We start from the raw sequence: 57,426 nt of genomic DNA on the forward strand, positions 1-57,426 counted from the left end.
GGACTGATCGGGGCGGGGACTGATCGGCCCCGCAAATGCGCGCGCATTCGTTGGATGCGCGCGGAATAGCGGGGCGATCGGGCACTATTTCGCGCGCGGATGGCAAACGCGCGCGCGTTTGCGAGGACCGGGGCGGCGGGGCCGGAGCGGGGACTGATCGGCTCCGCAAATGCGCGCGCATTCGTTGGATGCGCGCGGAATAGCTGGGCGATCGGGCACTATTCCGCGCGCGGATGGCAAACGCGCGCGCGTTTGCGGGAACTGGGGCTGATCGGGCTGAATCGAGTAGTCGCCGGCCGGTCGGAAAAGTTTTCGGAATTATTTCGCGAAAGCGCATGCGCAAGCGCTTGTATTGGTCGTACGCTCCTGCAATCGAGCGACGCGACCTGCGTAGCGAGGACAAGGGAGTCCACATGTTCAATCACCGTCGGAAGACCACGCTGACGATCGGAACCGCGTTGATGGCCGGTTCCCTCGTGCTCGGACTGACCGCATGCAGCGGTTCGGATTCGGACAGCGTCAAGGTCGGACTCATCACCAAGACGGATTCCAATCCGTACTTCGTGAAGCTTCGTGAGGCAGCTCAGGCCAAGGCGGACTCCAGTGGAGCCGAATTGGTCGCTCTCGCAGGTGCATTCGACGGTGACAACGAGGGTCAGGTCGCGGCGATCGAGAACTTGGTCGGCCAGGGTGTCAAAGGCATTCTGATCACCCCGAACTCCTCCACCGGAGTCCTCGACGCGATCAAGAAGGCACGCGACGCAGGCGTCGTCGTCATCGCCCTCGATACGGCCACCGACCCTGAGGACGCAGTGGACGCGACGTTCGCCACCGACAACAAGGCGGCAGGCGTCAGCCAGGGCGAATGGGTCAAAGGCACGTTGGGAACCACTGCGCCCCAGGTCATCATGCTCGACGGCACCGCGGGCGGCACCGTCGACACGTTCCGTCACGACGGCTTCCTCGAAGGAATGGGCCTGACCGACAGCTCTCCCGAGATCGTCGGCCAGGAAAACACCAACGGCGACCAGACCAAGGCGCAGACGGCCATGGAGAACCTGCTGCAGCGCGCTCCGGGTGTCAATGCGCTCTACACGATCAACGAGCCCGCCGCGGCGGGTGCCTACCAGGCGATTCAGTCCGCAGGCCGCGCCGATCAGATCACCATCGGCTCGATCGACGGTAGCTGCACCGGTATCGCGAACGTCAAGTCCGGCATCATCGGTGCGACGGTGCTGCAGTTCCCGGCGAAGATGGCCGAGCAGGGCGTCGACGCTGTGGTCAAGTTCGCCCAGGACGGCACCAAGCCCAGTGGCTTCAACGACACCGGTTCTCAGCTGGTCACCGACAAGCCTGTTGCCGGAATCGAATCCCAGGACACCGCATGGGGCGAAGCGAATTGCTGGGGCTGATCGCAGAAATCCGTCGAGGACCAGGAACTGATTCGTGAGCACCGATACCGCCGCGCCTCCCAAGGCTCCGAGCCGGTTCAACGTGGGAACCATCCTGCGTGAACCGCTGCTCGGGCCCATGGCCGCGCTCGTCATCGCCATCATCGTGTTCAGCTCGATTTCGAGCTCGTTTCTCAACCCGCAGAACGTTTCTCTGATTCTGCAGCAGTCCGTGGTGGTCGGCATTCTGGCCGTCGGCCAGACGCTCATCATCCTCACCTCCGGTATCGATCTGTCGATCGGCGCGGTGGCCGTGATGGGCACCATCGTCATGGCGCAGACCGCTGGTGCCAACGGCCCGGTGGTGGCGCTCGGCTCGACACTGGCCGTGTGCGTGGCGTTCGGCGCGATCAACGGCGGGTTGGTGACGATGCTGCGACTGCCACCGTTCATCGTCACACTCGGCACGTTCACCGCGATCCAGGCAGCCACCAGGTTGCTGGCCGGCTCCGAGACCTACCAGGTGCCGAGCGGACCGCTGACGCTGCTGGGTACTTCGTTCAAAATCGGCAGTTTTTCCACCACCTACGGCGTGGTGGTGATGCTGCTCGTGTACGCCGTGATGTGGTACGCACTGTCCCAAACATCCTGGGGCAGGCACATATACGCGGTGGGTGGTAGCCCGCAGGCCTCGGACCGCTCCGGCATCAAGTCCGGTCGCGTGCTGTTCTCGGTCTACATCGTCACCGGTGTCATCGCCGCGATCGCGGCATGGGCAGCGCTCGGACGAATCCCCAATGCCGACCCGAACGCCTATCAGAACGCCAACCTCGAAACGATCACCGCGGTCGTCATCGGTGGAACCAGCCTGTTCGGTGGCCGCGGCACCGTCATCGGGACTCTCATCGGAACTCTGATCGTCGGGGTGCTGCGCAACGGGCTCACCCAGGCCGGCGTCGACAGCCTGTACCAGAACGTCGCGACCGGCATTCTCGTCATCGTCGCGGTGGCCGTCGATCAATTCGCACGCAGGAGGTCACAGTGACTGCCCCCCTCGCTCTGGAAGCACGTGGTCTGGTCAAGACCTACGGCAGCGTGACGGCCATCAACGGCGCGGATTTCGAGCTGCGGGCCGGTGAGGTGCTGGCAGTGATCGGCGATAACGGTGCCGGAAAGTCAAGTCTCATCAAGGCTTTGGCCGGAGCTGTCATTCCGGATTCGGGAGAGATCCTGATGAACGGCTCGCCGGTGTCGTTCAAGAACACCCGCGATGCCCGGGCGGCCGGGATCGAGACGGTCTATCAGGACCTGGCCGTCATTCCTGCGCTCGATATCGCCTCGAATGTCTACCTCGGACGCGAGATCAAGCGCAAAGGCATCAGCGGCAGCATCTTTCGGCGATTGGACATGCCGAGAATGCGCGACGAGTCGTCGAAGCATCTGCAGGACCTCAAGATCGGCATCAAGTCGGTCAACCAGGCCGTCGAGACGTTGTCCGGTGGGCAGCGTCAGGGCGTCGCAGTGGCTCGAGCAGCGGCATTCGGCCGCGGGGTGATCATCATGGACGAGCCGACCGCAGCTCTGGGCGTGCGGGAGTCGGGCATGGTGATCGACCTGATCCGAACGATTCGCGACCGTGGGATACCCGTGGTACTCATCAGCCACGACATGCCGCACGTGTTCGAGGTCGCCGACCGCATCCACATCCACCGCCTCGGCAAACGCGCAGGCGTCGTGGATCCGAAGAAGCGCACCATGTCCGAGGTCGTCGCGCTCATGACCGGCGCGGAGGAGCCGACCGATGAGGAACGCGCCGGCCTCTGATGCGTCTCGCCCGGTCGGCGTTTTCGTCGGGCTGGCGACACTCGATGTGATTCATCGAGTGTCGTCGCCGCCGGCGTCGAACCAGAAGATCACGTCGAACGCGCAGTTCGTTGCGGCCGGCGGTCCTGCCGCCAACGCCGCCGTCACGTTCGCCGCACTGGGTGGTACGGCCGTTCTCGTCACTGCGCTCGGGGACGATCCGGTGGCTGCCTTGATCAAGGCAGAACTTGCGGAATGCGATGTGCGCGTGATCGACTCGATCGCGGGCACCGTGAGAGCAGTACCCGTCTCGGCCGTGACGGTGATCGAGTCGACGGGAGACCGGTCGGTCGTCTCGGCCGACGCCGTGCACTCCGACGCCGCGCCGCCGAACGATCTCGATTCCGTGCTCGCCGGTGCCGACGTCGTACTCGTCGACGGCCACCACCCCCTGATCGCCCGCGCCGCCGTGGAACATGCGGCGGCGCGGGATACCACGTCGGTCGTCGACGCCGGACGCTGGAAACCCGTGATGAGCGAGCTGATTCCGTTCGTCACGGACATGGTGTGCTCAGCGGACTTTCGCACGCCCGGAGCGTCGGACACCGCTGCCACTGCAGCGACGTTGGTGCGCGCGGGCGTACGCACGGTCGTCACCACCCACGGCGGAGAGCCCGTCGAATTCTGGTCCGAGGGCAACTCCGGCTCCGTGGCCGTCGAGGCGGTCACCGTGGTCGATACACTGGGAGCCGGCGACGTCTTCCACGGCGCGTACGCGTACTACTCGACGCAGTTCGGCTCCGTGCAGGATCGTATCCGGCGGTCGGCTCGCGTTGCGGCGCTGCGCTGTTCGGTCATCGGCCCCAGAGCGTGGCTACGCGAACTTCCCACCCACGTACTCGAAAGCGACAACAGTGAGCAATGACCGACAGGTGCAGGAAGCATCCCTCGACGAACTCGTGGAGCTGGCCGGGCGGCTCGCCGTGCCGGGAGAGCGGCACATACTCGGCCTGACCGGTGCACCGGGTGCCGGAAAGTCCACCGTGGCACAGCAGTTGGTGGATGCACTGGGCCCCGAGCTTTCGGTGCTGGTTCCGATGGACGGATTCCACCTGGCCAACGAGGTGTTGATCGAACTGGGCAGGCTCGATCGCAAGGGCGCACACGATACCTTCGACGACGGCGGCTATGCGCGTCTCGTCGCCGCGATTCACGATCAACGCCCCGGCGATCCGCTGGTGTACGCACCGAAGTTCAGGCGAGAGATCGAGGAATCGATCGGGTCCGCCGTACCGGTCCCGTCGGACGTTCCGTTGGTGATCACCGAGGGCAACTACCTGCTGATGCAATCCGACGCATGGCCTGCTGCACGGGCGATGATCGACGAGGTGTGGTTCCTGGCTCCGCACACGGCCGTTCGGCACGAGCGTCTCGTCGCGCGGCACGAGGCGTACGGGAAATCGCCCGAGGAAGCGCAGTTCTGGGCATTGGGTTCGGACGAACGCAACGCCGAGCTCATCGGTTCGACCGCCCAGCGCGCCGATCGAATCCTGCGATTGACATGAGACCGCCGGCGTCCGATACCCACGGAGACGACTGACATGCCCACCATGGACGACGTCGCTCGGATCGCCGGAGTGTCGGTGTCGACGGTCTCGCACGTGCTCAACGGAACTCGTAAGGTCAACCCGGCCACCCGGCAACGCGTCGACGCTGCCATCGTCGAGATCGGATACCGGCGCAACGTCGTGGCGCGTTCTCTCGCGGCCGGTCGAACCCACACGGTGGGGCTGTCGATCGCGGCGCTGACCAATCCGTATTTCGGCAGCCTCGTCTATGCCGTCGAGCAGCGGTTGTCGGAGGCCGGTTACGTGTTGATTCTCGGTGACTCGCACGACGAGCCGACGTCGGAGCGGCGCGTCACCGATTCTCTGCTGGACCGTCAGGTCGACGGCATGATCCTTGCGCCTGCGGCCGGCTCGGAGGAGTCGACGATTCCCGAGATCATGCGCAGCGGAACACCTCTCGTGCTGATCGACCGTATGCTGGATATCCCGTGCGATCAGGTGGGCCCGGAGAACGAGCAATCCGCGTACGAGCTGACGGCCCATCTGCTCGACTCCGGACACGACCGAATTGCGATCGTCCGCGGCATCGAGGGAATCTCGTCCACCACAGAGCGTTTCGCAGGTTATGCCAGGGCGCTCGCCGACCGGGGAATCGATGTCGACCCTCGGTTGATTCTCGAGGGAAGGTCCAATGTCGAGGTGGCCGAGACGGAGGTACGTCGACTGCTGACGGGTTCGGACCGGCCTTCGGCTCTGGTGTCGATGAACAACTCGATGACCATCGGTTCCCTCAAAGCAGTTCGCGGCCTTGGTTTGTCGATTCCCGACGACCTGGCGTTCGTGTGCTACGACGATTTCGAGTGGTCCGATCTGTTCGAGCCGCGCCTGACGGCCGCCGCGCAGGACGTGCAGACCATCGGCAGAACCGCTGCCGACCTGTTGATCGGTCGAATCGAAGGCCGTCACGACGCGCCGCGATCCATTTCGGTACCGACTACGTTCACCCACCGCAATTCGTGCGGCTGCGCTGCAGCAACACGCTGAAGACCAGCCGCACCCGAAAGAGAGAACAGCCCATGCCGATTGCCAGTCCGGAACAGTACGTCGCCATGTTGGACCGCGCGAAGGAGGGCGGGTTCGCGTACCCGTCGATCAACGTCACCAGCTCACAGACCCTCAACGCGGCGCTGCAGGGATTCGCCGAAGCCGAGAGCGACGGCATCATCCAGGTGTCGGTCGGCACCGCGCTGTACCTGTCCGGCAATGCCGTGCAGAACCGCTTCGCCGGCTCCAAGGCGCTCGCCCAGTACGCCCACGAAGTGGCGCAGCACTATTCGATCTCGGTGGCCCTGCACACCGATCACTGCCCCGCCGAGAACCTCGACGATTGGGTGCGCCCACTGCTGTCCGACGCGATCGAACGGCGCTCGCGCGGCCTGGCACCGCTGTACCAATCACACATGTGGGACGGCTCCGCTGTGCCGCTCGACGAGAACCTGCGTATCGCACGGGAACTGCTCGATCTGTCGGTCCAGGCCGACACCATTCTCGAGATCGAGGTGGGAGTGATCGGCGGGGAAGAAGACGGGGTGTCTCACGAGATCAACGAGCAGCTGTACTCCACCGTCGACGACGCCCGCGCCACGATCGCCGCGCTCGGTGCAGGCGAGCGTGGTCGATACATGACGGCACTGACTTTCGGCAACGTCCACGGCGTCTACAACCCGGACTCGGTACATCTACGTCCCGAGATTCTCGACGAGATCCAGTCGGTCGTCGGTGCCGAAACCGGGAAGGACAAGCCGTTCGATCTGGTCTTCCACGGTGGATCGGGCTCGAGTGCCGCCGACATCGCGTCGGCAGTGGCGAGCGGGGTGATCAAGATGAACATCGACACCGACACCCAGTATGCGTTCACCAGGTCCATCGCGGGCCACATGATCGGCAAGTACGACCAGGTTCTCAAGATCGACGGCGAGTACGGCAACAAGAAGGCCTACGACCCCCGATCGTGGGGCAAGCCGGCCGAGTCGGCCATGGCAGCACGCGTGGTCGAGGCAACCCAGATGCTCGGCTCGGTCGGACGCACGATGCGGTGAAGTTTCTCGGTCGAGTATGTAGATATCGGCCGACCGGCTTCGTCCCAGGGGCGAATGCAGAAAGAATGACTGCATCCGACGCTAGGAGACATCATGGCCAAGTACCTCATGCTCAAGCATTACCGCGGGGCCCCCGAGCCTGCCGGCTGGATTCCGATGGACCGGTGGACCCCGGCCGAAGTGCACGACCATATCCAGTTCATGCAAGACTTCGCCGCCGAGCTCGAGAAGACGGGCGAGTTCGTCGACGCGCAGGCCCTGGCCCCCGAGGGAACATGGGTGCGGTCGGACGGGGCCGGAAAGCCCCCGGTCACCGACGGTCCGTTCGCGGAGACCAAGGACTTGATCGCAGGTTGGATGGTCATCGACGTCGAGTCCTACGACCGCGCACTCGAACTCGCGGGGCAGCTCTCGGCAGCACCCGGTGCCGGTGGTGAGCCGATCGGCGAATGGCTCGAGCTGCGTCCGTTCATGGAGGCCCCCGCCACGATCGACGAGTGACGGCACTCGTGGATCCTCACGCGCTGCGGATGCTGACTCCGTCCGTGATCGGCGTTCTCGTCCACCGCGGAGCAGATTTCGCGGCGGCCGAGGACGCCGTCCAGGAGGCGTTGGTGCAGGCGGCCTCGGTGTGGGGAGCGTCGGCAGGGGCGGGTGACGCGCCGTCCGACCCGAAGGGGTGGCTCGTCACCGTGGCGTGGCGCAAATTTCTCGACTCCCAGCGATCGGAGAAGGCTCGACGGGATCGAGAGAACCGGGTTGCGGCCGAGCCGGAACCGGGCAGTGTCCACGGCGTCGACGACACACTGCAGTTGTTCTTCCTCTGCGCGCACCCGGTGCTGACACGCGCAGCAGCGGTAGCGCTGACGTTGCGTGCCGTCGGGGGTCTGACGACGCGGCAGATCGCGCAGGCGTATCTGCTGCCGGAGAAAACCATGGCCCAGCGCATCAGCCGAGCCAAACGGGCGGTGCGTGACGTCCGTTTCGACGCTCCGGGTGACCTCTCGACGGTTCGGCGGGTGCTGTATCTCGTGTTCAACGAGGGGTATACCGGAGATGTCGACCTGGCGGCGGAGGCGATCAGGTTGACGAGGCAGCTGACGACCCTGTCCGACGACGCGGAGACCGCTGGACTGTTGGCGTTGATGGTGTTGCACCACGCCCGGCGCGCTGCGAGAACGGGCTCCGACGGCCGGCTGATTCCCTTGGCCGAGCAGGATCGGTCGAGCTGGGACACCGTCTCGATAGCCGAGGGAATTCGGATTCTGCAGGCGGCGCTCGCTCGGGATCGGCTGGGCGAGTTCCAGATACAAGCCGCCATTGCCGCCCTGCATGCCGAGGCGCAACGGGTCGAGGACACGGACTGGGTACAGATCGTCGAGTGGTACGACGAGTTGCTCGCGATCACCGACAGTCCGGTAGTACGGCTCAACAGAGCTGTCGCGGTGGGGGAAGCGGACGGCCCGGCCGCCGGACTCGCGGCGCTCACCGCCGTCGATTCCGCAGTACCGCGGTACCACGCGGTGGCTGCGCATCTGCACGAGAAGGCCGGCGATCTCCGGTTGGCGGCCGAGCTGTTCGTGCGGGCGGCCGAGTCGGCGTCCTCGGTGGCCGAGCGGCATCATCTGACGCTGCGCGCCACTCGAATTCGTACCGCAGGTTCGTAGAGATACCTGGAAACAGCGAACGGACCGGGCGGTTTTGTAATCGGATCGTTAGCGGTCGAAAGCGGAATTCGTGCAACCCTCGTATGGTGCTGATGTTGCCTGTGGGACAGATGAGAAAGAAGCTGACTCGATCCACCGCGGTGGTGACGGCGGCCGTACTGGCGTCGATAGTGTTGGCCGGAAACGCGGCGCAGGCGCTGCCGGGCACTACCGGATCGGCCGATGCGGCAGTCGGGGCCGTCGGAATCCACCAGGTGTCGGCAACGCGCGGGGTGCTGAACGTGTTCTCTCCGTCCATGAATCGGGTCATCTCCAACGAGGTGCTGCACTCGCCCGGAGGTGGTCCCGCGCCCACGCTGGTTCTGCTCAACGGTGCCCTCGGCAACGAGGACGGGGTCGGCTGGCTCAACAACTCCGGCGTCGAACAGTTCTTTCTCGACAAGAACGTCACCGTCGTCGCACCGATCGGCGGTCGGTTCAGCTTCTACACCGATTGGCAGACAACCGATCCGGTGCTGGGGACCAACCTCTGGCAGACCTATCTGAGCCGTGAATTACCCGCGGCCGTGGACGCCGCTTACGGCTCGACGGGCAAGCGCGGCGTCGCGGGCCTGTCGATGAGCGGTGGCCCGGCGCTGGATCTGGCGATCCAGGCTCCGGATGTGTTCGACGCGGCCGCGTCGTTCAGCGGATGCCCGGCACCGTCGAATCCGCTTGCCACCGCCGGCATCTCGGCCATGATTGCCGGCGGGCTCAACAATCCGTTCAACATGTGGGGGTTGCCGGGAAGTCAGGGATGGCGCGACCACGACCCGTCGCTCAATGTCGAACGACTTCGTGGAACGGCGGTGTACGTGAGCTCGTCACGCGGTGCGCCCGGTGCCGTGGATCGCATTCCCGACGGTGCCGTTCCGCCGTTCGGCGGCATGGCGGTCGAAGCGATGGTCAACTACTGCACGTCCATCTTCGTCGACGCCCTGCGTCGGGCCGACGTTCCGGCGACGGTATCCATGCGCGACGAAGGTGCGCATACCTGGCCGCTGTTCGAGGACCAGCTGCGCGAGGCCTGGTTCACCACTCTGGCTCCGGCTCTGGGAACCAGCTGATTGCGCCGACGCGCTCGTGGGTAAGAGTCGATGGACAGACCACCGACGAAGGGATCACCGGAACATGTCGAAGGACGATTTGCACAAGGGCGACAAGGTCGAATGGCAGACCCACGGAACTACCACCGAGGGAACGGTGCAGGAGAAGATCACCTCCGAGACCGAAGCCGCCGGCCGCAAGGTCAAAGCCTCGAAAGACGACCCGCAGTACCGCGTCGAAAGTGACAAGTCCGGAAAGGACGCAGTGCACAAGCCCGAATCGCTCGACAAGAAGGATTGATCTCGCTCCGTAAGCTTCTCGAAAGTTGCTCCTGCTGACGATCTGTACCCTCGGCTGGGACGGATCGTCACTTTGGAGGCAACGATGGGGACGACCCCGATGCGGATTGTTCGTGCACGTTCGCGTCTCGGTCGGTGGGGTAGCGGTTGCCGCACGGGGAGGACTCTTGTCGCTACGGGGACGCTGGCGATCGTGTCCGTACTCGTCGTGGGCTGCGGCGTGTTCTCCGGGGACTCGACCTCGGACGCGGACACACCGTCTGCAGTGACCTTCACCGGGCAGATCGAGTCTCCCGACAAGCTCTGCCTCGATGGAAGTGTCACCGACACCGTCCGTCTCGCGACGTGCAACGGAACGCCGGCGCAGCGAGTAGTCGCCGAGGCCGACGGCACGGTTCGGTCGCAATCGCAGTGCCTGGTGCCGAAGAACGGCGAGACCGCAGCCGGTGTACCTGTTGTCCTCGGTAGTTGCGACGACAGTGCGATCGCCGGTTGGACGGCGGGCGAATCCGGTGCGATCGCTCTGACGGGCACCGGCCTCTGTCTCGCGGACGACGCACGGCAGACCTCTCGGCGTGTGGCCGTGCTGGCCGAATGCGACGGCTCGTCGGTGCAGACATGGACACCGGTAGCGGCCGCAGAACCGACCGCCGACAACCCCGGAGGAATTGCTGCACCCACCGGGGATCTGCCCGGCTGGAAGCAGATATTCGTCGACGAATTCACCGCCCCGTCCGCCACCGGCAGTTGGTCCAATCAGTGCGACCCCTCGAAGGTCGTTTACACCGGAGCCGAGGGCCAGCGGTGGCGCACGTATCCGTCGTGCTATCCCGACACCTACGACAAACGGCCGTATCGGCCCGATGCAGTGCTGTCCACTGCCGACGGCGCTCTGCAGTACCACCTCGGTCAGGTCGACGGCGTTCCGGCCGGAGCGAGTATCTCCCCACTGATCGGTGCCGACCAGTATCAGACGTACGGACGATATTCGGCGCGTCTGAAAGTCGATTCACCGGATCTGTCCGAGTACTACGCGGCATGGTTGCTCTGGCCGCAATCCGAGAATTGGCCGTACGACGGCGAGTTCGATTTCCCGGAAGGTGCACTGTCGGGCAACGTCGGTGGGTTCCATCATTTCTCGGGCGAAGGCTCGTGCGCCGACGGGTGCAAAACGCCTGCCCTCGACATCGGCGCGCAGTTCACCGACTGGCACACCTACACCATGGAATGGTCACCGGAAAGGATCCGGTACCTCCTCGACGACACGGTCGTGTTGGACTCGACCGACTTCGTGCCGTCCACGCCGATGCGATGGGAGCTGCAGACCGAAACCAAGGGAGACGGAAACAGCGAGGGCAATCTGATCCTGGACTGGGTCTCGGTCTACTCCTGGAACGGCTGATACGCGGCCCGCGCCGAGCGCTCGGCACCCCAACTGCGTTCGATGTAACCGACGATCGTGTCGATGTCCGCGTTCGGAATCTTCTCCGGCTCACCCTTTTCCAACGGATCCGTGTGGAAGATGTACAGGCGAGACGCGAATTGCTCGAACGGTAGCGAGCCTTCGCCCGCGCGTTCGCCGTTCCCTGCCGTTCCGACGACGACTCCGTCACCCCAATCCTGCCCACTGTCGTTGTTGGGATTGAAGAAGTAGACCCGCATGACGCCGTCGGGATCGGGGGCAACACGCAGTATGGCGATGGCGTGCCACCCCACATACCGTGCAGCGCTGTCGGTTACGGCCACCCCGGCGGGTTGCGGGTGGATCAGCGGCTGATGGCCGTTGTACTCGGGGTGATAAGCGGCATGGAACTGCCGCAGGAAACCATCGAGATCGACCAGATTCCCGGTCGCGACGTCCACATCGATATGGAACTCGCGGGCCGACCACCACCCGTGGAACTCGGGATTGACCCAGCGATGCGGATCGCCCGGTCTGTCGGCGCAGCGTCGGACCATCTCGGCGTAGATCCGGTCCAGGTGCGGAACCAGAATGAGCGATGCCGGGTCCAGATCGACCGGATCCGAGGTCGCGACACCACTTTCGCTGTCGACGGACGAGATCGACTGGCCCTCGAAGTGCATGACGATCTCTTCGTCTCGTGCCGCCCACACCACCATCTGCAGCAGGTAGTCGGGATCGTTGTACGCCCACATCGACAGCGCGCGCGCCGACTGACACGTGGGATTGTCGCCCTGGCCGACACCGAGCGGTTGCCCGAGCATGGAGAGCAACCCACCGAGCAATCGCGACTCCGGTGCCGGAACCGGACCGAAAGTGGTGATCAAGCGTTCTCGCACTGCGGGCGCGAGGGTGAGCGATAGCTGACGCCACAGGGACGGCACGATCGGTGGCTGATGCAGGATTCCGCGGTCGAGGAGCAGCGCCAATCCGTAGAGACTTTGCGCCGTCTCGGGATACACGGTTTCTTCGATCAGACGGTGGACCAATTCCGGGTAGCGAGTGAGGCACGTACGCCCGGTGTCGGACAGCCCCAAGGCCTCGGGCAGGACATACGAGTAGTGGTCGACGAGATACTGCGTGAGTGTGGCGTGGTACGGCGAAACGAGACCGGTGTCGTGCATCGCCCGTGCGAAACCGCGGGCCTCGAACTGCAGTGCCTCGACGTCCATGGCCTCGAGCCGGTTCCGGTAGACCTCCACGCCCGGGTCCTCGCGGCATGCGTCCGTGGTGCCGAACAACGCCGTGGTCAACCGATCGAGTCCCTGACCGGACGTGCCGAGATCGACGGTCGGGTCGTCGCGATAGATCGCAATGCGCGTGACCATGGACTTGATGGTGTCGACCTGGATCGGACGCTGACGCAGAATCCGCCAGATCTCCTCGAGCAACTCGTCCAGCACACTGTCGTAGCCGATTTCCCCGGCAACGTAGCCGAAGAGATCGCGGATCAGGTGTGCTGTCCGCCCCGAACGGACTCGCTCCGATTCCGAGGGCGGGGTGAACAACACCTCGAGGTTCAACGCGAGTACCTGGGAGAGGAAGCGTCGCGCATCGTCGGCGGTGACTGCGGGATGCTCGTACTCACCGGCGACGATCTCGACCATCCGCAACTCGCTGGCTGCTTCGAGAACCACGGTGTCGTCGTTGCCACTGCGCAGGCTCGGACCCACGAACGCGGGAACGAGAATGTCCGGCTGCGCCCAGTCCGTACCGGCGAACAGCCCGGCGTTCTCCAGCGCCGCGGCGCGTTCGCGTACCGCGCCACAACCGCCGGGCTGCAACAACACTCGGTGCACAGAATCCAGAACCCGTCGCACCTTGGTGCTCTTGCTGAACTCCGGTGCGGCGGCCAGCGCGTCGACGGCGTGATCGAGTTGCGCCAGCCGCGACATCAGAGCCTTGTCGATCGGTGCAGCGTCGTTCATCGTCTGCGTTGTGGGTTCGTGGTCGTTGCCGAGTTGCTGCTTCACACGTAGAAGTCCAGTTCTTCCTGTTGCTTGAGCAGGTCGCGCATCCGGTACGGATCATCGCCGAAGAAGTACAGCAAGCCCCAGTGGGTGCCGAAAGCCGTTCTCTTGGTGACGGTTTCCTCGACCGGTGCCGACAGGTCGTTGGTCTCGTAGTAGTCGTCGTCGGCGGTCACGTCGGGGATGACGAGATCGCTCACGACGCGTCGCCGTGGGTACACCCCGAAGCATCCCGCGTGACCGGTGGCATCCACCACCTCGCGCGGGAAGAAGGCGTCGATCTCTTCCTCGGTGGTCTTCGGGTCGAAGGCGAGAGCCAGGCCCTGGTACGCGTTGAAGCCGTACGCCCGCTCGAGGAGCTCGAACACCTTGAAACCTGGAGGACGATAGGCGACTTCGCCGAAGTACATCTCTCCGTCGCTGGTGACGAAGTACTCGGGATGGATGAACCCGAACTCGATGTCGAACGCCTTGATGAGCTTCTCGATCTGCACCGTGATCTGCTCGCGGTACTTCTCGAGTTCCGGCGTCGCGGGAACGAAGACGGAGTATCCGAGCGTGACGTACTCGGAGATGTTGAGGAACTTGATCTTTCCGTTGTGGATCCACGCCTCGACGGCGAACTCCCAGCCGTCGAGATGCGACTCCATCAGTACCGGGAACTCCTCGTCCGGGATGGAGTCGACTTCGTCGGGGGTCCGAATGACGCGGTGGCCCAGGCATCCTGCCTTGTCGAAGGCCTTGAGGTGGATGGGGTCGTTCGGGTCACCGTCGAGTTTGAGCAGCGTCTGGTTCACCCGACGCAGAAAGCGGATGACGTCCTCACGATCGTGTGCTTCCTCGAAGATGCCGACACGAATGCCACCGAGCTGTGCGCGGCGCTTCATCAGTGCCTTGTCTCGGAGCAGCATCGCCTGGCCGAACAACCTCGGATTGCCCAGCAGCACGGAATTGATGGCACCGGCCCACTCGACTGTCTCCTCGTACAGCGGTATCGCTACATCGACGCCTTTGTCTCGGAGAGTCTCCGCGATCTCGAGCGACCTGTCGTTGAGTCGCTCGAAGTTCCACGGTAGGTACGGAATGTCATGCTCGGTGCAGTACGCCTCGGCCCACTCTGGCGCGACGACGACGTAGCGTCGATCGAACGCGTCCAGGGCTTCCACTGCGGCCAAACTCCAGCCCAGCAGCGCTACGAAGCCTTTGTTCGGGTCTTTCTCCAGCCTCTGTGGCCGATCCATGAAGTTCCTTTCCCTTGTGATGCGCGGTCGAGGTCCTTCGCTCCACCGTACAGAGGGTGTTCGGTGCCGCTTTCCGGACCCGGTGCTCGGGAAGCCGGGACGCGATGTGCACCGTCCCTCGAACTGTCGGGCCGGATCCTGCGCAGGGCTGGCAATGCGCTCGTTTGCCAGCGAAATGATCGATACAAGATCGTAAAAAGTCCAGATGCACGATTTGCTCGACAATTCGATTCGAGTGAATAGATTTTCGATCCGGAGCAACTAGTTTAATATTTAATCTCCAATTCGTACCGGTCGTATTTCTTTCAATTACGCCTCTGACCTGGCGTTTCAGGGTGAATGCGAATTCACTGCGCAATGTCTGAATCATCCCTATGATTCGAGATGCCGGCAATCAATTGTATTTATCCGCCGTGTATCCAATGCGATGTTCGGTCTCTCGAAGGATGAAACCATGACTGTTTCGGGCCGTGCTGTTCTGAAGCGTTCCTTGGTGACGCTCGGAACCACCGTATTACTTTCGGCTTTCGTAGTTCACGCGCCACAGGCCGCGGCCGCCACCTCGGGACAGATCAAGACGCCCGCAGGGTTCTGCCTGGACAACAAGGGCGGTCTCACCGGACAGAACAATCCCGTCCAGATCTGGGATTGCAACGGTACCGGCGCGCAGACGTGGACCGGTACCGAGGACGCCACGATTCGAGTGCAGGGCCGATGCTTGTCGCCGGCATCGGGCTACGCGGCGGCCGGCGTCGCGTTGACGACGTGGGCGTGCAACGGCAAGCCCGCGCAGCAATGGTCGATCCGTGGGGACGGCTCGATCTCGTTGCTGCAGAAGACCGGCCTGTGCATTCAGAATTCGCGTGAGGTCAACGGAAACCGACCGGTGTTGGCGAAATGCAACGGGTCTGCTGCTCAGAAGTGGATCACCGCGACCACGCCGTTTCCGACGACACCGCCCACGACGACGCCGCCCACGACGCCACCGACCACTCCGTCCACCACTCCCAGCGGGGTGGCAGCGCCGGTGGGCGACCTACCCGGTTGGAAGCAGATCTTCGTCGACGACTTCGCGAAGCCTTCCGCCGTCGGCAGTTGGGCCAACGACTGCGATCCCACCAAGATCGTCTACGTCGGTGCGCAGAATCAGAAGTGGCGCACATACCCCAAGTGCTACAAGGACACCTATCAGAAGCGCCCGTACCGAGCGGACGCCGTGCTGTCCACGCACGACGGCCTGCTCGATTACGGATTGCACAATGTCGACGGTGTCCCGGCCGGTGCCAGCGTCTCGCCGGTGATCAACGCGGCAGGGCAGAACCAAACATACGGAAGATACACAGCGCGATTCAAGGTCGATTCGGCAACTCTGGCCGAGTACTACGTTGCATGGCTGCTGTGGCCGCAGTCCGAAAGATGGCCTGCGGACGGCGAAATGGACTTCCCCGAAGGAAGTCTCGCGGGGCAGGTCGGCGGCTTCCATCACTACTCGGGTGCCGGTTCGTGCGTCGGCGGCTGCCAGGACGTCGCTCGGAACATCGGCGCGAACTTCACCGATTGGCACACGTACACCATCGAGTGGTCCCCGGGCCGCGTGCGCTACATCCTCGACAACACCGTGGTTCTGGACAGCACCAAGTGGGTTCCCTCGGGTCCGATGCGCTGGGAACTGCAGACCGAGACCAACGGCACCGGAAACAGCAACGGGCATCTGTTGCTGGACTGGGTTTCGGTGTACAGCTGGACGGGATAGCCGAGGAGGTACCGGGACGACCCGTACGTTCGATGTGCCTGATCTAGGGTCGACGGGTGAGTGCGCAGCAGACCGAATGGCAGGTTCCCGCAGTGTGGTGGCGCCGCGGCGAGGCGTTTCACGGGCGCTCACCACAACCGAGAACCAGCGCTCGTGCGGCCACGCGAGCTCTCGTTGCCAAAGCTGCCGCCATCGACGATCTGCTCAGCCGAACGGCTGAACGGTTCAGCGAAACTGTCGACCACCCCGAGTCGGTGTCCCAGTACGCCGCGGCGGCGCACGCATTCGTCGACGGGCTCGGGTCGGGTGCCGATGTGACCCCGTCAGGCGCAGCTGTGACCCTGACGGTGGTCACCGACCAGCCCGAGCACACTATGCGAGTCCCGTTCGTGGAGTTCGTCATCGGTCGATTCGGTGCGACCTTCGCCGCCGAGATGCTCGCCGAGGCGGTACGTGTGGAGTTGGTTACCCGGGAGCTCGTGCCGGATCGATCTCGCGCCCGGCACTCGCTGGGCGAGCGAGATCCCGACGACCTTCGCAACGTCGCGTTCGGCGCCGCAGCAAGCAGGGTCCGGACTGCATTGGCAGCCCTGCCCGACGGGGACTACACGGCCGCGGTGGACAGGCTCGCGTCGTTTCGCGGGGTGCATATCGGGTGCAATATCTTGACTTCGTTCCTCTTACCGACCCAACAACAATGGGTTGCAGCAGACATCGAGCGGGCGACCACCGTCCACCGCTTCTACCGGGGCTATTGCTACTACCTGCTGGCCAGCGTCGACTCGGTCGAGTCCATCGACAAGGTTCTCGCCCTCGAGGAAACGCGAGATCACGCACTCTGGTCCACCGGGATGAGCATGAACTTCGTCTATGCGCTGTGCGCTAATATCGGGCCGGGCGTCGAGCCTTTCGTTGCCGAGCTCTTCGAGGGCAATCTGTCTGCGCAGCACAAGAAATGGTGTGCCGGGATACTGAGCGAGATCAACACCGACTCGGGGTTCGAGCACCTACTTGCCCGGTTGGGCAGCAAGTACGCAGAGCCCGCCATGATCGATGCAATAGGTCGATCTCCCGAGCGGGCCGCACGGTTACTGCCCGGCGCATCGGGTCCGGAGGCCGAGCGGCTGCGCCGGGATCTCGAACGAGTCCACCCGGAGTTGACGAAATCCGAGCACGTGGCTGTCCCGACTCTCGATCCATCGGATGTGCCCGCGCTGCTCCGTGATCCGCCGTGGCTCGACCGGGCCGACCTTGCCGATCGGGATGACAATCGGGTAATTCGGCTCGATCATCCCCGATCGTCGCCGCGTATCGTCTGGCGCGTCGACGAGCAACGCCAGTGGGTCGAAGCCGTCGATGGTTACGTGCCCTATCTGGGGCGCCGAGACTGGCCGGAGGTGGTCGCAGCCTTCGGTAGAGGTGCCGGTTACTGGTCGATGCACGAACTCGCGTATGCCCCGGAGCGTCTGTTACGCCCGGTTCTGGCGTACGCCCCCACACCGCGTTACGGGTATCGAGACGTGAGCGCCCTTCGGCGCCTGCTGGCCCGATTCGAGGAGGATGCACTCGACTTCGTGCTTCGGGCCGTCCTCGCCGCGCCGGCCGGGCAAGCGCAGGTTCTGCTCCCCATCGTCGGTGAGATCGTGACAGCGACAATGCTCGAATGGTTACACAAGAAGTCTTTCAGGCCGGTGGCATTCGAGTGGTTCGATCGCCATATCAACACTGCAGCAATTGATCTCGTTCCCCTCGCTCTCGGCCACCTCGGGCCGAAACGGACGCTCGCCGAACGAGCATTGCGCACACTGGCGCGGCGGGGGCATCGTGACGCCGTGGTCACCGCAGCTCGGTCGTACGGAGAGTCTGCCGGCGCAGCGGTAGAGGGCATCGTCGACGCAGATCCTCTGTTCGCGCTGCCGCGACACATTCCGCAGATCCCCGACTGGCTCGACCCGGTGTTGCTTCCGCCGTTGACTTCACGGGGAGAAGGCGCTCGGCTTACGGGCGACGCGGTACGCCATATCTGCACGATGCTCGCCCTGTCTCGTATGGACGAGGTGTACGCCGGAGTCGATATCGTTCGAGAACTCGTCGATCGGCGTGGGCTGGTCGATCTCGTCTGGGACGTGTTCGAGAGATGGTCGCGGGCCGGCTTCCCGGAGGCGCAGAGCTGGGCTCTCGACGCGCTCGGGACGGTGGGCGACGACGATACGGCGCGGCGGCTGACTCCGTTGATCAAGACCTGGCCGCTGCAGTCCGGGCACCGACGTGCCGCGATGGGGCTCGATGCCCTCGCCTCGATCGGCACCGACGCAGCGCTCGGCCACCTGTGGTCGATCTCCCAGGGGCTGCGGTTTCCTGCGCTTCGGGCCAAGGCCGACAACTTGATTCATCGAATTGCCGACGAGCTCGGTCTGACTCCGCTCGAACTTGCCGATCGACTGGTGCCGAACCTGGGGCTGGACGAGGACGGAACGACGACCTTCGATTACGGGGATCGAACGTTCGTGCTCAGGTTCGATCACGCATTACGAATCGTGGTCGAAGACAGTGACGGTAGACCCCGCGACCGCGTGCCTCGGCCCGGTCGTGGCGATTCCGACAATGCGCGTGAGGAATACCGTCGGTACACCGAACTGCGGAAAGATCTCGACGGCGTGCGCGCTGAACTCATTTCTCGTTTCGAGAAGGCAATGGTGAACCAGCGGCGTTGGACGATGGCACAGGTTCGGGCGCATCTCGTCGGTCATCCGTTGACCTGGCAACTCTGCGGGCGTCTGGTGTGGTCGACAACGAACGGTCGCTGTTTCCGATTCTCCGAGTTGCGCGTCCCTGTCGGTGCCGACGGTCGCGATGTCGAGGTGCGGGACGAGGATCCGGTTGTCGTGGCGCACCCGGCAACGATGGGCACTGTGCTCGGCAGCTGGGAGTTCATGCCGGAGCAGCCCTTCGAGCAGGTTCGACGCGAGGTGTTCCGTGCGGATGTCGCATCTACGATGTCCGCACTCGAAGGACTAAAGACCACTACCGAACAACTGCTCGCGCTGAGCCGAAGGGGGTGGAGACGAGAGGACCCACAGGACAAGGGCGCACAGATCGCACTGAACAAGCCGATGGACGATCGCACGACGGCAGTGATCATGGCGTTTCCCGGCTTCAACGTGTCGAGCCCGGCCCTGTGGGCGGAGCAGAAGATCGTCCATGTCTTTCACACCGGCGCGGAATTGTCGGTGATCATGGCATCGGAACTCTTGCGAGATCTATCGACCATCCACACCGAGACCATCCGCGGTGACGAGCCGGACCTTCAGGGGGAGCCGTGACAACTTCCCTTCGTTGTACAGACGCGCGGTCTCGAGGGACGATCGTGCAAACGGGTGCGGGATGCGCCTGCGACGAACGAGGAGTGCGAATGACGGTCGACAAAACCGGTGCCGAGGTCGAGATCGCCCAGCAGGCGGACAGGTTCACGATTTCGGTCGAGGGCACACAGGTCGGCTTCACCGAGTTCGCCGACGACGAGCAGGGCAGGCGCGTCTTCTTCCACACCGAAGTGGATGCGGCCTACGGCGGACGTGGTCTGGCCACGATCGTCGTTCGGCACGCGCTCGACACGACGCGTTCCGAGAACAAGCACGCCGTTCCGATCTGTCCGTTGGTGGTCGCGTTCGTCGGCGAACATCACGAGTACGACGACATGGTCGAGCCCGTCACGGACGATATTCGGCAGTGGCTGGCCGACCAGCAGGGATGATTCGTCGACCGATCGCCGGCCACGTGGGACGATCTGCAGCATGACCGATCCCGGACACCGCCCCGGCGGCACCCATCTCTACCGTCGGTTGGTCACCCGGTCCGACGGCCCCTTGTCGCCCGTTCGGGCGGCCAGGAGGCTCTCGGCGTACATCTACGGCAACATCCTGGTCCTCGCCGCGGTTGCCGCCTCCACGCCGAGTTCCATCGGGCACGGGACGGCGGCCGTTCTCGTAGCGGCCACTGCGGCAACGACTTTTCTCGCGCATGTGTTCGCAGATTTCGTCGCCGGGAGCCAGATACCGGAGGCGCACGGTGATGCAACGGACGAACAGCGCACATTCGAGGCCATCGAGGAATTCCGGGATGCAGTCCCCATTCTGAGCTCCGGGACGTTTCCGGCGGCGATGCTAGCGCTCGGGTGGCTGTCGGTGCTTCCGGCACAATGGGCCGAACTGTTGGCCGGTGTGGTGATCGTCGTACGAATCGCCACCATACCGATTGTCACGGAACGAATTCGCGGGAACCGTCCGACGTTTCGGGCCCTGGTGATCGGGCTCGCCACTGCCGTCGTCGCGGCGCTCATCGTGCTGGCGAAAGTCTTCTTGGGCCACTAGCTGCCCCTCGTGGACGGTTCAACCGCCGAACTCTGCGTGCAGCTCCGGCAGAAACCCTGCGAGGTGGTGCATCTCCTGTCCGCAGTGCAGCAGCAGATCTCGGGCGAGGTCGAGTCCGAGAACGAGGTCGCTCGGATCCACGGACGCACCCCGGCGAACTGCGCACACGGCCTGCTTCGGATCGGGAACGTGCAATCCCCGTAGGTTCAGATAGAACCGGCTGCGCATCTCGGCACCGCCCTGCACTGGCCGAACCTGATGGGCGAGCCAGCCCAGATCCACCGGTGCGATGGAACTTCCCACTCGGCCGAAGACGACCGTCTGGTCTGCGGGAACGTCGAAACCGTATGCAACAGGGTCACGGAAGCCGATACCCAGCTGCTGAAGCTTCGGGCCGACGTACTCGTCGACGAACGATGTGTTGCCGATGTACTTCGCCTTGTCCGGAATCGCGTGGGCCGTCCGGTCCTCGGCGAGTGCGGCGTGGAGGTGGGCATCGGGGTGCCACAGTTTGTAGCGGGCCGCCTCGGCGGAATGCCAACCGAACCACCAGTCCCACATCGCTGCCGTGACCCGGGGCATCGCGGTGCGCACCGCCACGAACGTCATGCCGTCGGCGCGTCGTCCGTAGCCGGTTTCGATCGCCGAATATCCCGTGGGCGCGAGATCGGTTGTGATGGAATCGAAGTGCGGGACCCACTCCGGCGCTATCGGCGGCCCGCCGACTGTGTCGGTCACGACGGCCGGTGCCGGTGTCGTCCGTGCGGCGAAGAAATGGGCATAGGGCCGTCCTCGGTCGATGTCGCGGTAGCCCTGGTACCGCTCGCCGCAGTCTTCACTCGAACCGGTGCCGGGAGTTGCGACCGCTCGTGCCGCGGGGCCGAACACAGCCGTGGCTGCAGCCGCGGCGGCACCCACCATCATTTGTCGTCGCGACGGGCCGCGGCTCATCGGGCGGGGTTCCTCAACATCGGTTGAGACTATGACGTGACTTCGGCAACTGTCAATGGTGGGGCACTAGACTCCGTGGTATGAGTCCTGCCCGTCCCAAGGACGACGAGTCGAGAGTGCGTCGGCGCGACGAAATCGCCGCGGCAGCAATCGAAGTGTTGGCAACGCAAGGTTTTCGCGGCTTGACGCACCGGGCGGTCGACGCTGCAGCAGGATTGAGCCCCGGGTCGGTCAACTACCACGCTCCCACTCGCGGACGACTGTTGCACCTGGCGCTCGAGCTGTTGTTCGCCCGCGACTACGACACTGCCGGCGCGACCTTCGGTGGTCTGGTCGATGTCAAACCACTCACCGTGGACATCGTCGTGAACCGCATCATCGACTTCATCGAGGCGATGACCACCGGAGAAGCAACGAAAAGAGTGATCGCGCGCAGCATCCTGCTCGGTGAAGCGCAACATGATCGGGAAATCCGCGATCTGTTCGACTCTCAGCGGGCCGCGTTCGTCGCGTACACCCAGTGGATAGTCGCGTCGTTGGAATCCGAAGACCCCCAGGGGGATGCGGAGATGCTCGTCGTCATGATCGAGGGTCTCGTGGGGAGGCAGGTGCTGATCGGATCGCGGCTGCCACGTCCCGTCGTCGACCGAATGCTGCGCACGATCGTCGGCGCATCCCCGATGGTCACCGATTAGCCGATCAGCCGAGCAACGAGTTCCGTTCGGTGTGGGTGAACGTGAAGATCGTCGCACCGAAGCTGATGAGCGCAGTGAGCAGTAGCACCTGCGGCCCGGTGATCACGACGCCGATGAACGCACCGACGGCACCTCCCGCCGCGAAGGAGCCCAGAAGCGTTGCGTAGCAGAGCCAGTCGTAGTGTGTTCCGCCGCCGAAGAGGTGACGCTCGATTCCCTGGCCGAGCTTGACCACCGTTCCGGTGACGTAACTGAGCGGGATGTACGTCTCCTCCTTCTTCGTGAACGCGGTGTTCAACGCGCCCAGCGCGAAGGCGACGAGGAGGATCGGGTAGAAGTTCACATTTGCCGACGACCACCCGGAGACGGCGATGTCGATCAGACCCGCCGCTCCCAGCGCAACGGTGGTCAATACCGTCGCTCCATGGGGGTGGTTGGACCAGTAGCGGCGCCGACAGATCGACGAGACGATCACGCCGCCGAGAAACGCCGCCATGAGTGCCAATGCGGCCCAGGGTGATGCTCCAGGTGCCACCTCCTTGCCCTCCGGATGGCCGAAGTGTCCGACGACGGCTCGTTCGGTGTTGCCGGTCATGAAGGTCACGAAGTAGCCGGCGGAATGCAGGAACGCGACCGCACCCACCATGCCTGCCAGTCCGGACAGGATCCAGGACAGACGAGCTTCGGCGCCGACGGCTGTTTCGCGGCTGATCGCCAAGGGGGAAGTCATGACTCGATTCTCCGGGCGTTGGCCGCGGCGGCAAATCTTTGAGTCATCGGTCACACAGAGGCAGTCGGGTGGGTGCTCGCCACCATCCCGCGGTGCATCACCCGGTTGCCGACCACCCCGCTGTGATCCGCGCGGTGCATCACACACCTGTTGTCCCACATCACCATGTCGTCGGGGGACCAGTTGTGCCGCAGCAGGTTGTCCTCCCTCGTGGAATGCTCCACGAGGTAGCGAACGGTGTCTCGTGCTTCGTCTTCGGTCAGTCCGCTGATCGCGACACAGCGAGCGGGCGCGGACAGCGACAGTGCGGTGCGTCCGGATATCGGGTGAACGGCGAAGAGGGGATGGTCGGCGGAAGAATCGGAATCCGACGCCACGCCGGTCACTCGGTGCGTCACCGTGCGCCCGGCCAAATGCTCCTTCACTTCCGCCGGAAGCGTCTCGTATGCGGCGTATTGGTCGCTGAACAACGTACTGCCTCCGGCCGCGGGAACTTCGACCGCGCGTAACGCGGTGTAGGCGGGTGGATTCGGAATGTAGGTGGTGTCGACGTGGAACGTGGACTTCGGCGGCGTGGAGCGGCCGACGTTGCTGATGACGTTCAGATCCGGACAGTCGGGAACAGGCGTCTCGCCTTCGGTGAACATCAACTCTCCGAACCGGCGCAGGAACGCCAGGAAGCGCTGATCGTCGACGGGCTGGTTCGGCAGGATCAACACCCCGTGTTCGGCGAGGAGCTCTCGAAGTTGCTCTATTGAAACCGATTCCAAGTTCAGATCGGCCATCTCGATTCCCAACGTCATGACGACGACTCCTTCACCGGCAGTTCTTCGAGCGCGAATGCGAACAATTCTTCGACGGTGATGCCCGCGGCCGCGGCCATCACCGCCAACACGCTGGACGGCGAATAGGAGCAGTAGAGGCTGGCTTCGAGAAACCACGGCTCGCCGTCCGGGTCGATGCGGAAGTCGAACAGGCCGTAGTGCCGACATCCCAGTGCGATGTGACTCGATCGTGCTGCTGCCCAGACTTTTTCGGTGATCGGATCCGAGACGTCGACCGTCCAGGCTCTGGTCTGCTCTTTCGCGACCAGGTAGAGATCGCCGTCGGATGTGCGATTCAGCTTGTCCGCACTACTGCGGACGGAGTCGACGGCGTACTCCTCGAGGGGCAAGCACACGAGTTCGCCGTCTCGGACGATGATCCCGCACCGAACTTCACGACCCAGTGGAACGTACGTCTCCACCAGTGCAGCAGGCGAATACGTCAGAGCCTCTCGAATCGCGGGTGCCAGCCCGTCGGACTCGTGGACCAGCGAGACACCCATCGAGTTGTCGGAATCCACGGGCTTGACCACGACCGGCAGGGCGAGGTCTATCTCGTCGTCGGCGGATCGGACGACCACGCCGTCGGGAACACGCACGCCGGCCGCCGCGACGACTGCGCGGGCGCGGGCCTTGTTCGCCGTCAACGCCATGAGGTCCGGACCGTTGCCGGGGTAGGGCACGCCCAGTAGATCGAACAGGCTGCGGTACGTCGTCATACCCGGCATGCAGAACATCTGCGGAACCATGACGTCGAAGTCGCGCGCCGCGATGAGCTCCACCGCCTGTGCCAACGGCATCTGCTGCGCCGCAGCGATACTCGAATCCTCGAGACCGGTGGGAAAACTCCAGAGGCCGCCGGGGGAGACGAATGCGATCTCGAAGCTGTACGCGGGGTTCGTGCCGAGCGCGTCCAGGAAGCCGCCGGCGTAGACCCGAGAGAGGTCACTGTGAAAGCGGTCCACCGAGGACCCGACGAGCACTATGACCGACAACGTCATCAGTCGCCTCCGTTTTCCACGAGTTTTCCGATGTTGAAATCGATTCGGGACCAGCCACGCCGATCGCGGAGGTTCCGAATCAGCAACGACGGAATCTGCAGATGATGTACCAACAGATACGGCAGGGGATCCCAACCGGTGAGGATCGCGTCCTTGCCTCGAAAGATGGTGCGGAGCCGAGATACTCGATCACCCTCGGTGATCAGACGCCACAGCTCGTGGTAGATCCAGTACGTCGGCCGGGCCGTCGCACGCGGCACGATCTCGGCATGCCCGTCGTCGAGGTACGCGGCAGCCAGGTCGGGGTGGTCGTAGAACATCGTGATGGCCGAGTGGGTGCGCGGGTTGCATTCGATGGCGTAGATCCGGCCGTCGGCGGCGGACTCGATGAAGTCGAACGACAGCTGCCCGGTGGTGTCGAGCGAGGAGACGAATGTCTCTACCCAGCGCAGGATTTCGGGCTTGTCCACCATCTCGTAGTTCACCTGGAAGGCGGACGACACGCAGCAGCCGTACACCTGCAGGCGACCCTCGCGCACCGTGCCGTGCGTGCAGTACTCCTGTCCGGCGATGAATTCCTGCAGGATCCACGGGTCGTTCTCGGTGATGTGCAGGCTCCGGGCGAACGAGGAGTTGCGTTCCGGCGTGTGCGCCGTCAACCGCGTCAGATCCATTCGGCCGACCGGGTTGTACGAGATCCGTTTGAGGATGTACTCACGGCCCGGCGCGAAGTCGAATTCGTCGATCTGGGCGGGGTCGGTGATGCGCCTGAAGTCGGGAACACGGAGTCCCAATGACGCTGCGTGCTCGGAGAATCGGGACTTGTCGTCGACCATCCGTACGGTATCCGCGTCGCCGTGGATCACCTCGCAGTGCGCATCGAGGAGTGCACGCGCGTCGGCGTCGTGAATACTCGCGGCCGGGCTTGCCACGGGCACGAAGACGTCGACGCCCTCGCGGCGCACGATGTCCAGCAGAGCCTGCGCATATCCCGAATCACCCGGGTCGGGAATGCAATGGAAACGGTCGACAGCGCGGGAGAAACGATGTCCGGTCCAGCGGTACTTCGCCGATTCCACGAGGATCACCCGATGGCCGGCGAGATGGAAGGACCGTGCGAGTTGCAAGGCTTTGGTCATCTTGCCGCCACTGATCAGAATCGTTCTGGGCGAATCGGTTCGATGGGCGACGGGCCGGGTACCTCGCAGCGCCGCCACCCCCACCGCCGCGAGGTCGACGGGGAGGGTGACCGTGAGGCCGATCAGCGCCGCAACGGTGCGGATCATGTGCGTCGGATCAGTGTGACACCGTCGCGCAACGGAATCAGAACCTGTTCCACGCGAGGGTCGTTCGCGACGTAGTCGTTGAACTCGGCGATGGCCCGGCCGTTCTCGTTCGGCTGCGGAGCGTAGGGCTGACCCTGCAACAGGGTGTTGTCGACGGCGATCACGGCACCGTCGGAGAGCAGATCGCTCTCGAGCAGGTACTCCACGTACCCGCGGTATCCGCTCTTGTCGGCGTCGACGAACACCAGATCGAACTTCCCGTCGAGCCCGTGAAGAGTGTCGAGCGCAGGCCCTACCTGCACCGAGATGGCGGATCCTGCAGTCGATTCCGCGAAGCAGGACTGCGCGAACTCGGCCACGTACGGATCCACCTCGCAGGCGACGACCTCGCCGCCCGCGGGAAGCGCCTCGGCCATCGCCAACGCCGAGTAACCGGTGAACATACCGATCTCGAGCACCCGAGTCGCCCGCGTCATGTGCACGAGAAACGCCAGGAAGCGTCCCTCCACATGGCCGGAGAGCATTTCCATCTCCAGGGGCCCGGAACCGGAGACCACGTCGCGTGATCCCCAATCCGCAGAGCGGGTCCGCGACGCCAACGTGGCCAGTGCCGCAGATTCGGAGGTGGTGCAGGTGTCGAGATACGGATCGAGTCCCGCGGCGAGATCGCGGGCCCGATGAACACGGGTGGTCAGCTCGTCGGTCACCCCGGCGTCGGCGTCGAGTAGCGAGGCTATCTCGCTGAGCTCGCGCGCCAAGATCGTCGTCGGGGTGACCGGACGCGGCGTCATGGCTGCATCGGTCACGGCGTGGGTGCGGTGAACATGTCGAGACCCTCGCCCGCCCGTGGGAAGTCCAGACAGATCTTCTTGTGCAACGACAGGACGTCGGCCAGTTCGCGAGGTTCCAGGTCGTTGAGGAAGCGGCAGGTGCCGATCGGGTCGGGCACCGCGGCGCGCAGAATCCCGTCCCGAGTCTTGAGGATGGATGCTGTTGCCTCGGTCAGCAACTCGGGTGTCAGGTACGGGCTGTCCAATGCCAGTCCGATGCTGCTCATGACTCCGAGCACGCGGTCTCTATCGGCCGTCGACAGGTGGCCGCGTTGTTCGGCGACCGTCGTCGACAGGGCCATGTCGATGTTGATCGCGTGGCCGTGGAAGAACGGCGCGGGCGGCGTCAGCTCGAGCGTGGGACTCCACGTGTGCCCGAATGCAATGACTCGGTCCAGGTCGATCTCGTGCAGGTTGGGTGCCTCGAGCTCGAGCATCGTCGCGATTGCCGAGTACGTCAAACGGTCTGCGACCGAACGCAACTCAGGAGTTCCGTCGAGGTGGCCGAACCGGGTGCGTAGCAGTTCCGGGCCGTACTGCTCGAGCAACTCGAAGATCTCGAGGTTGCCGACCACGGAGATCTTGATGAGCTCCGCCATCCCGTTGCGGACCTGATCCTCGGGCAGTGTGCCGAGGAAGGAGAAGTCCAACAGCACCTTCTGCGAGGCGTGGTAGGCCCCCAAACGATTCTTGTGCTTGCCGTAGTTGACGGCCACCTTGATCGAGACGCTCGCATCGATCAGGCCGATCAACGTGGTGGGAATGCGGATGTAGGGAGTGTTTCGGCGGTAACTCGCGCACGCGAAACCGGCTACGTCCGTGGTCAATCCACCACCCACCACGAGGACCGGCTCGGTTCGCACGAGACCGAACGCGTCGAACTCGCCGACGATGCGCTCGAACGTCTCGAGTGATTTCGCGGTCTCCGCAATGTGCACCGGCACCACTGTCAGGGCGATGCCGTGGTGATCGAAGTATGCACTGATCCGGTCGCCGTAGATGGCGTGCACCGATTCGTCGACAACCATCAGGGCGCGCCCGTACGGACGGTAGCTGTCGGCCAATTCGGTGTTCTCGATCGCGAACACTCCGTCGACGTAGATCAAGTCGTATTCGATCCGCTCGTATCCCTCGACACGAAACGATCTGTCGCCGGCGACGACCTGGGCCTGAAGATTACTCACTTGTTGCTCCTGAGATGTATGAAGGATCAGGCAAAATGCTCACTCCGCAGGCTCCGCTCAGGCTGAAATCAGGGCGCGGACGCGCTCGGGATCGAGTGCATCGACGGTGTCGGTGGCCGAGCCGAAATCGGTACCGGCAGTGTTCTCGTTCGGGAACGCGACACAGGTGACGCCCGCTGCCGCTGCCGCCTGCACTCCACCGGCGTTGTCCTCGATGGCCACACTGTCGGACGCGTTCTCGCCCAACGTCTTCAAGGCGAATTCGTACGACGCGGGGTCGGGCTTGCCTGCGTCGACAGACGAGGCGTCGACGATGATGTCGAACGAATCGGCGGTGAGCTCGGGAGACAGGGCAGCGAGCAGTGCGTCGATGTTCTCTCGCGAGGTCGTGGTCACGAAGCCGACCTTCAACCCGTTCGCTTTCGCGGAGTCGATCGTGTCGGCCACGCCCGGTCGCGTCTTGACGTCGGATTCGCCGATCAATCGCTGGAAGATCTCGGACTTGGTGGCGTGCACGGCGGCCGCGTCCACCTCGGTTCCGGTGCTCGACGCGTATTCGCTGATGCGGTCGGCACCGCCGTTCGATCCGAGCATGGACCGGTAGTCGTCCTGCGACCAGTTCCAGTTCAGATCGTGGGCGGCGAAGGCCTCGTTGAACGAGCGTCGCTGTAGCTCGGAGGTGTCGACGAGAGTGCTGATGGAGCCGAACAGAATTGCGGGCATGGGTGCCTTTCGGAGCGAGAGACGTTGTACCAGCAAATGTCTCGCGCCAGCGCGATGGGTGGGTTGGTTCGGGGGGTATGCCCCATCGGCACCGAAAGGGAAACCTTCGAATTTTCTACCGTGTGCTCGCTTGTTCGCCGCGCAGTATCGGAGCCGCCAGAACCGTCGGTGCGGATCGCCCGCGAAGGGTCACGGACCGACCCGATTCCCACAGTTGCCGCTCGTCCGAGGTTGCGTGTTCGAGCACCGTCGACGATGTGAGCACGTCGGTGTCGGGGTCGTCTTTTGCGAGATCGGTGAGCCGCGCAGCCTGATTCACCGTGTCGCCGATGACGGTGTACTCGAAACGGGACTCGGCCCCGATGTTGCCGGCGATCACCGGCCCGTACGTGACGCCGATGCCGATCTCGAATCCGCCGTCGGCGCGAAGCGTGGCGGCGAGGGTGCGTGCAGTGCGCAGCGCCGCGGTGGCAGGGTCGGGATGATCGACCGGAGCGCCGAAGATCAGCAGGGCGGCATCGCCCTCGAACTTGTTGACGAAGCCGCCGTTGCGCTCGCCGTGTTCGACGACCACTGCGAAGAATCGATTGAGCAGGTCCACGACCGTCTCGGCGGATTCGCGCTCGGCCAGTGCGGTGGAGCCGACCAGGTCGATGAACAGGACGGCGACGGTCCGGTTTTCGCCGCCGAGACGGGGCGCGCTGGCCAACGCGCGCTGGGCGACGTCGTGGCCCACGTGCCGGCCGAACAGCGAACGGAGTCGCTCCCGCTCGTCGAGACCGACGACCATCTTGTTGAACCCGTTCTGCAGCCTGCCGATCTCGGACGCGTCGTAGACGTCGACGCGGGTATCGGTGGCACCGGCCTCCACTCGCTGCATGGCAGAGCTCACCTGCTGCAGCGGATCGGACACCGAGCGACCGACGAGGAACATGCCGCCGAAGCCGACGACGAGGGCGATGGCAGACAGCGAGACCATAGCGGGGGACAGGTCGACGTCCGGGGGTATGACGGTATCGATCAGTCGGCCGAGTCCGATCAGCCCCAGCCCCAGGATGGGAATGGCCGTGCTCAGTACCCAGATCAGGACGACGCGCAGTTTCACGCCGAGTGCCGCGGCGTCGGTGACCTCGCTGACCTCCATCACAGCCGCGGTGATCGGCCGCAGGGTGCGTTCGGCCACCAGGTAGCCCAGCGAGCAGGTCGCCAGTCCGCCGAAACTGACGGCGATGGCCACGATGATCGACAGTGCAGCCCCGGCCGAGGCGTTGACGCCGACGAACACCGCAACACCGAGCGCCCACAACAGAACGTGCACGCCGAGTTGCCGGAGGGGTAGCCGGATCACGGCGATCGTGGTCTCGTCCGACGGCGTGCCGCCGGTGTGCAGCCACTCGACGAGCGGTCTCGCGACGCGAAGTCCGAGCGCGATCCCTATACCGATCGCGACCGGTAGGTAGACGAAGAACGCCAGGTAATTGCGGTCAGGAGCGCAGCCTGCGGAGTGACCTCCAGAGCAAAACAGGATCTCTTCGGATCCGACCGGCAGCGGCAGGATGAACCGCGCCAACACGAAGACGATGACCGCCCCGATGGCGTTGGCCGACACCATTCCCGCCGCGTAGAGGCGCATCGGGGTGCGGGCGAGGGCGGACCTCAGTGCTGCGATCACTGGCGCTTCTTCGTTCTCTGCACGCTCGAACTCTAGGTGCCCCGACGAAAAGAATTCGGGCGATTCTGCCCGAGTGACTATCTGTGTCGAGAAGTACCTGGTAATCTCCGTAACAGCTAACCACTCCTGTTCGACGATGAAAGGAACGACGGCGATGACCAGCACACTCTCCAGGAACGATGTCCTCGAGCCCGAGGATGTTTCCGCACGTCTGCTCGATTCCGCCGCCCAGCTGTCGTACGACCCGGCCGAAGAGGTCGACTGGGAGGCCGATCTCGATCCGTCCCTCTACGGTCTCAATCCGGAGTGGAGCACGCTCTACGGCACGAAGTTGTGGGACGAGATGAGCGAAGAACAGCGCATCACGCTCACTCGCCACGAGGTCTGCTCGATCATGAGCACCGGCATCTGGTTCGAGATGATCCTGCAGCAGATGGTGTTGCGCGATCAGTACTGCAAGGACTCGTCCAACTCGGATTTCCAGTTCGCGCTCACCGAGATCGCCGACGAGTGCCGTCACTCGATCATGTTCGCTCGGGCCTGCCAGAAGATGGGCATCAAGGCGTACCTGCCGCGCCGGTCGAGCATCGAACTCGGCCGCGGATTCAAGGCCCTGGCATCCGCCGAGGTCGCCTACGGCGGCATCCTCGTCGCCGAAGAAGTTCTCGACGTCATGCAGCGCGACTGGATGCGCGGCGAGAACGTACTGCCCCTCGTGCGCACCACCAGCAAGATCCACGTCGTCGAGGAATCGCGACACATGACCTTCGCGCGCGCGCAGATGCGTGAAGACATCGAAGGCAAGAGTCCGGCTCGCCGCAAGGCCAGTGCGCTCGTCGTCGCGATCGCCGCTCGACTGATCGTGTCCAACATGGTCAACAAGGAGGTCTACGCAGCAGCGGGCCTCGACGTCGACCGTGCGGTGAAGGAAGCGAAGAACAACGCCCACCACCACACGATGATGCGCACCTCGAGCGAGCATCTGATGGCATTTCTTCTCGACTGCGGTTTGATCACCAAGCCGGCGGAGATGATCTACCGTCGTCTGCACATGCTCTGACCACTCTTTTCGAGGCCGTGAAGGACATCCGATAACCCATGCCGTTCGCGATCACGCAGAACTGTTGCAACGACGCATCCTGCCTGTCGGTGTGCCCGGTCAACTGCATTCATCCGACCCCCGACGAGCCGGATTTCGGTAAGACCGAGCTGCTCTACATCGATCCACGATCGTGCATCGACTGCGGTGCGTGTGCGGATGCGTGCCCGGTCGACGCGATCACCCGGGTGTCCCGTTTGACTCCGGACCAGCAGATCTACGCCGAGATCAACGCGGATTACTACCGCGACAAGCCGGCGGTTGCGGAGTGGGGTGAGCCGCGCTTTCCGGTGGCGACGGTCAACGAGCTGCCTCCGGTCAGCATCGCCATCGTGGGCACCGGTCCGGCGGCCTGCTACACCGCGCAAGCCCTGCTGCGCGTGCCGGGAACCACGATCACGTTCTACGACCGGCTGCCGACCGCAGGCGGTCTGGCGCGCTACGGCGTGGCACCGGACCACCTCGGCACTCGACGCATCAGCGAGCACTTTCGGGGAATCTTCGCGCACCCACGCGTGACGATGAAGCTCGGCATCGAGGTGGGCAAGGACGTCGATCACGTCGAGTTGGCTCGAAAGTTCGATTCCGTCGTCTATGCCGTCGGTGCCGACAAGGACCGAGCGCTCGACATTCCCGGTGTCGATCTCGACAATTCTGTCAGCGCGCGCACCCTGGTCGGCTGGTACACCGGGCATCCCGACGTCCCCGCCGACGCCATCGATCTCACGGGTGTCGACCGCGTCACCATCATCGGCAACGGCAACGTGGCCCTCGACGCCGCGCGCATTCTCACGGCCGATCCCGATTCTCTGAACGGAACCGAGATCGCCCCACACGCGTTGGCAGAGCTCCGTCGCAATCGCGTGCGAGAGGTGGTCGTCCTGGCTCGACGAGGACCGGAGTTCGCGGCATTCACACGATCGGAGTGCAAGGCGCTCGTCGATCGCGCCGGAGTCGACGTCGTCGTGGCGGGACCGGACGGAATTTTCGACGCGATCGACCGGCTGCCGTTGTCCGCTCCTGCATCGGCGCTGGCCGGCGCGGCCCGAGTCGATCTCGGATCCGGCGCGCACGGGCGTCGCATCGTGTTCGCCTTCGGGCGGGCACCTTCTGCTGTGCACGGGCAGGGCTCGGTGGAGTCCATCGAGGTGGGTGTGGGTGAACACGCGGTCACTCTCCCGACGGAGCTGGTGCTGCTCGCGATCGGTTATCGCGGAACACCGTCGCCGGGCGTCCCGTTCGACGACATCACCGGCACCATCCGTAACGAGGGCGGCCGCGTCACCGCAGCCGACGGCACTCCGGTGCCCGGGTGTTACGTGGTGGGGTGGGCCAAGCGCGGGGCGACCGGTGGCATCGGCGACAACAAGATCGATGCCGAGGAAACAGCCGAGGCGTTGTTGGCGGATGTACCCACTCGAGGTACCCGGCCGCTGGGCTGGTACGGCAAGGTCAGTGCCGCCTTGGGAGACCGAGTGTCGCGAGCACGCTGACCGGTCGGTATTTCCCGGTTCTGTTCATGTTGTGTAGCAGTCTCATTCGAGTCTGAGCAATTCCGGCGCGCGGCAGGCCGCCCGGGGTTACCGTTGAGTATGGCTGAACGGGGGGCCAAGCCCCAGGTTTCTTTTGTGAGACGGACGATGCTGCGCGCAGTCCGATCGTTGTTCAATCCGCTCCGGCCCGACGACTATCTGTCGATGATCAATCCGCTGTGGACCACTCGTGAGCTCCGCGGCAAGGTCGAACGTGTGGTTCCCGAGGGATCCGAGGCCGTGTCGGTGTACATCCGTCCCGGTTTCGAGTGGCAGGGCCACACGCCGGGCCAGTACGTACGGCTCGGGGTGCTCATCGACGGCCGCTATCACTGGCGGGCGTACTCCCTCACGTCCGATCCGGACCCTGAGGACGGGTTGGTCAGCGTCAGTCCCAAGCTGGTGCCGTCGGGGACCGTGTCGCCGTATCTGGTGGGCACCATCAGAACCGGCGACATCGTCCGGCTCAGCGAGGTCGAGGGTGAGTTCACGATTCCGAGTCCGGTTCCGGACAAGATGGTGTTCATCAGCGCCGGCAGTGGCATCACGCCGATCATCAGCATGTTGCGATCCCTGGATCATCACGACCAGGTCCGTGACGTGGTCGTGGTGCACTCGGTGCACAACCGTGAACAGTTGATGTTCGCGGATACGCTCGAGGAACTGGAAGCCAAGCACGGCGGGCTGACGGTGAAGCTACGCATCACCAGTGACGAAGGTCGAATGAAGGCGTCGGAACTGGACGAACTGGTCCCGGATTGGCGTGAGCGAGAAGCATTCTGCTCCGGTCCGGGTGAGCATCTCGACGATCTGCGCTCGTACTGGAAAGACCAGGGCGAGTCGGAACGCTTCCATTACGAGAGTTTTCAGCCCGTCATCGGCGGTGGAGACGATGCTGGTGAGGGCGGAACCGTGCGCTTCGTCAACAGCGAGAAGGACGTCGAGTGCGACGGCGGCACAACGATTCTCGCCGCGGGCGAGGAAGCCGGCCTGGATTTGACGTACGGCTGCCGAATCGGCATCTGCCATACGTGCGTAGGTACCCTGAGGAAGGGGCGTTTACGTGACCTACGTAACGGGGATATCTCCGAACCTACGGGGCAAGCGGTTCGGATCTGTGTCAACACTGCTGAGGGCGACATCGAAATCGAACTCTGATCTTCCATTCGAACAGGGGAATGTATGTCTATCGACGAAACCACCAGGCGCGTCACCGACACCGATGAGCCGGTGAACCCGCTGGCGCACCTGAGCGACGAGACGATCGCCGAACTCGCCAAGGAGTTCGACGCCATTCACGACGAGGTGTACTCCAGCCTCGGTGACAAGGACCGCAAGTACATCACCTCGGTGATCGCAGCCCAGCGTCAGCTGCTGGTTGCCGGCCGCGTGCTGTTGCTCGGCTCCACCAGCAAGCCGGCGTGGCTGGCCGGCACTGCATGCCTCGGCATCGCGAAGATCCTCGAGAACATGGAGATCGGCCACAACGTCATGCACGGCCAGTGGGACTGGATGAACGATCCGGAAATCCATTCCTCCGTGTGGGACTGGGACACCGCGTCCACCGCCAACTCGTGGAAGCACTCCCACAACTACGTGCACCACACGTACACGAACATTCGCGGCAAGGACAAGGATCTCGGCTACGAGATCATGCGTATCGATCCGCGTCAGAAGTGGAGCCCCGTCTACCTGGCCCAGCCGTTCTACAACGTGCTGCTGATGGCGTTCTTCGAGTGGGGCGTCGCCCTGCACGATCTCGACATCGAGGCTATCCGTCGCGGTGAGAAGCCCGTCAAGGAGCTCGTCGAGGACCTCAAGGGCATCGGCGTCAAGGCACGGAAGCAGTTCGTCAAGGACTACGTGGGCTGGCCGCTGATCAGTGCCGGGGCATTCGCGCTGGCGCAGCTCGCCTCGGGTGGTCGTCTACCCGAGAGCAAGAGGTCTCGCCTCGCGTCCAAGCTGCGGGGATCCGCGCGTTTCGGCAGGAACCGCCGGACGGCCGCCCTGTTGGACAGTCGCCTCAGCGGTGTCGAGAGCACGTTCCTCTCGACGGTCGTCGCGAACTTCACTGCCAACATCATTCGTAACGTCTGGTCGAATGCCATCATCTTCTGCGGTCACTTCCCGGACCAGGCCTACACCTTCAGCCAGGAAGAGGTCGAGAACGAGACCCGCGGCGGATGGTACGTCCGCCAGCTCGTCGGCGCCGCCAACATCGACGGCGGACCGCTGTTCCATCTGATGAGCGGCAACCTGAGCTACCAGGTGGAACACCACCTGTACCCGGACATGCCCAGCACTCGGTATTCGGACGTCGCGCCGAAGATCAAGGACATCTGCGAGCGCTACGAATTGCCGTACAACACCGGGCCGTTCTTTCAGCAGTGGGGCATGGTCCAGCGGACCATCGCGCGATTGGCCTTCCCGGGTGGCAAGGTTCGGCCGAAGCCGGGCCCCTACCGTCCCGAGGAGAGCTGGCGTCGCAAGTTCGCCGAGGGTGCCACCAAGGACAGTGAGGCCGCCAAGACTCGCGGTCGCGTACCGGCCGAGCACCCCGCGGCGGGACCGGAGCACAACTCCGGTGGCGTCGACGTTCAGCCGCCGCCCCGTGGCGACGACTGAGTCTCGTTCCAGGACAGCTGGTAAGAACCGCGGCCACCCCACTTCCGGGTGGCCGCGGTTCTTTGTGTTTCGGTTGTGGGCCCTTACGCCATGTCGACATCCTTGGTCTCGATCAGTCTTTTGGTGCAGACCAGACTCAGCACCGACAGCAGAGCCAGCATCACGCCGATCGAGATACTGCCGAACGCAGCCGTGAGCGGTGCGGCAAGCATCGGCGGAATCGCGCCACCGAGAACGCCGGCGAGGTTGTAGCCCAAACCTGCTCCGGTGTAACGGAATCGGGTTTGGAAGAGCTCCGGAAGCAGAGCTCCGGTCGGCCCGTACGCAACACCGAAGATCGCGAGCGTCACGCACATGCCGATCACGAACGCGACCGGTGAGCCCGAGTCCAGCAAGGGGAACAGTGCTATCGACCACGGCACCGCGACGATGCACGCCGCCATGATGACCCGGCGTCGGCCGACGCGATCGGAATAGGTTGCCGAGGTAGCGATGGCGATACCGAAGATCACCGCAGCGCCTATCCCGGTAACCAACACGAACGGGCGGTCGAACCCGAGGGTTTTGGTGCCGTAGCTCGTCAGGTATGCGGTCCCCATGTAGAAGAAGGCGAAGAGGGACGCCAATGCGCCTGCCGCAGTGATGATTTCGCGCTTCTGGATGCGCCATGCATCGAAGATCGGCAGTTTGGTCGGTGCCGAGTTCGCCGGAGCGTGCTCCTCGGCGAGCTTGTTGGCTCGAAAGACCGGGGTCTCTTCGATGGCCAACCGCATGTAGAGGCCGATGAGGACCAGAACAGCGCTGAGCAGGAACGGAATTCGCCACCCGTAGTTGAGGAAGGTCTCGTTGGTATCGCCGAACAGCAGGCCGGTGGCGAGGAAGGTCGCACTGGAGAAGATGAACGCGGCCGAGGGTCCCAGCTGCGGGAACATCGCATAAAACCCACGCTTGCCGGCCGGTGCGTACTCGGCAGTGAGCAGCGTGGCACCCGCCCACTCTCCGCCGACGGCAAATCCCTGCCCGAATCTGAGCAGTACCAGAATGATCGGGGCTGCGACTCCGATGGTGGCTGCGCCGGGCAGTAGACCGATCGCGAAGGTGGACACGCCCATCAACAGCAGGGTCGAGATCAGGGTCTTCTTACGACCGATGCGGTCGCCGAAGTGGCCGAACAGCACCGCACCGACGGGCCTGGCGATGAACGCGACGGCGAACGTCGCGAACGACGCCACGGTGCCCGCGGTCGATCCGAGCGCCGGGAAGAAAATCGTGGGGAAGACGAGTGCGGCGGCAGTGCCGTAGATGAAGAAGTCGTAGAACTCGATCGTGGTGCCGATGCCACTGGCAACCGCTACTCGGCGGACGCTCGTCTTCGTCTGCACCGCCGGTGGGGTCGGAGTGGCGACGCCCGGATCCTCGGGCGAGACAGCGGTCATGGTTCCTCCATTTTTGTCGGGTATCGGGTATATGTGCGATACCGAATGCGACGAACGGTAGTGATCCGGGTCACCCGTGGGATACCCCCGAATGGGGGGAACGATGACCGCCCCACCCGAGCTAGTCCCAGTGGGCGGTCTCGACAGCAGCGCGATAGGTGTTCTCGAGAAAGGCGAGCAGAAGTGCGTCGGGGTCCTCGGCGGTGCGGACGGACTCGTACGGAAGTACGTACTCGCCGAGATCACGATCGAAGTACGCGGGGGCGGTGACGGCCGGATGACTGTCGTAGCCGTCCGGGTTCGGGTAGGCGTACGCGTAGAACGCGCCCTCCGCGGCCCCGCCCGGCCAGAACCCGGCGCTCGACACCTCGTCGCTGTATGCCTCGTGCATCACCCAGTCGGGACAGTTGGGAACACCACCGGGATGTTGTGGTGCAGGCCTTCCGGAGAATCGTGTGACAGCGAGATCGAAAGCGCCCCAGAAGAAGTGGACCGGGCTGGATTTGCCGCGGAAGCCGGCTCGAAACTCCGAGAACACCCGATCAGCGCTGACGAGCGCTCGCCAGAACTTCTGGACGGCATCGGCGTCGTACGACGCGTGCTCGACGTCCTCGGCGAACGGTGTCGCGTGTGGCAGTTCGACCGGCACTGCCACGATCGGAGCCTCCACGCCGAGCCCGGAGAGCAGATCGGTGTACTCGGCGTAGAAGTCGGCAACGGTTCGAGGCTCGAGCTTCATGGTTCGGCGCTCGCCATCGGTGGTGGCGAGGATCAACTGGTGTGCGAGAAAGTCGAAGCGAATCTCGAGGCCTCGATCGCCGAGTGGCATCAGCGACGTCGTCAGGCCCGAGGCGTCGACGTACAGCGCAACTCCCCACCAGTGGTTGAGCGGGGGAGACAACGCCATTCGGGTCTTGCCGACTATCTGGGTCCACAGTTGCACCGTGTCGCGCGTGTCCGCCCAGCTGTCGACTCGAAGTTCGGGCCACGCGTCGTACGAATTCGTCATATGTCGATGATGCACGGACGAGGGGAACCAGACCATACCTGTGCCGAGACGCCGGGGCAGCACCTCAGGCGCGCCTCAGGATTCGTCGGTACGGTCGTCGGCAGTTGCGGTACGTCCGCAGCTCGTGAACGGGGAGGTGTCCGAGTTGTCCACCGACTCCAACCGGGGTGTTTTCGACGATGCTCGGGTCGCCGCCACGTACGTGGAATTCATGGGACCCACCGACGGATTTCTCGATCGCGGTGAGGCCGCAGCCTTGGTCGCCGCCGCAGACCTGGCCCGCGGGGTTCCGGTGTTGGACGTGGGTGTGGGGAGCGGCCGCACCACGCCGCTGCTGCGACTGCTGTCCGACCGCTACGTGGCAATCGACTACGCCCCCAACATGATCGACGCTTTCCGGAAGAATTTTCCCGATCTGCCTGCGCACGTCGCCGACGCTCGTGACCTGGCGGCGTTCGAGGACGGTGAGTTCGGCTTGGTCGTCTTCAGCAACAACGGACTCGATACCGTGGCCCACGAGCAACGCCGCCGCGTACTGGCCGAATTCGCGCGGGTGACCGACGAGACAGGCGTCGTGGTCTTCTCGACGCTCAATCGAGGTGGCCGGTCGTATCTGGAGAGCCCGTTTCAGTTACGGCGACCGACGACTCGGCCACAGTTCTCGCTGCGAGCACTTCTCGTCGCCGTCGGACGTCGTCTGCTCGATCCGTCTGCGCAGGTGCGCGGTGTGCGGAACTGGCTCGTCAATCGGTCGAAAGCCGAGGATCACCGATCGTGGGCTCTGGCCCCGTTGCAAGCCCACGAATTCGCACTCGTCATGCACTTCTCGACCCTCGACGACGTCCGCACTCTGGTGGCCGGCGCAGGCCTCGAACTGATCGCCGTCTACGGCGACGACGGCGAACGCATCGCGCCGGACCGACACGAGTCCGCGGCCGACAACTTCACCGTCCTCGCGAAAAAGCCTGCGCTGGAACGAAAGTGACTTCGAGGTACTGAGCTCGGAAGCGCCGAGGTCACAGTCTTTCCAGCGCGGCGGTCATCTTCTCCACGGTCTCCGGAGCGACCTTTGCCTCGAAGCCCGCCTTCAGGAACGGGCCGGCAACCTTTGCCGCACCGTTGAATTCGACGTGCGCGTGGTAGTCGATCCGGGTCGACCCGGGGCCCTCGGCTGTCAGCGTGATGTCGTCGACGCTGGTTGCCGTCTTGTTCTTCCCCTCGAGCACGACGTGATCGGGCTCGTCGGTGACCAACGTATACGTCAGTTCGGTAGTGACTCCGAACAACTTCGAGACGTTGTGCCACTGCGTTCCGACGGCCACCGGGCCGTCGGAGACCTGGGTGCAGCTCTCGGTTCCCGGATCCCACGCCGACGCATTGGAGAAGTCGCGCAGGAATGCGGCGGCCTTGTCGAGCGCGACAGCGGCGGTGAAGGTTCGGGTGACGTCGACCATGAGGTTCTCTCTTTCGATGGATCAGTTCTCGACGGTGACGCCGAGGTGTTCTGCGAGACGGCGCATCGTGCCGACGATCTGTTCTTCGGTCACCCTCGGAAAGCCGGCCATCTTTCGGAACTCCGGATCGGTGACGCGGGACCAGTCGTAGACCTGCGTCAGTGCTGTCCTGTCGTGGGCGACCTCCTCGAGTTCCCAGGACCACCGCGTGCCACGGGGTTCCATGCCCTGGCGATTGGGAATCCAACCGATGCGTCGGTCCTGCTCGAACACGAACACGGTGTTCTCCATGACGTACTCGCCCAGTTCCGGTTGATACATACCCATCGTGAAGGTGTCGCCCACCGCGTTCAGCGGCGTCGGATCGATCGGACCGCGCAGCATGTCCGAGCCGTCGACCGCGGCCTGGACCTCGGGATCGGCGAGCGCGGTGAAGACGGAGGCGGGAGGAGCGTCGATCACGCGGCGGACGGTCAGTTCGTCGGTCATGGGGCCACGCTTTCCGGTTGATTACGCTGGCTACGCAGTTACCCCCGTCTGCGTGGAAGGAAACTCCTGCCTTCCGACGGTTTTGCATTGCAGTGGACACAGCGACGAAACACCACCGCCACGAGGCATTCGTACAGCCGCCGAGTCGGACTCCGCACACACCAGGTGCGGAGCGCACCTTGCCAAGGGGTAGCCATGAGTGGAAATACCGTCCGCCTGCAGGCGATCAAAGACGTCGAGGCGTACGTGCCGCCTGCAGCCAGCTTCGTCGGAGACGAGAAGCCGGGCGAGATATTCGGTGAGAACGTCTTCAGCAAGGTCGTCATGCAGAAGCGACTGCCCAAGTCGGTCTTCAAGTCGGTGATGGCCACGATCGACAAGGGCAAGAAGCTCGACCCCATGGTGGCCGACGCGGTGGCGTCGGCGATGAAGGACTGGGCCCTGGAGAAGGGGGCAACGCACTACGCGCACGTCTTCTACCCGCTCACGGGGTTGACGGCCGAGAAGCACGACAGCTTCTTCGATCCCGTCGGTGACGGCAGTTCGCTCGCCGAATTCGCAGGCAAGACGCTGATTCAGGGCGAGCCCGACGCGTCCAGCTTCCCCAACGGCGGCCTGCGTAACACGTTCGAGGCACGCGGATACACCGGCTGGGACGTCACCAGCCCGGCGTACGTCCTCGAGAACCCGAACGGCAACACCCTGTGCATCCCGACGGTGTTCGTCTCGATGACCGGTGAAGCCCTCGACCACAAGACTCCGCTGCTGCGTTCGCAGCAGGCGATGGGCGGACACGCCGAGCGCATCCTGAAGCTGTTCGGACACGAGAACATCGAGAACATCGTCTCGTTCTGTGGCCCGGAGCAGGAGTACTTCCTCGTCGACCGGCACTTCTTCCTGGCCCGTCCCGACCTGCTCAATGCAGGTCGCACCCTGTTCGGCTCGAAGCCGCCCAAGGGCCAGGAGTTCGACGATCACTATTTCGGTGCCATCCCCGAGCGCGTGCTCGGCTTCATGATGGACACCGAGCGTGAGCTGTTCAAGCTCGGCATTCCGGCCAAGACCAGGCACAACGAGGTAGCACCCGGACAGTTCGAGATCGCGCCGATGTTCGAGCGCGGCAACATCGCGGCCGATCACCAGCAACTGTTGATGACGACGTTCAAGACCATTGCCAAGAAGCACGGCATGGAGTGCCTGTTCCACGAGAAGCCCTTCGAGGGTGTCAACGGCTCCGGCAAGCACGTCAACTTCTCACTCGGCAACTCCGACCTGGGATCGCTGCTGGTGCCCGGCGACAACCCACACGACAACGCGCAGTTCCTCGTGTTCTGTGCCGCCGTCATCCGCGCGGTGCACAAGTACGGCGGTCTGCTGCGCGCATCCGTGGCGTCGGCGACCAACGATCACCGCCTCGGTGCCAACGAGGCACCGCCGGCAATCATCTCGATCTTCCTCGGGGACCAGCTCGCCGACGTGTTCGACCAGATCGCCAAGGGTGCAGCCACATCCTCGAAAGGCAAGGGCACCATGATGATCGGTGCCGACACCCTGCCCGTACTGCCGACCGATCCCGGCGACCGCAACCGAACCAGCCCGTTCGCCTTCACCGGCAACAGGTTCGAGTTCCGCGCCCCCGGTTCGATGCAGACCGTCAACGGCCCGATGGTCACGATCAACACGATCATGGCCGAGGCGCTCGACTACATGGCCACCAACCTCGAAGCGGCCGTCGCCGACGGCACCGATTTCGACACCGCCGTGCAGAATCTGCTGACCGAGATCATCACCGAACACGGCGCGGTGGTGTTCAACGGAGACGGCTACTCCGACAACTGGCAGATCGAGGCCGAGGCACGCGGCCTACCGAACCTGCGTACGACGCTCGACGCGTTGCCGGAGTTGATTTCCGAGTCGGCGATGGAACTGTTCGAGAAGTACAAGGTGTTCAACCACCGAGAGATGCACTCGCGCTACGAAATCGGGCTCGAGCAGTATGCGTTGACGGTGTTCGTCGAAGCGCGGTTGACGCTGGAAATGGGTCAGACATCGATCCTGCCCGCTGCCGTGCGCTACCAGACGGAATTGGCGCAGAACGTCAGTGCGCTCAAGGGCGCGGGCGTCGACGACGTGGACATGACTGCGCTGCACGCGGTCTCGGCTCCACTGTCGGAGCTGCGGGCAGCGTTGGCGACATTGAAGGCGGCCCTCGAAGCGGATCCGGGCGGCGACGCTCTGGCCGAGGCCACCCACGCCAAGGACGAACTGTTGCCTGCAATGGCGGCTGTCCGTTCTGCGGCCGACACCCTCGAGGCAATGGTGGCCGACGATCTCTGGCCGCTGGCGACGTACCAGGAGATGCTGTACATCCTGTGAGTGAGCAATGTCTCGGATCGGAATAGCTTCATGGATCTCGGTCGTTCGAGTGATCAGTGGCAACTGTGCACGCACTCGTAAGGAGATAGAGATCCATGAAGTTGTTTTCCCCGTTGACGCTCGGTGACCTGAAGCTCGACAACCGGTTGGTGATGGCTCCGCTGACGCGGGTGCGCTCAGGACGTGACGGAGTGCCGGGTCCGCTGGTTGTCGAGCACTACAAGCAGCGGGCGTCCCTCGGTCTCATCGTCAGTGAAGGCACCTACCCGAGCCATGCGGGCCAGGGCTTCCCCGGTCAGCCCGGTCTGGTGACCGACGAGCAGATCGAGGGTTGGCGCAATGTCGCCGACGCAGTGCATGCCGACGGCGGGCTGATCTTCGCTCAGGTGATGCATGCCGGGCGCGTGACCCATGAGGCGACGACGGGTGGCCGTGAGGTCGTCGGGCCCAGTGCCATCGCCATCGACGGTGAGACTCACACCTACGAGGGCAAGAAGGCGTACCCCACCCCGCGTGCACTGCGGGAGGACGAACTGCCCTCGGTGATCGCCGATTTCGTACAGGCCTCGAAGAATGCGGTCGCTGCCGGTATGGACGGCGTCGAGGTTCACGGTGCCAACGGTTACCTGTTGCACGAGTTCCTCTCGCCCGCCTCGAACCAGCGTGACGACAAGTACGGCGGTTCGCCGGAGAACCGGGCACGGTTCGTGGCCGAGGTGGTCGAGGCCGTGGCCGCGGCGCTCGGAGCCGGCAAGGTCGGCATCCGCATTTCGCCCGAGCACAACATTCAGGATGCGCTCGAGACGGACTCCGACGACGTGCGTGCCACCTACCGCGCCTTGGTCGAGCGGCTCGCGCCGTTGGGTCTGGCGTACCTCAGTGTGCTGCACAAGGATCCGTCGGGCGAGCTGGTACAGGATCTGCGGCAGGCGTTCGGCGGCGCTGTGCTCGTCAACAGCGGCTTCGGTGAGATCACCACTCGCGACGAAGCGCTGTCGCTGCTCGACGACAACGTCGGCGACGCCGTCGTGGTCGGACGTCCGGCAATCGCTAACCCCGATCTCGCGTACCGCTGGCGTGAGGATCTGCCGCTGAACGAGCCGGACCAGAGCACGTTCTACTCCGACGGTGCCAAGGGCTACACGGATTACCCGGCTCTGCAGCACTGAGTGCTTCGCAGTGGTGTGGTTATGCGCCTGCGGGCGCGCAGGAGTGGAGCCTGCGGAACGACCCGAGAACAGAGCCGCACCACTGCGCGGAGGGCACTCAGAAGTCGGCGGTCTTGCGGGCGCGGATCTTGCTGACGATCGAGAACACCACGGCGATGATCATCAATGCGTAGAGCACGATGGTGATGCCGCTGCTGACCAGAATCGACGGGTCGCCCTCGCTGACGGCCAGCGCGCGTCGAAGTGATTCCTCGGCGAGTGGGCCGAGGATCACGGCGATCAACACCGGTGCGAGCGGAATGTCGTAGCGCCGCATCATGAATCCGACGATGCCGAGCCCCAGCATGAATATCAGATCCACGATCGACGCACTGGACGCATAAACGCCGAGGGCGGCGAACACCGAGATACCCGCGTACAGGTAGTTCTTCGGGATCTTCAGCAGCTGCGCCCACAGTGGTGCGAACGGCAGGTTGAGGATCAGCAGCACGATCATGGCCACGAACAGGCTCGCCAGTAGGGCCCAGACGATGTCGCCGCTGCGCTCGAACAACAGTGGTCCGGGCTGCATGCCGTACTGCTGGAATGCAGCCAACATGATGGCCGCTGTCGCCGACGTCGGCAGCCCCAGCGCCAGTAGCGCTCCCATTGCCGTTCCGGCTGTGGAGTTTCCAGCGGCCTCCGGTCCGGCGACACCGCGAATGGCACCCTTGCCGAACATCGGCTTCTCGCGCTTGCGGTCGAGCCTGCGCTCGGTGCCGTACGCGAGGAAACTCGGCACCTCAGCGCCGCCTGCTGGAATGACACCGAACGGCACGCCGAATGCCGTGCCTCGCAGCCAGGCCGGCAGTGCGTCGCGGAACTCGGCCTTGCTGAGCCAGGGGCGGCCCTGCGATTTGATCAACGACCGGTCCTCGGGGCGTCCGATCTTCGAAGCGATGTGGATGACCTCACCGAGCGCGAGCATCGCGACGGTGATGACGACGATGTGGATGCCGTCGAACAGGGCAGGTACTTCGAAGGTGAATCGTGAAGCGCCCGAAGGACCGTCGATACCGATCACGGCCAAAGTGAGACCGATCAGCAGTGCGGTCAATCCCTTGAGAGCGGAGTCGGAGACCACCGCGGAGGTGGCGATGAAGGCGAACACTGCCAGCGCGAGGTACTCGGCCGGACCGAAGTTGGTCGCCAACGACGCGAGCGTCGGGGCGAAGAACACCACCAGGGTCGTCGCGACGATGCCACCGATGAACGCGCCGATGGCCGAGGTGGCCAAAGCTTGTGGGGCTCTGCCGTTCTTGGCCATCCGGTGGCCCTCGAACGTGCCGGCGATGGCGGTGCTGTTGCCGGGGGTGTTCATCAGGATGCCGGAGATGGAATCGCCGAACAGGCCGCCGAAGTAGACACCCGCGAACATGATCAGCGCCGCGGTGGGGTCGAGAGTGAAGGTGACCGGCAGCAGAAGCGCCACCGCCATGGCAGAACCGAGTCCGGGTAGCACGCCGACGGCGGTGCCGAGCAGTGCGCCTACGAACACCCACACCAGGTTCATCGGAGTCAGCGCAGTGCCGAACCCGTCGAGAAGATTGCTCAATGAATCCATCGAAAATTCAGCTCCGTCAGAAGATCTGGGCGAGAACGCCGCCGGGCAAGGTCAGGCCGAGGCCCGCGGAGAATGCGATCTGGACGGCGCTCGAGACCAGCAGCGCGACGGCCGCGTCGAACACGTAACGGCGACCACCCAATCCGACCGAGACGCCCCAGAAGAGGATGGCACCGGCGAGAACCCAGCCGAGCGGGTCGAGGAGAGCGATGAACACTGCCACCGATCCGACGGTGATCGACAGGGTTCGCCAGTTGCTGACGGTACCGGTGTGCGGCACGCCGTCGTCGTCGACGCCGCGATCGATGACGTCGGGCTTGACCAAGAGTTGGATGGTGACCAACACGGCGACCACGAAGCAACCGCCGGCGACGATGGCCGGAAAGACCTGCGGGCCAGGGGAGGTGGCGGTGGGAGGCACATCCATCGTGATGGTCCCGTAGACCAGGAATGCGCCCAGTGCGACGAGCAGTGCCGGAACGATCAGGCCGCTACGGCCCGTCCAGAAGGAGCGGGAGGTTGCGGTGTCGGGAGTCGTCGTTGTCATACCAGCCCCAGCTCTTCCAGAATTCCGGTGATACGTGCCTGCTCGACCTCGAGGAATTCCCCGAATTCGTCTCCTGTGACGACCGATTCCTTCCAGCGGTTTCGTTCGACGGCCGTCGCCCATTGCTCGGTCTCGACCATCTCGGTGACGATGTCGACGAGCGTCTGCCGGTCCTCGTCGGAAATCCCGGGCGGCGCAACGATTCCGCGCCAGTTCACGAGGTCGACGTTGTAGCCCTGTTCGATGAACGTGTCCACGTCGAATCCTTCGAGCGGCTCGGGCGCGGCCACGGCTAGGGCACGCACGTTGCCTGCTTCGATCTGGTCCCGGAAGTCGTTGAATCCACTGACCGCGACGCCGACGGTGTTGGACAGCAGCGACGTGAGTACCTCACCGCCACCGGAGTAGGCGATGTAATTGATTGCGGCCGGATCGATGTCGGCTTCCTGTGCCAATTGGCCCGCGACGATGTGGTCGATTCCGCCGAGGGAGCCGCCGCCGATCGGAAGCCCGCCGGGATTGGCCCGCCACGCCTCGATCATGTCGTCGAGGTTCTGGATCGGCGAGTCCTTGGGAACGACGAAGACCTCGAAGTCCTCGGCGAGCTTGGCGATCGGCACGGTGTCGGCCAAGGTGGTGTCGGAGTTGTTGATCGCGATGCCGCCGAGCATGACGGTGCCGGTGATCATCACCGTGGTGGGCTGACCGCTGAGGTTCTCGAGTTGGCTCAGGCCGATGGTGCCGCCGGCCCCTGGAACGTTGACCACCTGCGCGTTGTTGACGATGCCGTCGCTGCGCAGCGCCTGCTGCGACTCGCGCGCGACCAAGTCCCAGCCGCCGCCGGCGGCAGCAGGTGCTATCAGTGTCAATTTGGCTCGGGCGTCGGAGCCGCTGGCACTGCGAGCGGCGTCGATCCCGGCGACGGTGACTGCTCCCACCACCACCAGGGCTCCGGCCGTTCGTAGCAGGGTGGGCGATATCGCCATCAGAGACCTTTCGTGTGGTGTGTCACAGCGTCAGGTTAGATACAGTTTGTCTGATTAGTCCAGTTCACAACATCGAGGTCGATCTTCGGTGGATTCGAGCAACGGGAGAGATCGTGTCGGTAGGCAGCGCAGTGGCAGTAGCGATGAGCAACACCCCCGAGGGCCAGGAAGCGTTGCGACGTGGTGCCGCGGAGGCAGAGCTGCGTCGGACCGAGCTGATCGTATTGTCCGTGGTGGACCGCGATTCCGTATCGGCGGAAGACCGTAGCGCGGCGCAGGCCGAGGTGGAGCGGACTCTCCCCGGAACTGCGACGACTGTGCGCGTCGAACCGGACGGCGGAGACCCGGCCGGCGCACTGGTCGATCTCGTCGCCGACGTCGGTGCGGGGATGCTCGTCATCGGGTCCAAGCGCAGATCGGCGGTCGGCAAATTCCTGATGGGCAGCACGGTGCAGCGCGTTCTGTTGGACAGCCCGGTCCCCGTCCTCGTCGTGAAAGCGCCGTGACCCGGTAGTATCGGACAAATCTCCCACCACTCGACCTCGAGGAATCATGGACAGCGATAAACCCGGGCCGGACACGGCTCCCCGCACTACAGCTACTACGTGCGAGGCGGTGTCCGGCGAATGAGCGTTCTGCTCACTCTTCTGCTCGGCCTGCTCGTCGTTTTTCTCATCACCGTCGCAACCGGTTACTTCGTTGCGCAGGAATTCGCGTACATGACCGTCGACCGGTCCCGGCTCAAGGCGCGTGCCGAGGCCGGCGACGCCGTCGCAGCTCGCACGCTGACCGTCACCAAGCGGACCTCGTTCATGCTCTCAGGTGCACAGCTGGGTATCACGGTCACCGGCCTGCTGGTCGGCTACGTCGCCGAACCGCTGATCGGGCAGTCGTTCGGAGCGATACTGGGCGGCGTCGGTGTTCCGACAGCAGTCGGTGTCGGCCTCGGTGCCGTTCTGGCGATCACGTTCGCGACGTTCGTACAGATGCTCTTCGGTGAACTGTTTCCGAAGAACTTCGCCATCGCCCGCCCCGAGCCCGTGGCTCGATGGCTCTCGCTGTCGACGACCATCTATCTCAAGCTCTTCGGTTGGCTCATCACCATTTTCGACCAGTCGTCGAACCTGTTGCTCAAAGCACTCAAGATCGAGCCGGTGCACGATGTGGAACATTCGGCGAGCCCACGCGACCTCGAGCACATCGTGTCGGATTCGCGGGAGACCGGGGATCTGCCCGACGAGCTGTCGACGCTGCTCGATCGCATTCTCGACTTCCCTACGCGCAACGTCGAACACGCCATGATCCCGCGTTCGCGTGCGGCGACGGTCCGCGACACCGACACCCTCGGTGAGGTGAAAACACTGATGGGCCAAGAGCATTCTCGATACCCCGTGCTCGACGAGGACGACGGAATCGTGGGCGTGGTGCATCTGCACGACGTGTTGGCCTCCACCGCGCCGGATTCGACCCCCATCGCAGACCTCACCCGCGATGCGCTGATCCTTCCCGAGATGCAGAGCCTGCCCGACGCGATGCGCGAGCTGCGGGCGACACGGAACCAATTGGCTTGTGTCATCGACGAATACGGTGGTCTCACCGGAGTGATCACCATCGAGGACCTGGCCGAAGAGCTCGTCGGCGAGATCACCGACGAGCACGACGACGGCGTACTCGACCCGAGCCCGGTCAGCGCAGACGACGGCAGCTGGACGATGGCAGGGGAGGTGCACGTCGACGAGGTCGAGCGTGCGATCGGGGTGGATCTGCCCGACGGTGACTACGAGACCATCGCGGGATTCGCTATCGCCCATCATGGTTCGCTACCCGACATCGGGACCCGAATCGAGGTCGATCTGCCGCCGGACAACGCCGATCTGGCCAACGACGACGAGACGCCCATTCGATTCGTCACGATCGAGGTGCAGGAGATCGACAGTCACGTGCCGTCGCTGCTCACCCTCACCATCGACGAGCGAGCAACCGAGCACGACAAGGGTTCGGCGGAGTCCGATACTGCAGGAGCGCACCGATGAGCAACCTCTGGGTCTTTCTGGCCGTCACCATCGGTCTGATCGCGGCGAGCGCGTTCTTCGTCGCAGTCGAGTTCGCTCTGCTCGCAGCCAAGCGGCATCGCCTCGAAGATGCTGCGCCGAACTCGCGATCCGCTCGGGCCGCTCTGCGCAGCTCCTCGGAGCTGACGGTGCTACTCGCCGGTTCGCAGCTCGGCATCACCGTCTGCACGCTCGCGCTCGGCGCGACCACCAAGCCGGCCGTGCACTACTGGCTCACGCCGCTGTTCGAGAGCATCGGCCTGCCCTACTGGTTCGCGGACGTCCTCGGCTTCGTCCTGGCCCTGATCGTCGTCACGTTCCTGCACTTGGTCGTCGGCGAGATGGCTCCGAAGTCCTGGGCCATCGCACATCCGGAAAAGTCGGCCACGATGCTCGCAATCCCCATGCGCGCGTTCATGTTTCTCACGCGTCCGGTGCTGACGGCCTTGAACAACATGGCGAACTGGTGCCTGCGCAAGGTGGGCGTCGAGCCGGCCGACACCGTGGGCACCGGGCAGAACGCGGACGATCTTCGTCAACTGGTGGAGCACTCGGTCAACGTCGGTGCGCTCGACGCCAGCTACCAGGCGCAGATTTCGGGGGCGTTGGAACTGCAGGATCTCACCGTCGGCGATCTGGTTGCCGGGAGCGGCACACCGACCTCGGTACCGTCGTCGGCGTCGATCGACGACGTGCGTGAGGCGTCCCGGATCAGCGGCCATCTGCGCATCCTCGTCAGTGACGACGACGTAGTGAAAGGTGTTGTGCACGTGAGGGATACTTTGACCGAGCCGGAGTATCTCGCCGAGATCACCCGCCCGGCCTACACGCTGGATCGGACGACACCGGTCTACGTCGCCCTGCAGTCGATGCGCGAGACCCGACATCATCTGGCGCTGGTCGTCGAACCGTCGGCCGAGGCGGGTGACAGTGCGCGCACGATCGGCGTTGTCACCCTGTCGGATGTGTTGACGCGGCTGCTGCCCGAGCCTGTCTGATCTTCGGTCACCCCATACGAATCATCCCCGCCCGGCCTACGTGGCCGAGCGGGGATCTTTCGTGAGCACCGGGTCCGAATGTCAGATCGGGGCGATGACCAACAGGTGTGCCCAATACGACGCGACATCGTGGCCGAGTTGGGGGAGCAGAACGTCGTAGAGCAGGTAGGACATCATTGCCGTCGAACTCCTTGTTCAGCGGGCCGTCACCGGCTCGCGTACCGAGACTGTAGTCAGTGAGACTGTAGATCAACCTGGGCCCGGCGGCACTGATATGGCCTGCGCAAGTCGTGTTTCACCCCGACGACGACGGGCATCAGCCGATGCAGCCCTGCAGGGTGGTGAAGCTTCCGGCGAAGCCGGCACCGTTGCAGACGGCACCCTCGGGGGTGAGGGTGATCGTCGAGCCCGGCGCAGCGACGGCGATCGACAGTCCGAGGCCGGCCGCAGTGTTCTGTGCGATGGCACCGGGACCGAAGGCGATCGCAGCAGGCGCGCCGCCGAAGCCGGCGTTGCTGACGGCAGTTCCGCCGTTGAGACCGAGGGCCAGTGCCGCCGCGTTGTTCATCGCTTCCGCCGAGCCCCATCCCTCGAGGCCGACTCCTGCTGCGGCACTTGCGCCGTCTGCGGAGCTGTCGCACTGTGAACCTCCGACGAGCGCGGCGACGTCGGCCTCTCCGGGTGCCGTGGTGCAGGCAACCGGTGCGGCCGAGGCCGTGCCGGGCACCAGGGCCGCGAAGGTACAGGCGAATCCGAATGCTGCCGCTCCGCCGAGAATTCTCTTGGTATGGAACATGGTCGATGCCTCCAAGATTTGGCGCAGGCACCGGGCGTGCCGCGCTCCTGCGGTTGCCGGATCGACATGCTCGTGCGCCCCGACGACCTTCCTCGAGTGTTACCCCGTAGCGACGCGCTCAGAGATCCGCATGGTCACGAGTGCATCTCGGTATGATCACAGCGCGGTAAACAGCGTTCCCCCACCCTCGGTGCTTACGATGGCTCCATGATCGGACGTATCGACGAGGTCGTATTCGACTGCACGGAACCGGCTGTGCTGGCCCGATTCTGGGCGGGTGTGCTCGGTGGTCAGCCCGTCGTGCGCGACGACTCGTGGCATTTCGTCGATGTTCCCGGGTTCACCCGGATGGCGTTCCAGCGAGTGCCCGAGGGTAAGTCCGGCAAGAATCGACTACATCTCGACGTGGACGTTCCCAGCATCGACGTTGCCGTCGAGCAGGCAGTAGGTCTGGGTGCGACGGCGGTGGGGGACCGGCACACCACTGCGGCCGGGTCGTTCCAGGTGCTACTCGACCCCGAGGGCAACGAATGGTGTGTAGTGACGCCCCCAGCTGACTAGCGGGCGTCGTGCTCGGCGCGTGCTTCGAGCACGGCAGGCATCGAGCCCTCGATCAGTTCGATGAGGTCGGTCAACCGTGATCCGACCTCACGTCCGAGCGGGGTGAGGCTGTATTCGACCTTGGGCGGGATGGTCTCGAGCACGGTGCGCACGATGAGGCCGTCGCGTTCGAGGGTCTGCAGCGTCTGTGCCAACATTCGCTCGCTGACGCCGTCGACGCGTCGGCGCAGGGCATTGAATCGGTAATCGCTCTCGGTGAGGGCGGCCAGGACGAGCACTCCCCACCTACTCGTCGCGTTCTGCAGTGTCTGCCGTGACCCGCATTCCCGTGCGAAGACGGATGCTTCGAGAGATTCGACGGCCTCGGACATTTCTCCATGTTAGCGCAGGCCGTACCCGCAGCGCTAAATTTCGATGTTGCACTGCACGAAAAGTAAGTGCATGATGAAACGGAACTTGATACTTCAACCTCGGGAGCGTTTTCCATGACCACAGCCATCACCGGAGCGACAGGCAATCTCGGCGGGCTCGTCGTCGCCGCACTCATCGATCGCGGCGTCGCGCCTGCCGACATCGTCGCCGTCGTACGCAACGCCGACAAGGCGGCCGCACTCGCCGAGCGCGGTGTGGTGGTACGGGTGGCCGACTACAGCGACACCGACGCGCTGACGTCTGCGTTCGCAGGTGTCGAGAAGGTGCTGTTGATCTCGGGATCGGAGGTCGGCCAGCGAATTGCTCAGCACAACAACGTCATCGACGCCGCCGAGGCAGCCGGAGTGGGCCTCGTTGCATACACGAGCGTGCTCGCTGCCGACACCTCCGGCATCAGCCTTGCGCCGGAGCACAAGGCCACCGAAGAGCGATTGACGGCCTCGCCGATTCCCGCTGTGTTTCTGCGTAACGGCTGGTACTGGGAGAACTACCTGGGCTCGCTCGGCCAGGCCATCGACAGCGGAGTGTGGCTTGGTGCAGGCGGGAACGGCAGGATCGCCGCTGCCTCACGTGCCGATTACGCCGCCGCTGCCGCGGCTGTGCTGACTCTCGAGAACCAGGGCGGGAAGATCTACGAGCTCGGCGGGGACGAGCGCGTGACCTATGCCGAACTCGCGGACGTTCTCGCCGGCATCTCCGGGAAGCCGGTCGTCTACAAGGACGTCACCGAGTCGGAGTACGTCTCGATTCTGCAGGGCGCAGGACTGCCCGATTTCGTGGCGACCATGCTGGCGAGCGCGGATGCCGGTATCTCCCGCGGGGAACTCGACACCGATTCCGGTGACCTGCAGGCATTGATCGGCCGCGCGTCCACCCCGGTCGCCGAGGTGTTCCGCTCCGCGATCTGACGGGATACACGGGGCCCCGTATGCCACTTGTAGCGTGGGCCCCGTGAAACTCACCTCGACTCGCACCCTGTTCCTGGCCGCCACCACCTCACTCGTCCTGTTGACGGGTGCATGCAGTTCCGACTCGGATTCTGGGACGTCGCAGACGACGTCCTCGGCGACGTCCTCCACCGATGCGACGGCTTCGAGTAGCTGCCCCACGGGCACACCCGACCCGTCGGCCACCCCGGAGTGGACACTGGCAGGCGACACCGGCAGCATCGCCGTCACCGGATCGACGGATACAGCGGCCCCGGCCGTCGACGTCGAAGCCCCGTTCAGCGTCGCCGAGACGCAGGTGAAAACGCTGAAGGCCGGGGACGGCCCGATCGTCGCCGACGACGCGAACGTGTCCGTCTGCTACCTGGGCGTCAACGGACGCGACGGATCGACGTTCGACAGCAGTTTCGAGCGCGGCGCACCGGTCGAGTTCCCACTGACCGGCGTGGTGGCGGGCTTCCAGAAAGCCATCGCCGGACAGACCGTCGGCTCGACCGTCGCCGTAGCGGTGACGTCGGCCGACGGTTACGCGACCGGCAATCCGGCAGCCGGAATCGAGCAGGGCGACAGCCTGATCTTCGCTATCTCGATCCTGTCCGCGAGCTGAGCGCCGCCGACAGTGGCGTGGTTATAAGCACTCTGCGGCACATAACCACGCCACTGCGGCTCCGCCGCACTACACCGTCGAGAGCTGCTGAATCGTCGTCGCGCCGCCCGGGGTGGGCGTCGTGGTGATGAAGTTCGAGTCGTAACCCAGCGATTCGACGACGCTGCGGATCTCGCGGAACTGCTCGACGCTGACGTCGGGCGTGCGCTTGAGCACGAATCCGGACGTGCGGTTGGGGCTTCCGACGAAGGCCCACGAGTAGTCGTCTGCGATGTAGGCCACGATGTAGTTGGTCGGCCCCTCCTGGCTCTCCTGCGTGGGGACGCCCGGGAAGCTCACGTGCAGTTGGGCTTTGGTGACGGTGTCGTTGACCCGAGCATTGCCGACGATGCGGTTCTCGCCGCCGGTCCAGGTGGTGCAGGTGTTCTCGACGCGAATGTTGAATTCATCGATCATCTGGTAGTTCGCCTGCGTGTCACGGGCGCAGATCAGGTTGAACGGCTGCGGCACCGCGGCAACCTGGTTCCAGGTGCCCAGGTACCGTTCGACATCGAGTGATGGGATCGGAGCCAGTGGCTCGAGACCGACCGACCCCAAAGGGCCCACCGGTTGCGCTTGCGCCGGGGCCGCGCCGAGCAGGGCACCTGCTGCGACTGCTCCTGCAATGGCGGTGCGGCTCAACATCGTACGTACCTTCATGAATTTCGCTCCTTGGTTGTGGTCGTCTCGTTGTCGATCGTGCTCGGCCACCAAATCCCCGGGCCGATGAGGGTGAACAGGGCGGGAATCACGACGGTGCGTACCACGAAGGTGTCGAGCAGAATGCCGAGGCCGACGATGATTCCCAACTGGGTGAGGGTGATCAGCGGTAGGACGCCGAGGACGCAGAACACTGCTGCCAGAACGATTCCCGCGCTGGTGATGACGCCGCCGGTGGCCGAGACCGCCCGCACGATCGCAGATCTGGTGCCGTGCCGAACCGTCTCCTCCCGGGTCCGGGTGACCAGAAAGATGGTGTAGTCGACACCGAGGGCGACGAGAAACAGGAACGCGAACAGGGGAGTGTTGTCGTCGAGCGCGGGAAAGCCGAAGACGTGCAGGCTCACCCAGCTACCGATACCGATGGCGGCCACGGCACTCAGGACCGTGGTGGCGACGAGAATCAACGGTGCGACGACGGCGCGAAGCAGTATCAACAGCACGAGTAGAACGACCGCCAGGATCGCCGGGATCACCACGAGCCGATCGCGGGCGGCAGCATCGGTGGTGTCGAGTGCTTTGGCGTCGCTGCCGCCGACTCGTGCGTCGTCGACACCCGCAAGGGCGGACCGAAGGTTCTCGACGACGGTGAACGATTCGTCGGAGGCGGGGGCCGCGTCGGTGACTATCGACAGCCGGGTCAGTCCGGTATCGGAATCAGCGACCCGATCCACCGAGACGACGCCGTCGACGTCCCGGACGGTAGCGACGACGCCGTCGATATCCGAGGTGGGTGCGAGAACCGTGATCGGGTCGGCGGATCCGGCCGGAAAGTGTTGCGAGAGAGTGTCGAATCCTTCGACGGATTCGGCGGTCACCCGGAATTGCTCGGTCTGCGACAGCCCGATCTGTGTGCCGACCAAGGCCGCGCAGCAGGCGAGCAATACGGCGATGGTGATGGACGCGGTCGCCACCGGACGACGTGCGACACCGGCGGCAACCGAATGCCAGACGCCCTCGGTGGTGGTATCGCGATCGGACGGCTTGGGGACGAAGGGCCAGAACAACTTCGGGCCGCACAGTGCCAACAACGGAGGCAGTACGAACAGCACGAACACCGATGCGACGACGAGGCCGGCCGCGGCCAGCGCTCCCAAGCTGCGAGTGCTGGGGAGGATGGCCAGCAGCAGAGTCAGCAGTGCGAGGACAACGGTGGCGTTGCTGGCGAGGATGGCCGGTCCCGCGTTCCGGACGGCGTGGCGCAACGCGAGCCGGTGATCGGACTCGCGGCGGAGCTCCTCGCGGTAACGAGAGATCAGCAGCAGGGCGTAATTGGTGCCTGCGCCGAAGACGAGCACGCTGGTGATCCCCGAGGTCGACCCGTCGAACGACAGCCCGGTCGCCTCGGCGAGGGCCGTGCCGACGGTGGAGGCGAACCGATCGGCGAAACCGATGACGGCAAGCGGAACCAACCACAGAATGGGCGATCGATAGGTGGCGATGAGGAGCACTGCCACCACGAGTGCGGTGACGGCGAGCAACGTGAAATTGGCCCCGGAGAACGAGTTGGCGATGTCTGCTCCGAATGCCGGCCCGCCGGTGACCTGGGCGTTGAGATCGGACGGTAGGCCGTCCGTCGCCGCGGATCGGAGGCTTGTGATCAGGTCGTTCAGGGTGAAGCCGGACAGTTCCGAGTTCACCTGAACGAACGCGATTGCGGCCTTCCCGTCCGGTGCAACAATGGGAGGGGGTCCAGGTTCGTCGGTCACCGACCGGTCGACGGTGAGCAGCCTGGCCTGCGCAGAAGCGGCTGCCTCGATATCGGCCGGGGTCAGGTCACCGCCATCGATGCGGCTCAGAACGAGGATCACCGGTGCGGTGTCGGAGTCCGGGAACTGGGAGAGCAGCTCGTCCACCTGGTAGGACTCGGCGGAGGTCGGCAAGGAGTTCGGCGACTGACCGGCAGAATCGTTGCTACCGACGAGCCCGATCACGGCAATCGAGAGAATAAGAATGGCGAGGGCGAGCGCCCACGATCGACGATGCGTCACGGCCGCGGCGATGCGGTCCCAGGCTGCGGTGGTCTCGGTACGGGTGCTGTCCACGAAGAAACAATCTCATTTACTTAGATATTAAGCAACTGAATCTCTTGCGGGCAGTAGTCTGACCATGACCGCAGCGAAGGAGTTACCACCGCCATGACCGACCGAAACCACCTCGAATCCGCGATATCGGCGGACCTTCGGGCGCTGTCATCGGTGTCGGAACAGATCGGTCAGGTATTCGGTGCGTTACACAGCTTGCGGCCCAACGACTTTCGCGCTCTGCTGCATGTGATGGTCGCCGACGTCGAGGGCGCGCCCCTCACCGCGGGTGAGCTCGGCACGATGCTCGGCCTGTCGTCCGCGGCGATGACGTATCTGGTGGAGCGGATGATCGCGTCGGGTCATATTCGACGCGAATCCGACGCGTCGGACCGACGTAAAGTCATACTTCGCTACGACGAGCACGGTATGGAGGTTGCTCGCGGGTTCTTCGGACCACTGGGAGCGCGCACCAGCGCTGCGCTCGAGGACCTACCGGATTCGGATCTCGACGCTGCCCACCGAGTGTTCGAAGCGCTCATCGGAGCCATGCGCGAGCATCACGCCGACCTGGGAAACAGCACCCGCTCGTAGCCCGCGTTCGCATCGGGATGTTCGAACCGCTGGTGGGGGGCCGCATTGTGCCAATGCTGGACTCCGAGCGTGCCGGTGCCGTAGGGTTGGCCGTGGTTGAGCTAACAGCCGGTCACGGGGAAACGCAGCGAAGTGTGCGCCCGGGTCAGGCGAAGAATTCTGCTCCCGTTGCGTAGATCGGTTTCCCCTTCAGTTCGACCGATCGATGGGATCTGCCATGAGTGTTGAATCACGAGGCAACAAAGTTCGAACCACTTCGGTGAGCGTCGCGGAGAAGTCCGTGTCCGTTGCAGCAACCGGAGCCATCTTCACCGCGCACGACGGCACCGACGGTTCACTCGTCGTCGCCGTCCACGGCGACATCGACATGCTCAGCGCGCCGATGTTCTCCGATTTCGTCTGCAGTCGCGTGTCCAGCAAACGGCATCTGACTCTCGACCTGTCCAATGTCGAGTTCTTCGGCATCGCCGGACTCTCCGTCTTCGATGCAGTTCGTGAATACACGGCTGGCATCGGTGCTTCGTGGTCGATCGTGGCAAGCCGATCGGTGACCCGCCTGCTGCAGGTTGCCGACCTCGAGTCGACGATTCCGACCTCCCGACCGACGACCGACCAATAGAACTGGCGGCGACATCGCCGCGACAAGAGGTGGGCAGCTCCTGCACTGGGGCTGCCCACTGTCGTTTGCCGTCCCCCCGCACAACGATCGGGCGGTCCCGCGAATCAC

The 57,426-nt window shown here is 64.2% G+C and carries 54 protein-coding genes; 32 read left to right on the plus strand and 22 right to left on the minus strand.

Annotated elements, in window-relative coordinates; translation table 11 throughout:
• The first annotated feature begins 413 nt into the window (after window positions 1–413).
• The 12 genes from CH262_RS17180 to CH262_RS17235 all read left to right on the plus strand — a co-directional run bounded on the left by CH262_RS17180 (window position 414) and on the right by CH262_RS17235 (window position 11,315).
• On the plus strand, window positions 414–1,412 hold the full coding sequence (locus CH262_RS17180; RefSeq protein WP_027495727.1) for a substrate-binding domain-containing protein: 999 nt from the start codon (window positions 414–416) through the stop codon (window positions 1,410–1,412).
• Between the two features lie 34 nt (window positions 1,413–1,446).
• Window positions 1,447–2,436: an ABC transporter permease gene (locus CH262_RS17185; RefSeq protein ID WP_027495728.1), complete on the plus strand. Its 990-nt coding sequence runs from the start codon at window positions 1,447–1,449 to the stop codon at window positions 2,434–2,436.
• Window positions 2,437–2,486: 50 nt separating this feature from the next.
• The gene (locus tag CH262_RS17190) at window positions 2,487–3,215 is read left to right on the plus strand and encodes an ATP-binding cassette domain-containing protein (RefSeq protein ID WP_441344384.1); all 729 of its coding nucleotides are present in this window, start codon (window positions 2,487–2,489) and stop codon (window positions 3,213–3,215) included.
• Window positions 3,193–4,119, plus strand: a complete 927-nt coding sequence (locus tag CH262_RS17195; protein WP_094718031.1) for a PfkB family carbohydrate kinase — start codon at window positions 3,193–3,195, stop codon at window positions 4,117–4,119. The genes CH262_RS17190 and CH262_RS17195 overlap by 23 nt, the downstream gene beginning before the upstream one ends.
• Window positions 4,109–4,759 carry a nucleoside/nucleotide kinase family protein gene (locus CH262_RS17200; protein ID WP_027495731.1) on the plus strand — a complete coding sequence of 217 codons (651 nt, stop codon included), beginning with the start codon at window positions 4,109–4,111 and terminating at the stop codon, window positions 4,757–4,759. The genes CH262_RS17195 and CH262_RS17200 overlap by 11 nt, the downstream gene beginning before the upstream one ends.
• Window positions 4,760–4,795: 36 nt before the next feature.
• Window positions 4,796–5,806 carry a LacI family DNA-binding transcriptional regulator gene (locus tag CH262_RS17205; RefSeq protein WP_094718032.1) on the plus strand — a complete coding sequence of 337 codons (1,011 nt, stop codon included), beginning with the start codon at window positions 4,796–4,798 and terminating at the stop codon, window positions 5,804–5,806.
• Between the two features lie 32 nt (window positions 5,807–5,838).
• Window positions 5,839–6,861: a class II fructose-bisphosphate aldolase gene (gene fbaA / locus CH262_RS17210; protein ID WP_032367298.1), complete on the plus strand. Its 1,023-nt coding sequence runs from the start codon at window positions 5,839–5,841 to the stop codon at window positions 6,859–6,861.
• A 93-nt stretch (window positions 6,862–6,954) separates the two neighbouring features.
• Window positions 6,955–7,362 (plus strand): YciI family protein, encoded by a 408-nt coding sequence (locus tag CH262_RS17215; protein WP_032366806.1) that lies wholly within the window; start codon window positions 6,955–6,957, stop codon window positions 7,360–7,362.
• An 8-nt stretch (window positions 7,363–7,370) separates the two neighbouring features.
• Complete coding sequence (locus CH262_RS17220) at window positions 7,371–8,528, plus strand: RNA polymerase sigma factor (RefSeq protein ID WP_094718114.1); 1,158 nt, start codon at window positions 7,371–7,373, stop codon at window positions 8,526–8,528.
• Between the two features lie 110 nt (window positions 8,529–8,638).
• Window positions 8,639–9,634, plus strand: coding sequence for an alpha/beta hydrolase (locus tag CH262_RS17225; RefSeq protein WP_179275031.1), 996 nt, complete (start codon window positions 8,639–8,641; stop codon window positions 9,632–9,634).
• Window positions 9,635–9,698: 64 nt separating this feature from the next.
• Window positions 9,699–9,914: a DUF2945 domain-containing protein gene (locus CH262_RS17230; protein ID WP_027495736.1), complete on the plus strand. Its 216-nt coding sequence runs from the start codon at window positions 9,699–9,701 to the stop codon at window positions 9,912–9,914.
• A gap of 192 nt (window positions 9,915–10,106) precedes the next feature.
• Window positions 10,107–11,315: a ricin-type beta-trefoil lectin domain protein gene (locus tag CH262_RS17235; protein WP_256988854.1), complete on the plus strand. Its 1,209-nt coding sequence runs from the start codon at window positions 10,107–10,109 to the stop codon at window positions 11,313–11,315.
• On the opposite strand, the gene CH262_RS17240 is transcribed toward CH262_RS17235, so the two are convergent.
• Both CH262_RS17240 and CH262_RS17245 read right to left on the minus strand, forming a co-directional pair.
• Complete coding sequence (locus tag CH262_RS17240) at window positions 11,297–13,303, minus strand: hypothetical protein (RefSeq protein WP_094718116.1); 2,007 nt, start codon at window positions 13,301–13,303, stop codon at window positions 11,297–11,299. The genes CH262_RS17235 and CH262_RS17240 overlap by 19 nt on opposite strands.
• A 41-nt stretch (window positions 13,304–13,344) precedes the next feature.
• Entirely contained in the window at window positions 13,345–14,586 is a 1,242-nt protein-coding gene (locus CH262_RS17245) for an ATP-grasp domain-containing protein (RefSeq protein ID WP_027495739.1), read from the minus strand.
• A 454-nt stretch (window positions 14,587–15,040) separates the two neighbouring features.
• Between CH262_RS17245 and CH262_RS17250 the strand changes: the two genes are divergently transcribed.
• From CH262_RS17250 to CH262_RS17265, 4 genes are all read left to right on the plus strand, one after another.
• Window positions 15,041–16,339 (plus strand): glycoside hydrolase family 16 protein, encoded by a 1,299-nt coding sequence (locus CH262_RS17250; protein WP_094718117.1) that lies wholly within the window; start codon window positions 15,041–15,043, stop codon window positions 16,337–16,339.
• A gap of 56 nt (window positions 16,340–16,395) precedes the next feature.
• A complete protein-coding gene (locus CH262_RS17255; protein WP_094718034.1) occupies window positions 16,396–19,662 on the plus strand; it encodes a DUF4132 domain-containing protein in 3,267 nt (1,088 codons plus the stop codon).
• Between the two features lie 89 nt (window positions 19,663–19,751).
• Window positions 19,752–20,093 (plus strand): GNAT family N-acetyltransferase, encoded by a 342-nt coding sequence (locus CH262_RS17260; RefSeq protein ID WP_094718035.1) that lies wholly within the window; start codon window positions 19,752–19,754, stop codon window positions 20,091–20,093.
• 40 nt (window positions 20,094–20,133) lie between these two features.
• Window positions 20,134–20,709 (plus strand): hypothetical protein, encoded by a 576-nt coding sequence (locus tag CH262_RS17265; RefSeq protein WP_052054645.1) that lies wholly within the window; start codon window positions 20,134–20,136, stop codon window positions 20,707–20,709.
• Between the two features lie 18 nt (window positions 20,710–20,727).
• Here CH262_RS17265 and CH262_RS17270 read toward each other — a convergent pair whose 3' ends face one another.
• Entirely contained in the window at window positions 20,728–21,660 is a 933-nt protein-coding gene (locus CH262_RS17270) for a DAPG hydrolase family protein (RefSeq protein ID WP_256988855.1), read from the minus strand.
• A gap of 80 nt (window positions 21,661–21,740) precedes the next feature.
• Here CH262_RS17270 and CH262_RS17275 point away from each other — a divergent pair, with 80 nt between their 5' ends.
• Window positions 21,741–22,355 carry a TetR/AcrR family transcriptional regulator gene (locus tag CH262_RS17275; RefSeq protein WP_051365040.1) on the plus strand — a complete coding sequence of 205 codons (615 nt, stop codon included), beginning with the start codon at window positions 21,741–21,743 and terminating at the stop codon, window positions 22,353–22,355.
• 4 nt (window positions 22,356–22,359) lie between these two features.
• Here CH262_RS17275 and CH262_RS17280 read toward each other — a convergent pair whose 3' ends face one another.
• From CH262_RS17280 to CH262_RS17315, 8 genes are all read right to left on the minus strand, one after another.
• Entirely contained in the window at window positions 22,360–23,085 is a 726-nt protein-coding gene (locus CH262_RS17280; protein ID WP_045842079.1) for a YoaK family protein, read from the minus strand.
• Window positions 23,086–23,135: 50 nt separating this feature from the next.
• Window positions 23,136–23,888, minus strand: coding sequence for a TauD/TfdA dioxygenase family protein (locus tag CH262_RS17285; RefSeq protein ID WP_032399261.1), 753 nt, complete (start codon window positions 23,886–23,888; stop codon window positions 23,136–23,138).
• The gene (locus CH262_RS17290) at window positions 23,885–24,910 is read right to left on the minus strand and encodes a D-alanine--D-alanine ligase family protein (RefSeq protein ID WP_094718036.1); all 1,026 of its coding nucleotides are present in this window, start codon (window positions 24,908–24,910) and stop codon (window positions 23,885–23,887) included. The genes CH262_RS17285 and CH262_RS17290 overlap by 4 nt, the downstream gene beginning before the upstream one ends.
• The gene (locus CH262_RS17295) at window positions 24,910–26,196 is read right to left on the minus strand and encodes an ATP-grasp enzyme (RefSeq protein ID WP_094718037.1); all 1,287 of its coding nucleotides are present in this window, start codon (window positions 26,194–26,196) and stop codon (window positions 24,910–24,912) included. The genes CH262_RS17290 and CH262_RS17295 overlap by 1 nt, the downstream gene beginning before the upstream one ends.
• Window positions 26,193–27,002: an O-methyltransferase gene (locus CH262_RS17300; RefSeq protein WP_236253865.1), complete on the minus strand. Its 810-nt coding sequence runs from the start codon at window positions 27,000–27,002 to the stop codon at window positions 26,193–26,195. The genes CH262_RS17295 and CH262_RS17300 overlap by 4 nt, the downstream gene beginning before the upstream one ends.
• Entirely contained in the window at window positions 26,999–28,210 is a 1,212-nt protein-coding gene (locus tag CH262_RS17305) for a sedoheptulose 7-phosphate cyclase (protein ID WP_027495749.1), read from the minus strand. Before CH262_RS17305 ends, CH262_RS17300 begins: the two co-directional genes overlap by 4 nt.
• Window positions 28,211–28,267: 57 nt before the next feature.
• Entirely contained in the window at window positions 28,268–28,933 is a 666-nt protein-coding gene (locus CH262_RS17310) for an HAD-IA family hydrolase (RefSeq protein WP_032366799.1), read from the minus strand.
• Window positions 28,934–29,048: 115 nt separating this feature from the next.
• The gene (locus CH262_RS17315) at window positions 29,049–30,605 is read right to left on the minus strand and encodes an adenylate/guanylate cyclase domain-containing protein (protein WP_143547125.1); all 1,557 of its coding nucleotides are present in this window, start codon (window positions 30,603–30,605) and stop codon (window positions 29,049–29,051) included.
• 154 nt (window positions 30,606–30,759) lie between these two features.
• Here CH262_RS17315 and CH262_RS17320 point away from each other — a divergent pair, with 154 nt between their 5' ends.
• The 4 genes from CH262_RS17320 (at window position 30,760) to CH262_RS17335 (ending at window position 35,861) form a co-directional block, all read left to right on the plus strand.
• Entirely contained in the window at window positions 30,760–31,665 is a 906-nt protein-coding gene (locus tag CH262_RS17320; RefSeq protein ID WP_027495752.1) for an AurF N-oxygenase family protein, read from the plus strand.
• 38 nt (window positions 31,666–31,703) lie between these two features.
• Window positions 31,704–33,197: an FAD-dependent oxidoreductase gene (locus CH262_RS17325; protein ID WP_094718039.1), complete on the plus strand. Its 1,494-nt coding sequence runs from the start codon at window positions 31,704–31,706 to the stop codon at window positions 33,195–33,197.
• 99 nt (window positions 33,198–33,296) lie between these two features.
• Complete coding sequence (locus CH262_RS17330; RefSeq protein WP_045842078.1) at window positions 33,297–34,394, plus strand: ferredoxin reductase; 1,098 nt, start codon at window positions 33,297–33,299, stop codon at window positions 34,392–34,394.
• Window positions 34,395–34,418: 24 nt separating this feature from the next.
• Entirely contained in the window at window positions 34,419–35,861 is a 1,443-nt protein-coding gene (locus CH262_RS17335; RefSeq protein ID WP_094718040.1) for a fatty acid desaturase family protein, read from the plus strand.
• A gap of 83 nt (window positions 35,862–35,944) precedes the next feature.
• Here CH262_RS17335 and CH262_RS17340 read toward each other — a convergent pair whose 3' ends face one another.
• Both CH262_RS17340 and CH262_RS17345 read right to left on the minus strand, forming a co-directional pair.
• Entirely contained in the window at window positions 35,945–37,297 is a 1,353-nt protein-coding gene (locus CH262_RS17340) for an MFS transporter (protein ID WP_027495755.1), read from the minus strand.
• Window positions 37,298–37,418: 121 nt separating this feature from the next.
• A complete protein-coding gene (locus CH262_RS17345) occupies window positions 37,419–38,306 on the minus strand; it encodes a DUF5996 family protein (protein ID WP_032407212.1) in 888 nt (295 codons plus the stop codon).
• Between the two features lie 145 nt (window positions 38,307–38,451).
• Here CH262_RS17345 and CH262_RS17350 point away from each other — a divergent pair, with 145 nt between their 5' ends.
• Window positions 38,452–39,291: a class I SAM-dependent methyltransferase gene (locus tag CH262_RS17350; protein WP_057473942.1), complete on the plus strand. Its 840-nt coding sequence runs from the start codon at window positions 38,452–38,454 to the stop codon at window positions 39,289–39,291.
• Between the two features lie 31 nt (window positions 39,292–39,322).
• Here CH262_RS17350 and CH262_RS17355 read toward each other — a convergent pair whose 3' ends face one another.
• Complete coding sequence (locus CH262_RS17355; protein WP_027495758.1) at window positions 39,323–39,760, minus strand: SRPBCC family protein; 438 nt, start codon at window positions 39,758–39,760, stop codon at window positions 39,323–39,325.
• A 21-nt stretch (window positions 39,761–39,781) separates the two neighbouring features.
• Complete coding sequence (locus CH262_RS17360; RefSeq protein WP_094718041.1) at window positions 39,782–40,249, minus strand: SRPBCC domain-containing protein; 468 nt, start codon at window positions 40,247–40,249, stop codon at window positions 39,782–39,784.
• Window positions 40,250–40,444: 195 nt separating this feature from the next.
• On the opposite strand from CH262_RS17360, the gene CH262_RS17365 reads away from it, so the two are divergent.
• Together CH262_RS17365 and CH262_RS17370 are read left to right on the plus strand one after the other, a co-directional pair.
• Window positions 40,445–42,625, plus strand: coding sequence for a glutamine synthetase III family protein (locus tag CH262_RS17365; protein ID WP_094718042.1), 2,181 nt, complete (start codon window positions 40,445–40,447; stop codon window positions 42,623–42,625).
• 95 nt (window positions 42,626–42,720) lie between these two features.
• Window positions 42,721–43,794: an alkene reductase gene (locus tag CH262_RS17370; protein WP_094718043.1), complete on the plus strand. Its 1,074-nt coding sequence runs from the start codon at window positions 42,721–42,723 to the stop codon at window positions 43,792–43,794.
• Window positions 43,795–43,891: 97 nt separating this feature from the next.
• Here CH262_RS17370 and CH262_RS17375 read toward each other — a convergent pair whose 3' ends face one another.
• The 3 genes from CH262_RS17375 to CH262_RS17385 are packed head-to-tail and all read right to left on the minus strand — an operon-like array spanning window position 43,892 to window position 46,930.
• Window positions 43,892–45,397, minus strand: a complete 1,506-nt coding sequence (locus CH262_RS17375; RefSeq protein ID WP_032381592.1) for a tripartite tricarboxylate transporter permease — start codon at window positions 45,395–45,397, stop codon at window positions 43,892–43,894.
• Between the two features lie 16 nt (window positions 45,398–45,413).
• Window positions 45,414–45,944 carry a tripartite tricarboxylate transporter TctB family protein gene (locus CH262_RS17380; RefSeq protein ID WP_094718044.1) on the minus strand — a complete coding sequence of 177 codons (531 nt, stop codon included), beginning with the start codon at window positions 45,942–45,944 and terminating at the stop codon, window positions 45,414–45,416.
• On the minus strand, window positions 45,941–46,930 hold the full coding sequence (locus CH262_RS17385; RefSeq protein ID WP_027495764.1) for a Bug family tripartite tricarboxylate transporter substrate binding protein: 990 nt from the start codon (window positions 46,928–46,930) through the stop codon (window positions 45,941–45,943). Before CH262_RS17385 ends, CH262_RS17380 begins: the two co-directional genes overlap by 4 nt.
• Before the next feature lie 113 nt (window positions 46,931–47,043).
• Here CH262_RS17385 and CH262_RS17390 point away from each other — a divergent pair, with 113 nt between their 5' ends.
• The 3 genes from CH262_RS17390 (at window position 47,044) to CH262_RS17400 (ending at window position 49,979) form a co-directional block, all read left to right on the plus strand.
• On the plus strand, window positions 47,044–47,436 hold the full coding sequence (locus CH262_RS17390; protein ID WP_230598305.1) for a universal stress protein: 393 nt from the start codon (window positions 47,044–47,046) through the stop codon (window positions 47,434–47,436).
• A gap of 120 nt (window positions 47,437–47,556) precedes the next feature.
• Entirely contained in the window at window positions 47,557–48,963 is a 1,407-nt protein-coding gene (locus CH262_RS17395; protein WP_094718045.1) for a hemolysin family protein, read from the plus strand.
• Window positions 48,960–49,979: a hemolysin family protein gene (locus CH262_RS17400; RefSeq protein WP_094718046.1), complete on the plus strand. Its 1,020-nt coding sequence runs from the start codon at window positions 48,960–48,962 to the stop codon at window positions 49,977–49,979. Before CH262_RS17395 ends, CH262_RS17400 begins: the two co-directional genes overlap by 4 nt.
• A gap of 316 nt (window positions 49,980–50,295) precedes the next feature.
• Here CH262_RS17400 and CH262_RS17405 read toward each other — a convergent pair whose 3' ends face one another.
• Window positions 50,296–50,775: a DUF6764 family protein gene (locus CH262_RS17405; protein ID WP_094715671.1), complete on the minus strand. Its 480-nt coding sequence runs from the start codon at window positions 50,773–50,775 to the stop codon at window positions 50,296–50,298.
• 207 nt (window positions 50,776–50,982) lie between these two features.
• Here CH262_RS17405 and CH262_RS17410 point away from each other — a divergent pair, with 207 nt between their 5' ends.
• Complete coding sequence (locus tag CH262_RS17410; protein WP_094718047.1) at window positions 50,983–51,336, plus strand: VOC family protein; 354 nt, start codon at window positions 50,983–50,985, stop codon at window positions 51,334–51,336.
• Here the strand turns inward: CH262_RS17410 and CH262_RS17415 are convergent.
• Window positions 51,333–51,707 carry a winged helix-turn-helix transcriptional regulator gene (locus CH262_RS17415; RefSeq protein ID WP_027495770.1) on the minus strand — a complete coding sequence of 125 codons (375 nt, stop codon included), beginning with the start codon at window positions 51,705–51,707 and terminating at the stop codon, window positions 51,333–51,335. The two genes, CH262_RS17410 and CH262_RS17415, sit on opposite strands and share 4 nt — an antisense overlap.
• A gap of 114 nt (window positions 51,708–51,821) precedes the next feature.
• Here CH262_RS17415 and CH262_RS17420 point away from each other — a divergent pair, with 114 nt between their 5' ends.
• Window positions 51,822–52,676 carry an SDR family oxidoreductase gene (locus CH262_RS17420; protein WP_094718048.1) on the plus strand — a complete coding sequence of 285 codons (855 nt, stop codon included), beginning with the start codon at window positions 51,822–51,824 and terminating at the stop codon, window positions 52,674–52,676.
• A 34-nt stretch (window positions 52,677–52,710) separates the two neighbouring features.
• Window positions 52,711–53,322, plus strand: a complete 612-nt coding sequence (locus tag CH262_RS17425; protein ID WP_080730137.1) for an FKBP-type peptidyl-prolyl cis-trans isomerase — start codon at window positions 52,711–52,713, stop codon at window positions 53,320–53,322.
• A gap of 69 nt (window positions 53,323–53,391) precedes the next feature.
• Here CH262_RS17425 and CH262_RS17430 read toward each other — a convergent pair whose 3' ends face one another.
• Window positions 53,392–54,021, minus strand: a complete 630-nt coding sequence (locus CH262_RS17430) for a lipocalin family protein (protein WP_080730136.1) — start codon at window positions 54,019–54,021, stop codon at window positions 53,392–53,394.
• The gene (locus tag CH262_RS17435; protein ID WP_230591707.1) at window positions 54,018–56,072 is read right to left on the minus strand and encodes an MMPL family transporter; all 2,055 of its coding nucleotides are present in this window, start codon (window positions 56,070–56,072) and stop codon (window positions 54,018–54,020) included. Before CH262_RS17435 ends, CH262_RS17430 begins: the two co-directional genes overlap by 4 nt.
• A gap of 147 nt (window positions 56,073–56,219) precedes the next feature.
• On the opposite strand from CH262_RS17435, the gene CH262_RS17440 reads away from it, so the two are divergent.
• Both CH262_RS17440 and CH262_RS17445 read left to right on the plus strand, forming a co-directional pair.
• A complete protein-coding gene (locus CH262_RS17440) occupies window positions 56,220–56,699 on the plus strand; it encodes a MarR family winged helix-turn-helix transcriptional regulator (protein WP_032381597.1) in 480 nt (159 codons plus the stop codon).
• Window positions 56,700–56,979: 280 nt separating this feature from the next.
• Window positions 56,980–57,318, plus strand: coding sequence for an STAS domain-containing protein (locus tag CH262_RS17445; RefSeq protein ID WP_230073692.1), 339 nt, complete (start codon window positions 56,980–56,982; stop codon window positions 57,316–57,318).
• The last annotated feature ends 108 nt before the right edge of the window (window positions 57,319–57,426 follow it).

Source organism: Rhodococcus sp. 05-2255-1e (assembly GCF_002259025.1).
Classification (GTDB): domain Bacteria; phylum Actinomycetota; class Actinomycetes; order Mycobacteriales; family Mycobacteriaceae; genus Rhodococcoides; species Rhodococcoides fascians.

Coding starts and splice junctions, on each gene's coding strand:
- CH262_RS17180 (WP_027495727.1), top strand. CDS start 414: ATGTTCAATCACCGTCGGAAGACCACGCTGACGATCGGAACCGCGTTG.
- CH262_RS17195 (WP_094718031.1), top strand. CDS start 3,193: ATGAGGAACGCGCCGGCCTCTGATGCGTCTCGCCCGGTCGGCGTTTTC.
- CH262_RS17205 (WP_094718032.1), top strand. CDS start 4,796: ATGCCCACCATGGACGACGTCGCTCGGATCGCCGGAGTGTCGGTGTCG.
- fbaA (WP_032367298.1), top strand. CDS start 5,839: ATGCCGATTGCCAGTCCGGAACAGTACGTCGCCATGTTGGACCGCGCG.
- CH262_RS17215 (WP_032366806.1), top strand. CDS start 6,955: ATGGCCAAGTACCTCATGCTCAAGCATTACCGCGGGGCCCCCGAGCCT.
- CH262_RS17225 (WP_179275031.1), top strand. CDS start 8,639: ATGAGAAAGAAGCTGACTCGATCCACCGCGGTGGTGACGGCGGCCGTA.
- CH262_RS17230 (WP_027495736.1), top strand. CDS start 9,699: ATGTCGAAGGACGATTTGCACAAGGGCGACAAGGTCGAATGGCAGACC.
- CH262_RS17240 (WP_094718116.1), bottom strand. CDS start 13,303: ATGAACGACGCTGCACCGATCGACAAGGCTCTGATGTCGCGGCTGGCG.
- CH262_RS17245 (WP_027495739.1), bottom strand. CDS start 14,586: ATGGATCGGCCACAGAGGCTGGAGAAAGACCCGAACAAAGGCTTCGTA.
- CH262_RS17250 (WP_094718117.1), top strand. CDS start 15,041: ATGACTGTTTCGGGCCGTGCTGTTCTGAAGCGTTCCTTGGTGACGCTC.
- CH262_RS17260 (WP_094718035.1), top strand. CDS start 19,752: ATGACGGTCGACAAAACCGGTGCCGAGGTCGAGATCGCCCAGCAGGCG.
- CH262_RS17265 (WP_052054645.1), top strand. CDS start 20,134: ATGACCGATCCCGGACACCGCCCCGGCGGCACCCATCTCTACCGTCGG.
- CH262_RS17270 (WP_256988855.1), bottom strand. CDS start 21,660: ATGAGCCGCGGCCCGTCGCGACGACAAATGATGGTGGGTGCCGCCGCG.
- CH262_RS17275 (WP_051365040.1), top strand. CDS start 21,741: ATGAGTCCTGCCCGTCCCAAGGACGACGAGTCGAGAGTGCGTCGGCGC.
- CH262_RS17280 (WP_045842079.1), bottom strand. CDS start 23,085: ATGACTTCCCCCTTGGCGATCAGCCGCGAAACAGCCGTCGGCGCCGAA.
- CH262_RS17285 (WP_032399261.1), bottom strand. CDS start 23,888: ATGACGTTGGGAATCGAGATGGCCGATCTGAACTTGGAATCGGTTTCA.
- CH262_RS17290 (WP_094718036.1), bottom strand. CDS start 24,910: ATGACGTTGTCGGTCATAGTGCTCGTCGGGTCCTCGGTGGACCGCTTT.
- CH262_RS17295 (WP_094718037.1), bottom strand. CDS start 26,196: ATGATCCGCACCGTTGCGGCGCTGATCGGCCTCACGGTCACCCTCCCC.
- CH262_RS17310 (WP_032366799.1), bottom strand. CDS start 28,933: ATGCCCGCAATTCTGTTCGGCTCCATCAGCACTCTCGTCGACACCTCC.
- CH262_RS17320 (WP_027495752.1), top strand. CDS start 30,760: ATGACCAGCACACTCTCCAGGAACGATGTCCTCGAGCCCGAGGATGTT.
- CH262_RS17325 (WP_094718039.1), top strand. CDS start 31,704: ATGCCGTTCGCGATCACGCAGAACTGTTGCAACGACGCATCCTGCCTG.
- CH262_RS17330 (WP_045842078.1), top strand. CDS start 33,297: ATGGCTGAACGGGGGGCCAAGCCCCAGGTTTCTTTTGTGAGACGGACG.
- CH262_RS17335 (WP_094718040.1), top strand. CDS start 34,419: ATGTCTATCGACGAAACCACCAGGCGCGTCACCGACACCGATGAGCCG.
- CH262_RS17340 (WP_027495755.1), bottom strand. CDS start 37,297: ATGACCGCTGTCTCGCCCGAGGATCCGGGCGTCGCCACTCCGACCCCA.
- CH262_RS17345 (WP_032407212.1), bottom strand. CDS start 38,306: ATGACGAATTCGTACGACGCGTGGCCCGAACTTCGAGTCGACAGCTGG.
- CH262_RS17355 (WP_027495758.1), bottom strand. CDS start 39,760: ATGGTCGACGTCACCCGAACCTTCACCGCCGCTGTCGCGCTCGACAAG.
- CH262_RS17360 (WP_094718041.1), bottom strand. CDS start 40,249: ATGACCGACGAACTGACCGTCCGCCGCGTGATCGACGCTCCTCCCGCC.
- CH262_RS17365 (WP_094718042.1), top strand. CDS start 40,445: ATGAGTGGAAATACCGTCCGCCTGCAGGCGATCAAAGACGTCGAGGCG.
- CH262_RS17370 (WP_094718043.1), top strand. CDS start 42,721: ATGAAGTTGTTTTCCCCGTTGACGCTCGGTGACCTGAAGCTCGACAAC.
- CH262_RS17375 (WP_032381592.1), bottom strand. CDS start 45,397: ATGGATTCATTGAGCAATCTTCTCGACGGGTTCGGCACTGCGCTGACT.
- CH262_RS17380 (WP_094718044.1), bottom strand. CDS start 45,944: ATGACAACGACGACTCCCGACACCGCAACCTCCCGCTCCTTCTGGACG.
- CH262_RS17385 (WP_027495764.1), bottom strand. CDS start 46,930: ATGGCGATATCGCCCACCCTGCTACGAACGGCCGGAGCCCTGGTGGTG.
- CH262_RS17395 (WP_094718045.1), top strand. CDS start 47,557: ATGAGCGTTCTGCTCACTCTTCTGCTCGGCCTGCTCGTCGTTTTTCTC.
- CH262_RS17400 (WP_094718046.1), top strand. CDS start 48,960: ATGAGCAACCTCTGGGTCTTTCTGGCCGTCACCATCGGTCTGATCGCG.
- CH262_RS17405 (WP_094715671.1), bottom strand. CDS start 50,775: ATGTTCCATACCAAGAGAATTCTCGGCGGAGCGGCAGCATTCGGATTC.
- CH262_RS17410 (WP_094718047.1), top strand. CDS start 50,983: ATGATCGGACGTATCGACGAGGTCGTATTCGACTGCACGGAACCGGCT.
- CH262_RS17415 (WP_027495770.1), bottom strand. CDS start 51,707: ATGTCCGAGGCCGTCGAATCTCTCGAAGCATCCGTCTTCGCACGGGAA.
- CH262_RS17420 (WP_094718048.1), top strand. CDS start 51,822: ATGACCACAGCCATCACCGGAGCGACAGGCAATCTCGGCGGGCTCGTC.
- CH262_RS17430 (WP_080730136.1), bottom strand. CDS start 54,021: ATGAAGGTACGTACGATGTTGAGCCGCACCGCCATTGCAGGAGCAGTC.
- CH262_RS17440 (WP_032381597.1), top strand. CDS start 56,220: ATGACCGACCGAAACCACCTCGAATCCGCGATATCGGCGGACCTTCGG.